Origin of the sequence: Vibrio lentus, assembly GCF_002875945.1 — a bacterium.
Classification (GTDB): Bacteria; Pseudomonadota; Gammaproteobacteria; order Enterobacterales; family Vibrionaceae; genus Vibrio; species Vibrio apostichopi.
In genome coordinates, this window is sequence record NZ_MCZK01000114.1 from 1 (window position 1) to 57,671 (window position 57,671).

The 57,671-nt window shown below is 44.6% G+C and carries 56 protein-coding genes (1 of these 56 running past the window's edge); 24 read left to right on the top strand and 32 right to left on the bottom strand.

Features of this window, described 5'->3' with window-relative positions; genetic code table 11:
- Positions 1-263 precede the first annotated feature (263 nt).
- The gene (locus tag BCT49_RS11680) at positions 264-566 is read left to right on the top strand and encodes a thiamine-binding protein (RefSeq protein ID WP_102435408.1); all 303 of its coding nucleotides are present in this window, start codon (positions 264-266) and stop codon (positions 564-566) included.
- A gap of 72 nt (positions 567-638) precedes the next feature.
- On the opposite strand, the gene BCT49_RS25845 is transcribed toward BCT49_RS11680, so the two are convergent.
- Together BCT49_RS25845 and BCT49_RS11685 are read right to left on the bottom strand one after the other, a co-directional pair.
- Positions 639-806 carry a hypothetical protein gene (locus tag BCT49_RS25845; RefSeq protein ID WP_162929981.1) on the bottom strand — a complete coding sequence of 56 codons (168 nt, stop codon included), beginning with the start codon at positions 804-806 and terminating at the stop codon, positions 639-641.
- A gap of 109 nt (positions 807-915) precedes the next feature.
- The gene (locus tag BCT49_RS11685; RefSeq protein WP_017109882.1) at positions 916-1,176 is read right to left on the bottom strand and encodes a DUF1289 domain-containing protein; all 261 of its coding nucleotides are present in this window, start codon (positions 1,174-1,176) and stop codon (positions 916-918) included.
- A 190-nt stretch (positions 1,177-1,366) separates the two neighbouring features.
- On the opposite strand from BCT49_RS11685, the gene BCT49_RS11690 reads away from it, so the two are divergent.
- The 5 genes from BCT49_RS11690 to BCT49_RS11710 all read left to right on the top strand — a co-directional run bounded on the left by BCT49_RS11690 (position 1,367) and on the right by BCT49_RS11710 (position 6,223).
- Positions 1,367-1,813, top strand: coding sequence for an META domain-containing protein (locus BCT49_RS11690; protein ID WP_102435340.1), 447 nt, complete (start codon positions 1,367-1,369; stop codon positions 1,811-1,813).
- A 314-nt stretch (positions 1,814-2,127) separates the two neighbouring features.
- Positions 2,128-3,294, top strand: coding sequence for an ABC transporter substrate-binding protein (locus BCT49_RS11695; RefSeq protein WP_102435341.1), 1,167 nt, complete (start codon positions 2,128-2,130; stop codon positions 3,292-3,294).
- Positions 3,295-3,299: 5 nt separating this feature from the next.
- Complete coding sequence (locus BCT49_RS11700; RefSeq protein ID WP_102435342.1) at positions 3,300-5,000, top strand: ABC transporter permease; 1,701 nt, start codon at positions 3,300-3,302, stop codon at positions 4,998-5,000.
- Positions 4,966-5,616 (top strand): ATP-binding cassette domain-containing protein, encoded by a 651-nt coding sequence (locus tag BCT49_RS11705; RefSeq protein ID WP_102435343.1) that lies wholly within the window; start codon positions 4,966-4,968, stop codon positions 5,614-5,616. The genes BCT49_RS11700 and BCT49_RS11705 overlap by 35 nt, the downstream gene beginning before the upstream one ends.
- Positions 5,606-6,223 carry a CDP-alcohol phosphatidyltransferase family protein gene (locus BCT49_RS11710; RefSeq protein ID WP_017109886.1) on the top strand — a complete coding sequence of 206 codons (618 nt, stop codon included), beginning with the start codon at positions 5,606-5,608 and terminating at the stop codon, positions 6,221-6,223. The genes BCT49_RS11705 and BCT49_RS11710 overlap by 11 nt, the downstream gene beginning before the upstream one ends.
- 105 nt (positions 6,224-6,328) lie before the next feature.
- On the opposite strand, the gene BCT49_RS11715 is transcribed toward BCT49_RS11710, so the two are convergent.
- The 4 genes from BCT49_RS11715 to BCT49_RS11730 form a co-directional block, all read right to left on the bottom strand.
- Positions 6,329-7,282, bottom strand: a complete 954-nt coding sequence (locus BCT49_RS11715) for a class I SAM-dependent methyltransferase (RefSeq protein WP_102435344.1) — start codon at positions 7,280-7,282, stop codon at positions 6,329-6,331.
- 8 nt (positions 7,283-7,290) lie between these two features.
- Positions 7,291-7,989, bottom strand: a complete 699-nt coding sequence (locus BCT49_RS11720; RefSeq protein WP_102435410.1) for a TIGR01621 family pseudouridine synthase — start codon at positions 7,987-7,989, stop codon at positions 7,291-7,293.
- A gap of 165 nt (positions 7,990-8,154) precedes the next feature.
- Positions 8,155-9,771: a methyl-accepting chemotaxis protein gene (locus tag BCT49_RS11725; RefSeq protein ID WP_102435345.1), complete on the bottom strand. Its 1,617-nt coding sequence runs from the start codon at positions 9,769-9,771 to the stop codon at positions 8,155-8,157.
- A 207-nt stretch (positions 9,772-9,978) separates the two neighbouring features.
- Complete coding sequence (locus BCT49_RS11730; RefSeq protein ID WP_012604350.1) at positions 9,979-11,412, bottom strand: sodium-dependent transporter; 1,434 nt, start codon at positions 11,410-11,412, stop codon at positions 9,979-9,981.
- Positions 11,413-11,779: 367 nt separating this feature from the next.
- Between BCT49_RS11730 and cls the strand changes: the two genes are divergently transcribed.
- Complete coding sequence (cls, locus tag BCT49_RS11735) at positions 11,780-13,234, top strand: cardiolipin synthase (protein ID WP_102435346.1); 1,455 nt, start codon at positions 11,780-11,782, stop codon at positions 13,232-13,234.
- A 200-nt stretch (positions 13,235-13,434) separates the two neighbouring features.
- Positions 13,435-14,619 carry a cystathionine beta-lyase gene (locus BCT49_RS11740; RefSeq protein ID WP_102435347.1) on the top strand — a complete coding sequence of 395 codons (1,185 nt, stop codon included), beginning with the start codon at positions 13,435-13,437 and terminating at the stop codon, positions 14,617-14,619.
- Between the two features lie 90 nt (positions 14,620-14,709).
- On the opposite strand, the gene BCT49_RS11745 is transcribed toward BCT49_RS11740, so the two are convergent.
- The 9 genes from BCT49_RS11745 to pspA form a co-directional block, all read right to left on the bottom strand.
- The gene (locus tag BCT49_RS11745; protein ID WP_102435348.1) at positions 14,710-15,183 is read right to left on the bottom strand and encodes a hypothetical protein; all 474 of its coding nucleotides are present in this window, start codon (positions 15,181-15,183) and stop codon (positions 14,710-14,712) included.
- Positions 15,174-16,163 carry a winged helix-turn-helix domain-containing protein gene (locus tag BCT49_RS11750; protein WP_102435349.1) on the bottom strand — a complete coding sequence of 330 codons (990 nt, stop codon included), beginning with the start codon at positions 16,161-16,163 and terminating at the stop codon, positions 15,174-15,176. Before BCT49_RS11750 ends, BCT49_RS11745 begins: the two co-directional genes overlap by 10 nt.
- 109 nt (positions 16,164-16,272) lie before the next feature.
- On the bottom strand, positions 16,273-16,839 hold the full coding sequence (locus BCT49_RS11755) for a DNA-3-methyladenine glycosylase I (RefSeq protein WP_102435350.1): 567 nt from the start codon (positions 16,837-16,839) through the stop codon (positions 16,273-16,275).
- Positions 16,840-16,978: 139 nt separating this feature from the next.
- Complete coding sequence (locus tag BCT49_RS11760; protein WP_102435351.1) at positions 16,979-20,089, bottom strand: efflux RND transporter permease subunit; 3,111 nt, start codon at positions 20,087-20,089, stop codon at positions 16,979-16,981.
- Complete coding sequence (locus tag BCT49_RS11765; RefSeq protein WP_102435352.1) at positions 20,082-21,167, bottom strand: efflux RND transporter periplasmic adaptor subunit; 1,086 nt, start codon at positions 21,165-21,167, stop codon at positions 20,082-20,084. Before BCT49_RS11765 ends, BCT49_RS11760 begins: the two co-directional genes overlap by 8 nt.
- 1 nt (position 21,168) lies before the next feature.
- Complete coding sequence (locus BCT49_RS11770) at positions 21,169-22,203, bottom strand: efflux RND transporter periplasmic adaptor subunit (RefSeq protein WP_102435353.1); 1,035 nt, start codon at positions 22,201-22,203, stop codon at positions 21,169-21,171.
- Between the two features lie 156 nt (positions 22,204-22,359).
- Positions 22,360-22,746: an envelope stress response membrane protein PspC gene (pspC, locus tag BCT49_RS11775; RefSeq protein WP_102435354.1), complete on the bottom strand. Its 387-nt coding sequence runs from the start codon at positions 22,744-22,746 to the stop codon at positions 22,360-22,362.
- On the bottom strand, positions 22,739-22,972 hold the full coding sequence (gene pspB, locus BCT49_RS11780; protein ID WP_029224500.1) for an envelope stress response membrane protein PspB: 234 nt from the start codon (positions 22,970-22,972) through the stop codon (positions 22,739-22,741). Before pspB ends, pspC begins: the two co-directional genes overlap by 8 nt.
- Positions 22,973-22,987: 15 nt before the next feature.
- Positions 22,988-23,659, bottom strand: coding sequence for a phage shock protein PspA (pspA, locus tag BCT49_RS11785; RefSeq protein WP_004734604.1), 672 nt, complete (start codon positions 23,657-23,659; stop codon positions 22,988-22,990).
- Positions 23,660-23,957: 298 nt separating this feature from the next.
- Between pspA and pspF the strand changes: the two genes are divergently transcribed.
- From pspF to BCT49_RS11820, 7 genes are all read left to right on the top strand, one after another.
- On the top strand, positions 23,958-24,980 hold the full coding sequence (gene pspF / locus BCT49_RS11790) for a phage shock protein operon transcriptional activator (protein WP_102435355.1): 1,023 nt from the start codon (positions 23,958-23,960) through the stop codon (positions 24,978-24,980).
- Positions 24,981-25,082: 102 nt separating this feature from the next.
- A complete protein-coding gene (gene sapA, locus BCT49_RS11795) occupies positions 25,083-26,705 on the top strand; it encodes an ABC transporter substrate-binding protein SapA (RefSeq protein WP_102435356.1) in 1,623 nt (540 codons plus the stop codon).
- Positions 26,705-27,667, top strand: a complete 963-nt coding sequence (locus BCT49_RS11800) for an ABC transporter permease (RefSeq protein WP_017108393.1) — start codon at positions 26,705-26,707, stop codon at positions 27,665-27,667. Before sapA ends, BCT49_RS11800 begins: the two co-directional genes overlap by 1 nt.
- Positions 27,654-28,541: an ABC transporter permease subunit gene (locus tag BCT49_RS11805; RefSeq protein WP_017108394.1), complete on the top strand. Its 888-nt coding sequence runs from the start codon at positions 27,654-27,656 to the stop codon at positions 28,539-28,541. The genes BCT49_RS11800 and BCT49_RS11805 overlap by 14 nt, the downstream gene beginning before the upstream one ends.
- Entirely contained in the window at positions 28,541-29,542 is a 1,002-nt protein-coding gene (locus BCT49_RS11810) for a peptide ABC transporter ATP-binding protein (RefSeq protein WP_102435358.1), read from the top strand. Before BCT49_RS11805 ends, BCT49_RS11810 begins: the two co-directional genes overlap by 1 nt.
- Positions 29,539-30,321: a peptide ABC transporter ATP-binding protein gene (locus BCT49_RS11815; protein WP_102435360.1), complete on the top strand. Its 783-nt coding sequence runs from the start codon at positions 29,539-29,541 to the stop codon at positions 30,319-30,321. Before BCT49_RS11810 ends, BCT49_RS11815 begins: the two co-directional genes overlap by 4 nt.
- A 152-nt stretch (positions 30,322-30,473) precedes the next feature.
- The gene (locus tag BCT49_RS11820) at positions 30,474-31,214 is read left to right on the top strand and encodes a DUF2927 domain-containing protein (RefSeq protein WP_102435412.1); all 741 of its coding nucleotides are present in this window, start codon (positions 30,474-30,476) and stop codon (positions 31,212-31,214) included.
- Positions 31,215-31,434: 220 nt separating this feature from the next.
- On the opposite strand, the gene BCT49_RS11825 is transcribed toward BCT49_RS11820, so the two are convergent.
- A complete protein-coding gene (locus BCT49_RS11825; protein WP_004734596.1) occupies positions 31,435-31,824 on the bottom strand; it encodes a DUF2750 domain-containing protein in 390 nt (129 codons plus the stop codon).
- Positions 31,825-31,964: 140 nt separating this feature from the next.
- Complete coding sequence (locus tag BCT49_RS11830; protein WP_017104082.1) at positions 31,965-32,870, bottom strand: manganese-dependent inorganic pyrophosphatase; 906 nt, start codon at positions 32,868-32,870, stop codon at positions 31,965-31,967.
- A gap of 201 nt (positions 32,871-33,071) precedes the next feature.
- Between BCT49_RS11830 and BCT49_RS11835 the strand changes: the two genes are divergently transcribed.
- The gene (locus BCT49_RS11835) at positions 33,072-34,292 is read left to right on the top strand and encodes a putative manganese transporter (protein ID WP_102435362.1); all 1,221 of its coding nucleotides are present in this window, start codon (positions 33,072-33,074) and stop codon (positions 34,290-34,292) included.
- A gap of 335 nt (positions 34,293-34,627) precedes the next feature.
- Here BCT49_RS11835 and torA read toward each other — a convergent pair whose 3' ends face one another.
- Genes torA through torE form a run of 3 tightly spaced genes read right to left on the bottom strand, consistent with a single transcriptional unit; the run spans position 34,628 to position 38,528 of the window.
- Entirely contained in the window at positions 34,628-37,090 is a 2,463-nt protein-coding gene (gene torA / locus BCT49_RS11840; RefSeq protein WP_102435363.1) for a trimethylamine-N-oxide reductase TorA, read from the bottom strand.
- Positions 37,091-37,114: 24 nt separating this feature from the next.
- Complete coding sequence (gene torC, locus BCT49_RS11845) at positions 37,115-38,293, bottom strand: pentaheme c-type cytochrome TorC (RefSeq protein ID WP_102435365.1); 1,179 nt, start codon at positions 38,291-38,293, stop codon at positions 37,115-37,117.
- 52 nt (positions 38,294-38,345) lie between these two features.
- Positions 38,346-38,528: a trimethylamine N-oxide reductase system protein TorE gene (gene torE, locus BCT49_RS11850; protein WP_017093170.1), complete on the bottom strand. Its 183-nt coding sequence runs from the start codon at positions 38,526-38,528 to the stop codon at positions 38,346-38,348.
- Positions 38,529-38,966: 438 nt separating this feature from the next.
- On the opposite strand from torE, the gene BCT49_RS11855 reads away from it, so the two are divergent.
- Entirely contained in the window at positions 38,967-39,761 is a 795-nt protein-coding gene (locus BCT49_RS11855) for an ABC transporter permease (RefSeq protein WP_102435367.1), read from the top strand.
- A 300-nt stretch (positions 39,762-40,061) separates the two neighbouring features.
- On the opposite strand, the gene focA is transcribed toward BCT49_RS11855, so the two are convergent.
- A complete protein-coding gene (gene focA, locus BCT49_RS11860) occupies positions 40,062-40,904 on the bottom strand; it encodes a formate transporter FocA (RefSeq protein WP_102435414.1) in 843 nt (280 codons plus the stop codon).
- A 353-nt stretch (positions 40,905-41,257) separates the two neighbouring features.
- On the bottom strand, positions 41,258-42,562 hold the full coding sequence (locus BCT49_RS11865) for an ATPase (protein ID WP_102435369.1): 1,305 nt from the start codon (positions 42,560-42,562) through the stop codon (positions 41,258-41,260).
- Positions 42,563-42,822: 260 nt separating this feature from the next.
- Here BCT49_RS11865 and BCT49_RS11870 point away from each other — a divergent pair, with 260 nt between their 5' ends.
- The 3 genes from BCT49_RS11870 (at position 42,823) to BCT49_RS11880 (ending at position 44,719) form a co-directional block, all read left to right on the top strand.
- Positions 42,823-43,053, top strand: coding sequence for a TIGR02647 family protein (locus BCT49_RS11870; RefSeq protein WP_004734587.1), 231 nt, complete (start codon positions 42,823-42,825; stop codon positions 43,051-43,053).
- A 114-nt stretch (positions 43,054-43,167) separates the two neighbouring features.
- Positions 43,168-44,022, top strand: coding sequence for an NAD(P)H-binding protein (locus BCT49_RS11875; protein ID WP_102435371.1), 855 nt, complete (start codon positions 43,168-43,170; stop codon positions 44,020-44,022).
- Complete coding sequence (locus tag BCT49_RS11880; protein ID WP_102435373.1) at positions 44,015-44,719, top strand: YdcF family protein; 705 nt, start codon at positions 44,015-44,017, stop codon at positions 44,717-44,719. Before BCT49_RS11875 ends, BCT49_RS11880 begins: the two co-directional genes overlap by 8 nt.
- Before the next feature lie 139 nt (positions 44,720-44,858).
- Here the strand turns inward: BCT49_RS11880 and BCT49_RS11885 are convergent, their stop codons facing one another.
- Together BCT49_RS11885 and cysS are read right to left on the bottom strand one after the other, a co-directional pair.
- The gene (locus tag BCT49_RS11885) at positions 44,859-45,437 is read right to left on the bottom strand and encodes a thymidine kinase (protein WP_017109910.1); all 579 of its coding nucleotides are present in this window, start codon (positions 45,435-45,437) and stop codon (positions 44,859-44,861) included.
- Positions 45,438-45,538: 101 nt separating this feature from the next.
- Positions 45,539-46,924, bottom strand: a complete 1,386-nt coding sequence (cysS, locus tag BCT49_RS11890) for a cysteine--tRNA ligase (RefSeq protein WP_102435375.1) — start codon at positions 46,922-46,924, stop codon at positions 45,539-45,541.
- A gap of 353 nt (positions 46,925-47,277) precedes the next feature.
- Between cysS and BCT49_RS11895 the strand changes: the two genes are divergently transcribed.
- The 4 genes from BCT49_RS11895 (at position 47,278) to BCT49_RS11910 (ending at position 50,574) form a co-directional block, all read left to right on the top strand.
- Entirely contained in the window at positions 47,278-47,772 is a 495-nt protein-coding gene (locus BCT49_RS11895; RefSeq protein WP_004734582.1) for a peptidylprolyl isomerase, read from the top strand.
- Positions 47,773-47,856: 84 nt separating this feature from the next.
- Entirely contained in the window at positions 47,857-48,591 is a 735-nt protein-coding gene (lpxH, locus tag BCT49_RS11900) for a UDP-2,3-diacylglucosamine diphosphatase (protein WP_102435377.1), read from the top strand.
- 123 nt (positions 48,592-48,714) lie between these two features.
- Positions 48,715-49,932: an EAL and HDOD domain-containing protein gene (locus tag BCT49_RS11905; RefSeq protein ID WP_102435378.1), complete on the top strand. Its 1,218-nt coding sequence runs from the start codon at positions 48,715-48,717 to the stop codon at positions 49,930-49,932.
- A gap of 117 nt (positions 49,933-50,049) precedes the next feature.
- Entirely contained in the window at positions 50,050-50,574 is a 525-nt protein-coding gene (locus BCT49_RS11910) for a YchJ family protein (RefSeq protein ID WP_102435380.1), read from the top strand.
- Between the two features lie 184 nt (positions 50,575-50,758).
- Here BCT49_RS11910 and hisIE read toward each other — a convergent pair whose 3' ends face one another.
- From hisIE to hisG, 8 genes are all read right to left on the bottom strand, one after another.
- Entirely contained in the window at positions 50,759-51,409 is a 651-nt protein-coding gene (hisIE, locus tag BCT49_RS11915) for a bifunctional phosphoribosyl-AMP cyclohydrolase/phosphoribosyl-ATP diphosphatase HisIE (RefSeq protein WP_102435382.1), read from the bottom strand.
- Positions 51,406-52,179, bottom strand: a complete 774-nt coding sequence (gene hisF / locus BCT49_RS11920) for an imidazole glycerol phosphate synthase subunit HisF (protein WP_017060270.1) — start codon at positions 52,177-52,179, stop codon at positions 51,406-51,408. Before hisF ends, hisIE begins: the two co-directional genes overlap by 4 nt.
- A complete protein-coding gene (hisA, locus tag BCT49_RS11925; RefSeq protein WP_012604374.1) occupies positions 52,161-52,898 on the bottom strand; it encodes a 1-(5-phosphoribosyl)-5-[(5-phosphoribosylamino)methylideneamino]imidazole-4-carboxamide isomerase in 738 nt (245 codons plus the stop codon). Before hisA ends, hisF begins: the two co-directional genes overlap by 19 nt.
- Before the next feature lie 43 nt (positions 52,899-52,941).
- Positions 52,942-53,556: an imidazole glycerol phosphate synthase subunit HisH gene (hisH, locus tag BCT49_RS11930; RefSeq protein WP_102278364.1), complete on the bottom strand. Its 615-nt coding sequence runs from the start codon at positions 53,554-53,556 to the stop codon at positions 52,942-52,944.
- 25 nt (positions 53,557-53,581) lie between these two features.
- Positions 53,582-54,670, bottom strand: a complete 1,089-nt coding sequence (gene hisB / locus BCT49_RS11935; RefSeq protein ID WP_102435384.1) for a bifunctional histidinol-phosphatase/imidazoleglycerol-phosphate dehydratase HisB — start codon at positions 54,668-54,670, stop codon at positions 53,582-53,584.
- Positions 54,671-54,801: 131 nt separating this feature from the next.
- A complete protein-coding gene (gene hisC / locus BCT49_RS11940; protein ID WP_102435386.1) occupies positions 54,802-55,842 on the bottom strand; it encodes a histidinol-phosphate transaminase in 1,041 nt (346 codons plus the stop codon).
- A 9-nt stretch (positions 55,843-55,851) separates the two neighbouring features.
- Positions 55,852-57,165 (bottom strand): histidinol dehydrogenase, encoded by a 1,314-nt coding sequence (hisD, locus tag BCT49_RS11945; RefSeq protein WP_102435388.1) that lies wholly within the window; start codon positions 57,163-57,165, stop codon positions 55,852-55,854.
- Between the two features lie 5 nt (positions 57,166-57,170).
- Positions 57,171-57,671, bottom strand: the 3' portion of a protein-coding gene (gene hisG, locus BCT49_RS11950; protein ID WP_029223418.1) for an ATP phosphoribosyltransferase. Its footprint extends 396 nt past the window's final position; only the last 501 of its 897 coding nucleotides appear in the window; its start codon lies beyond the right edge, outside the window — the gene reads right to left on this strand; it ends in the stop codon at positions 57,171-57,173.

The window sequence follows — 57,671 nt, forward strand, 5'->3', positions numbered from 1 at the left end:
TAAGCGGAGAAGAGCCCAAAACCTAATAGATAACAAAGACGAGAGTGACTGTTCTGTTGAACGCAACCACAGGTTCAGTGGCAGTCATTTCGATGAGCACATAGGCGGTTGGGTTAGCGACCACTGGGGTAGCAAGTAGGCTATAAGCTCATAAGCCAGCATAACCGCTGTAGAATTTATCTCCGCATTAACCTATTATCTGCAACAATTTCCCTTCATTGAGTAAGCAGAAAGTGTCTGAGTTAAAAAGAGAAAAAGAAGTGATGGTTGCCTTCCAAGTGATCCCTCGCGTTAAAGAAGGCAACAATTTCGAAGTGGTTGATAAAGCGATTGAAGTAGTGAAAGCAGCCGATGTCCCTTTTCAAATTGGTGCGATGGAAACCACAATGAAAGGTGAGCTCAACCAATTACTCGAGATCGTTAAAAATGCTGAGCAAGCTTGTTACGATGCAGGGGCTCTCGAAGTCATCACCAACATTAAGATTCATAGCAAAACCACCGAGGCCGATGATACATTTTGCACGTACCATCGTGGTGTAACGAAAGCGAATCACATGTTTGTTTAGAAGACGTTCGTTTAGAACCTGTTAGCTTGAGAAAATGTGACTATAGAGAAAGACTCTGATGAACCAGTGATGTTATTGAAAAGGCATGTCTGAAAGGTGAGAAAGGATTTCCATTCGTTCTTCTTCTGACATCGAATGCCAATCACGCGCACTCCCTTCAGGGTCATCTTTCGCCCCAATCGGTTTTCTGTCCAGTGCTTTGACTGGTTTTTTTTTGATTTTCACATCCTTTTTATTCATACCGACACCACTCCTTCTGGTACAAAGGTACCTACCTTAATATTACACCCCAACCATTATGTAAAGTAATAGTTACTTCGGAGTTAAATAAAAACTCAATAGTTATTGTTTAGCCGAAAAGATCTCTTTGGGGACTTGTGTTTCCCTCTTCTTCTTCAGGCTTACCAACCAAGTTGTTTTGCTTCATTATTTTTCTTCTATAGCGCTGACGGCATAATTTTATGACATGTAACTGCTCCGCAGATGTCATCGACATCCAATTAAAGCGCTCCTCTCTTTTGCGCATACAGCCATGGCAATAGCCTTTTTCATCGCTTGAGCAAACCCCAACACAAGGGCTTGGAACTTGGAAAAACTCTAACTGCTCCACCCTGTCTCCTTACACATCGAAATTAAGCTTACTAATTCAAAAATAAGCGATTAATTTGTCGCCAGACCGATTAAATCCATACTAAACTATGACCTTATACTGACACATATAGTGTTTTGTAAACTATACTTTGAACCCATCAAGTTACATATATTCAGTAACTTCGTTCTTTCCTTTGGAGCCTTATAATATGAAGTTTAGTTCAAAAAAATTACTAGCAGTAGCCGCTTTACCTATGATGTTAGCAGCATGCACAACAACAGGTGATAACGCGATGCAAGTAACGCCAACCGATCTACAGCACCATAATTGGGAACTTGCGCAAATTGATGGCAAGGACATTGAGAAAAGCGAGCAACAAGCGACTCCTCGTCTAGAGATCGGTGAAAAGCTGACTGCAAACGGCATGGCTGGTTGTAACAACTTCTTTGGTCAGGGCGAATTGAAAGACGGTCAATTCCGTATCAAGCAAATGGGCATGACAATGAAAATGTGTCACGGTTCAGCAATGGAAATCGAACAATCGGTTTCAGCTACTCTAAGCGAGTGGAGCGACGTAACCCTAACAAACGATACGCTAGTACTTAAAAACGATGTACACACACTAACGTACACAATTCGTGACTGGGTAAACTAATCCGTCATTGAAAACAGATATTGATTAAAGGAGCCTTAATGGCTCCTTTTTTATTGCTTGCTCGACAGCCTATTGCATTCAAAACACCACTTATCGCCCGCTTTTCGTACCAACCTCCAATAAATATCAAAAAAACCTCATTTAGGTGCAATTAATTCACCGCTTTAACGGTCTGTTGCTAGGATGGCAGAGGCTCCTAGTAATTGATTGAATTTACTATTGAATTAGAAATTATTTCAGAAACAGATAGAATAACTGTTAGGGAGTTCGAAAATACAATGCTCTTGCCCGTTCACTACCAAATGGAAAAGTTTATGAACAAGATAGTAAGTACGTTAGGAATCATGGCAACCGTTGCATACAGCGCAACCATTTATGCTGATGAAGCAACATCAACCGATAGCTGGAACCAAATTGAACAGCAGGCAGAGGGAGAAACTGTCTACTTTCACGCTTGGGGCGGAAGCCAAGAGATCAATCGTTACCTACAATGGGCAGGCAAGAAGTTACAGAGTGACTACGGTGTTACCTTAAAGCATGTCAAAGTCACTGATATTGCCGAAACCACGACTCGATTACTCGCAGAAAAAGCGGCAGGCAAGAACACCGAAGGCAGTGTCGATATCGTTTGGATCAATGGCGAGAACTTCCGTTCGATGAAAGACAACGCTTTGCTGTTTGGTCCGTTTACAGAGTCACTTCCAAACTGGCAGTACGTTGATAAGTCTTTACCGATTGATGTCGACTTCTCTGAACCAACAGAAGGCCTTGAAGCACCTTGGGGCGTTGGACAACTTGTGTTCATCCATGACCAAGAGACGCTGCACAATCCGCCACAATCTTTCTCAGAGATGTTGAGCTACGCTCAAGCTTTCCCTAACCGCTTAAGCTATCCTCGCCCACCTGAATTTCACGGCACCAGCTTCGTCAAGTCTCTACTGATTGAGCTCACAGACAACAACCCTGCACTTGCTAAGCCGGTTTCAGAACACAACTTCCAAGAAGTTACGGCACCACTTTGGGCTTACTTAGATAAATTCCATAAAGTGGCATGGCGCGGCGGTAAACAATTCCCAGCAGGCACATCTGAAAGTATCCAACTTCTGGATGATGGTCAGCTCGATTTAGCGATTACATTCAATCCAAACTCTGTGTATTCAGCACAAGCAAGCGGCCGTTTAGCGGAAACCACCAAAGCTTATGCATTAGAAAGCGGAGCTCTGTCTAACATCCACTTCCTTGCTATTCCTTGGAATGCTAATGCAAGTGCTGGCGCTCAAGTCACTATCAACTTCTTATTGAGCCCTGAAGCACAATCGCATAAAGGCGACCTCAATGTTTGGGGCGATCCTTCAGTGTTGAGCAGCAAGTACTTAACCGGTAGCGCTAAGAATACTCAGCAATTTAAATCGATTGATGAACCACATCCAAGCTGGCAAAACGCGCTCGAGAAAGAGTGGCTTAAGCGATACGGTAACTAAACTTCATGCTACGCGCTCTATATTTTGTTGTTATAGCTGTGTGCATTATCCCTATGATTCCTGGGGTAGCGGGAGTAGTGGCTTCGTCACTGAGTTTCATCCCGCCCCTGGGGTTAGAGGAGCCCTCACTCAACGGTTTTAGCCAAGTCTTCCAATGGGAAGGTGCTTGGCACTCGATTGGCTTAAGCCTAGGTTCAGCAATCGCAAGCAGCTACATCGCCTGCTTTCTTACCTTTTGTATTCTTCAAGCGTCTTGGGGAAACAAGTTTTGGAGAAAGATTGAGCTAACGTTATCGCCAATGCTTGCCATCCCACATGTCGCTTTCGCCATTGGCTTTGCTTTTCTATTTAGCCCGACAGGCCTTGGGGCCAGAGCCGTGCATCACTTACTTGGTGAATCGGCTACGAGTTCTGAATTGGCTTTGTTGGTCAAAGACCCATACGCGTTCGGCCTCATCATTATGTTGGCGCTCAAAGAAGTCCCTTTCTTGTTGCTGATGAGCATATCGATACTTCAACAAATCGATGTCGAACGTATCACTAAGGTGAGTGCTTCACTGGGCTACAGTCGTTCTCAGATCTGGTGGAAGTGTATTTTCCCACAATGGTTTACCAAACTTCGCTTCCCTATGTTGGCGGTGCTTGCTTACAGCGTGTCGGTTGTCGATATTGCTTTGATCATTGGCCCAACCAATCCGCCGACCTTTGCCGTTTTGGTATGGCAATGGTTTAACGACCCAGACCTTAATCTATTACCACGAGCAGCAGCTGGAGCCATTGTTCTATTTGGCTTGGCTTCGTTGATCATAGCCTTAGCGCGTTTAATCGAATGGGCAATTCTGAAGTACTTTAGAACTTGGCAATATTCAGGAAGAACAGGCGTTAACCTTCCAGGTAAAACGGTCTTCGCAGTGCTTGCGACATTGTCACTACTGATCATTCCACTAATGGGGATTTGGAGTGTAGCTCAGCGTTGGCGCTTCCCTGATTTACTTCCAAGTCGCTATAGCATGCGTTTTTGGGAGTTTGAGTGGGATGGCATCATGAGCACCGTCGGGCAAAGCTTATGGATTGGGCTTATTGCCGCTTCCGTTGCTTTATTACTCGCGCTGGTGGCTCATGAATACCGAATCAAATACAAGTGGCAAGTTCCGGGCTTTATTATCGCGATTCCCATGTTGATACCTCAACTCTCAGTATTGTTTGGCATGCAAGTGACCACCCTATACATAGGCAGCAACGCCTATGAGTTTTGGGTAATTTGGGCACACGTATTCTTCGCCTTCCCGTTTGTGTACTTGTCTTTAGACGGCCCTTGGAAAAGCTTCAATGACGGCCTGATAAAAGCCTCACTCAGCCTAGGTAAATCACCATTCCAAAGTTGGTACTCCATTAAGCTGCCGATATTGCTGCCTGCTATCGCCTTCGCTTGGGCAGTCGGGATCAGTGTGAGTTTGGCTCAGTACCTGCCGACATTAATGCTCGGTGCGGGTCGCATTAGCACGATCACCACAGAAGCTGTTGCCCTAACCAGTGGTTTCGACCGCAGGGTAACGGCAATTTATGCTATCTGGCAGGCCTTATTGCCTCTGTTCTTTTTCTCTTTAGCGATATTGGTCAGCCGACTTCAACTCAGATATCGCCGTCTTACTTTTAAAGGTTTTCTAACGAATGAGTCTGCACCTCAACGACCTCGCCATCCATAAAAACGATGGTGTATCGCTGTTTTCAGCGCTAAACGTAACATTAGAATCAGGCCAAGTATTGGCTTTGATGGGGCCGAGTGGCTGCGGAAAATCGACTTTGTTGGACGCCGTAGCGGGTCACCTTAATGATGAGTTTTCGTATTCTGGCACCGTTGTTTTGAACGACATTCAGCTAGACAACTTGCCATCACATCAACGCGAAGTCGGTATTCTGTTTCAAGATGACTTGTTGTTCCCTCACCTCAAGGTATGGGAGAATTTGGCGTTCTCTCTGCCTAATTCAGTTAAGCGTTCGGCTCGCCAACAACAAGCGATGACCGCGTTAAAAGACATTGAACTGACTCACTTAGCAGAGTCATTCCCTGACCAAATATCCGGTGGCCAACGTGCAAGAATAAGCTTAACTCGTATGCTGTTAGCAAAGCCAAAACTAGCCCTGCTTGACGAACCATTCAGTAAGCTAGACCAAGAGTTAAGAGCACAATTTCGTGATTGGGTGTTTGAACAATTGACGAAAGCGAATATCCCAACGCTAATGGTGACGCACGACGAAGCTGACGTACCTCAAGGGGCGCAAGTACTGTCTTGGCCATGGAGAAATCATCATGCTGGATAAGTACTCCATCAAGGTCATTAAATGGCCATTAAACCAATCAGCTAAGTTACTGAACCAATTTGGCATCACAGCGAATCAAACCACCTTGTTTGGCTTTCTGGTCGGGTGTTTAGCATTTCCTGCGTTGGCATTTCAACAATACGAATGGGCTTTAGGGTTCATTGTATTTAACAGAGTATGTGACGGACTGGATGGGGCTTTGGCTCGAATCCAAGGCATTAGCGACGCTGGCGGCTTTCTCGACATCAGCCTCGATTTCCTTTTCTACTCGTTAATCCCTTTTGGCTTTGTGATTGCAAACCCAGAGCACAACGCCATTGCTGGTGCATTTTTGATCTTCTCTTTTATCGGCACAGGCAGCAGCTTTTTAGCGTTTGCTGTGATGGCAGGCAAACGAGGCATCGAGAACCCCGTTTATAAGCACAAGTCACTCTACTACATGTCTGGGCTAACCGAAGGCACAGAAACCATCGCTTGTTTCATTGCTTTTTGTATTTGGCCTCAACACTTTGCGGTTATCGCTTATACCTTTGGCGCGGCGTGTTGGTTGACTACGTTTATGCGAATTTATTTTGGGTTCCAGACACTCAAGAATCAAACCAGCTAGTCTCCGTTTCTGTATTCCGTATTCCGCATAAACAAAAACGCCGCTCAATGATGAGCGGCGTTTGTTTTATAATTAAGTTTTAACTCAATTAGACATCTTTTGAAATCAGGCTTCTGTAGAAGCTTTGATCTTAAATCTCAATACCTTCAGGCTTGAATCAAGATCGACATCAACAAACTCAGGCGGATTATCTAAACGTTCGATAAATTCAACGCTTGGCGCTTCTTCTGCCATCGTCTCAATTAGGAAGTTTGGTGATACTGCTGGTGAGTTGACACAAGCAATCACTTCGCCACCTTCTGTTAGGAGCTCAGGCAAACGACGTAAGATCTTTTTGTAATCTTTAGTTAAAGCAAAGCTGCCTTTTTGGAACGAAGGCGGATCGATGATCACTAGCTCGTAAGGGCCGCCTTTCTTGATTTTTCCCCACGACTTGAAGATATCGTAGCCAAGGAAATTAACCGAGCGCATGTCGTGCTCATTCAGACGGTGGTTATCACGACCTTTATTCAACGAACCGCGAGACATATCCACGTTCATGCATTGACGAGCGCCACCAGCGATAGCCGCGACGGAGAAACCACAAGTGTATGCGAACAAGTTAAGAACATTCTTATCCTTGGCATTATCTTGTACCCACTGACGGCCGTTACGCATGTCTAAGAACAAACCAAAGTTCTGATTACGGCCAATGTCTAATTGGTACTTAAGACCGTGCTCAACCACAACGGGTGAGTCATTGAGTTCGCCCCATAAAACCTCTGAAGGCGCGCCATCGGCATAGCGGTGTTGCAAAACAATACTCGTGCCCTGCTTTGCTTGCCAGATGTCTTTATTAGTCAAATCAACCAATCCAGCTTTCAGAGATGATAAGAATTCGTCATCCACCTCTTTGAATACGTTAACCAATAACTGCCCATCAACCCAATCACATGTCAGTTGATCTAGGCCTGGCCAAAACTTACCACGACCGTGAAAAATACGGCGTAGTTCATTCGGCACTTCATTAAGTTGCTGTTCAATATGACTAAAAAACAGAGGTAAAGCTGATGCTTCCATTATTTCACTCACTTAGTGTTTAGCTTTGGCCAAGTTAATGACCAAGGTTCAAGCCAACTGTCCAAACCGTTAGAGACGGTTTCTTGATGCCACTTCTCTCCTAAAGAGTCTAAGCTCCTTGGGTCACAGACATATTCGTAGGCTTGTGATTGATAGGTAAATCGAATCGCGAAGGCATGCAGATAGCCTCTATCAGCCTCACTCGATGGATTATAAATAGGGTCACCAACAATGGCCGAGCCGATCGACTTCATCGCAACACGGATCTGATGCGTGCGTCCCGTATAAGGTTTGCATAACAGCAGACGCTCGCCGGGTTCAGCGGTTGCAGATAAAAACTGGGTAATCGCTGGATTTTCTTTGCTTGTCAGTAGTTTCCAGCTTGAACGTCGTGAACGCTCCATATCACCAGAGATCAACCCCTGCTTTTTCTTTGGCTTCTTCGAACCAATCGCAAGGTAGTACTTCTCGACTTCACGCTTTGCGAACAGCTGTGAAAGCTCACTCGCTGCCGAGGCATTCTTGGCTAACAGCAGAATACCAGAGGTCATTTTATCGAGGCGGTGAACGAGATATAACTTTGGCTCATTAAGCGCATTAGCGACTTCTTGCAGCAGCATGGTGTCACCATCGTCTTTGTGGACGCTGACTCCAGGGTGCTTATTAATGAGTAAAAAATCTGAATGGTTCAGAAGAATGTCGAACATGTAAAGGCTAGCTCCATTGTAGAGCGTGGAGTATACCGTGTCTGAACCCAGATTCCAGCTACGAAAAAGCCCAACTAACTCAATAAACATTGAATCATTGGGCTTCTTTTTAATTGTCCGCTTTCGGTAATGGATTTTTAGTCCCTATCGAATACGAACTAAGCACTAAGCAAGTTTGAACTTACCAACCAGAGCTTCTAGCTCAGCAACCTTGGCGTTCAAGCCAAGCGTATTTTCAGAGCTGCGAGTCGCCAGTTGCAAAGATTGCTCAGAGATATCACTGATTGCCGTAATATCTGCAGCAATCTCTTTGGTTACCGCTGTCTGTTCTTCTGCCGCTGTCGCAATAGAGTTGACCATGCTTTGTACATTGCCAGCACCGCTAACAATTGCTTCTAGAGCCGATACCGCCCCTGTACTTTGCTCTACACCAATCTCAACTAAACGACAGTTATCTTGAGTGTAAGTCACGGCTTCTTGAGTACCAGACTGGATAGATTGGATGATGCCAGACACTTCTTGCGTTGCTTTAGTGGTTCTTTCAGCCAATGCTCTTACTTCGTCTGCTACCACGGCAAAACCTCGGCCAAACTCGCCGGCACGCGCCGCTTCAATCGCCGCATTCAAAGCCAACAGGTTGGTTTGCTCTGCAATGTCTTCGATCACTTTAATTACGCTACCTATTTGTTCACCATGCGAACCCAGCGTGTTCATCTGTACCGACATGTCACTCATTTGAGCAGAGACTTGTTGAATGCTTGCCACCATCTCTACAATCACATTACGGCCATCTTCTGCTGAAGACTCAGAACGTCGAGCTTCTTCATAAGTAGAGGTACCCTGCTGCGCCACTTCAGAGATCGTAAGACTTAGCTCTTCCGCTGCTGTTGCAATCAGATTCGCTTTATCCGCTTGTGCCGATGCACCAGAAACGATGTCATGGCTAATCGACGACAGTTCGCCAGTAACCGATTGAACTTGGTTGGTAACAGAAGAGATAGAACCTAATAGATCCACCAATGATTTCTGCATCTGGTTAATCGACTGAGCTAAGTCAGCCAGTTCGTCACCGGAATCATCAACGATATCTCCAGCCGTTAGGTCGCCATTTGCCACGCGTCGTGCTACTTGTTCAACACGAGTCAGACGGTTGGTGATCGAGCTAGACAATACATAGGCAATCACACAGCCAAACACAATCGCAATGGCAGATAACACCATGATGGTGCGCTCAATCGTAGTAAACGACTCGGTCAATACAAGCAGCGATTGCTCGGTATCCGCACGCTCACTTGCCGATGCTTGGTCCAGTAAGTTTTCAACTGGGATTAGGGTCGTCTCATACAAAGAACGAAGCTGCTGAATATTCGATAACAGCGCAGACTCATCGTTAATCTTAGGTACAAGTTTCGATTCAAACTCTTGAGTGAAGCGTCCCATTAGCTCTTCGATTCGCTGAACACGACGGTGGTCTTCTGAACCTCGACTCTCTAGACGTTTCGCTTGTGCGATGGCTTGAGCAAACTCGTTTTTATTCGAGCGATAATCATTAAGCGCATTGTCGACTTGAATAATCGCGCCTAAAGCATCTCGGTAGACATCCCCTGCTTCATCTATCAGAACAAGGTAAGTAACGGTACCCGGTACATCGTCCATTCTAATTTCATCGGCGCTCTTGTGCGCTCCAATGACCTCTATCCATACAATACCGACTAACGTGACAAGAACAGCCAATATAGAGCCAAAACCTGCATAGAGCTTCTTTCTCACTGACAATTTCACACAACACCTACCTAAATAAAATACAGGCTAAATCAGCCTAACCGATAAATATATCGGCTATCACACGGATAACTTTAGTGAATGTAAGGTTTTTATTTTTCGATGATAATTAAGTTAATAGCATAAAAAAACGGGAGCCATTGGCTCCCGTTTCTTAACTTACTTTAACTCACGATTGTCGCTTCTTAGAGCTATGGTTTCTTAAAACTATAACTTCTTAGAGATAAGCGCAGAGCCAGCAATGATACCAATACCTAGTAGCATGATTGCACCTTTACCGCTGTCGAAGCCAGAAGAGATACCCATGAACGCTACGATAGCGATAGCTACTGGGATGATGTACTTAACGAGTGTGTACCATAGACCGAATAGTGGGAAAGATACTTCACCGTCGTTAGTGATTTCTTTCTCTAGGTCAGCACGGTTCAGTCTCCAACCAGCGAAGATACATACCAACATACCGCCAACTGCTAGGAAGATCTTATCAGTTAGTAGGTCGAAGATATCGAACGCACCAGTACCGAACAGTGTTGGACCGAAGCCACCAAGTGATAGAGAAGCGAAGATACATAGAATCGCCATTACGACACTTGCAGACAGTACTGCAGTCACACGCTTCATGCCTTTTTCATCGATTAGGTACGAAACCACAACTTCAAGTAGAGATACTGAAGAAGTAAGTGCCGCAACACTTAGACCAACGAAGAACATAAGAGCAAATAGAAGACCAACTACGCCGCCCATTTCAGCGAATAGCTGAGGAACAACAACGAATACTAGACCAGGACCAGCTGCAGGTTCCATACCGAATGCGAACATTGCAGGGAACATTGCAACACCAGCTAGGATAGCAACGCCTGTATCCATCGCTGTAACCATAGCTGTAGTTTGAACTAGGTTCTCTTTCTTCTTAAGGTAAGAACCGTAAGTCAACATACAACCCATACCAAGAGATAGTGAGAAGAATGCTTGACCTAGTGCAGCTAGGATTACACCGCTGTCTACTTTAGAGAAGTCAGGGCTGAATAGGAATTCAAGACCAGCCATAGCGCCCGGAAGCATTAGGCCTTTGATTGATACCACGATAAGGATGATGAAAAGAAGTGGCATCAGAATCTTACCCGCTTTCTCAATACCGCCAGAAATACCCTTCATAACGATGACAACGTTAAGTAGTAGGTATAGGCCCATCCACATAAGTGGTTGAACTGGGTTTGAGATAAAGCCACCGAAGCTGTCGCCGATTGCTTCAGGTGCGTCTAGTAGACCACCAGCAATTTTACCGATGTATGCGATAGACCAGCCACCTACTACAGGGTAGAAACCCATGATCAGTAGACCACTGACTACGCCGATAACACCAGCGAACGTCCAACGACGGTCAGTCGATTTAAATGCACCTACTGCTGATTTTTGCGTATGACGGCCAATCGCAAATTCAGTCAGCATGACACTGAAACCAATGAAGATTACAAAAAACAGGTAAATTGCAACGAATGCACCGCCGCCACTTTCGCCTGCCGTGTATGGGAATTTCCAGATGTTACCTAAGCCAACAGCAGAACCTGCTGCAGCCATTACGAATCCTAACTTCGAACCCCAGGTATCGCGGGGTGTTGTGGTTGTATTACTAGTAGCCACGTGTACTCCAAACTTTTGTGTTATGTGATGTTGTGTTTTGCTTTGGGTGGCGTCTTTAAAAGATAAGGTGTATAAAAAAATTTACACACCTAAAAGATTTGATTGACGCTCGTTATATAGCAAGTAAACCAGTTTAAGAATAAAATTGGAAGTGCGAACCGTACATATTTCGTTACCAATGTAAATTTTTATGGTTAAATGCCGACTTTTCGTACAAAACAATCGTTTTCGTCTTAAGTTAACTAAAACTTAACAACTTTCACCTGTTTACCGCTTTTACTCTATTTTGTAAATAGTTGATTCCGCAAATTCCCATATTGGCAAAATAGCATTACTATCTAAGTGTCTCTTTTTTCGAGTATTCAATGTGGAAAAGCTCTACCATTTTTTAACTTTAGCTTCTGTCGCTTTGTACTGGGTTCTCGTAGCCGGTGTGACTTTCCGTGTCGTACTAAAACGACGCTCAGTGAGTGTTTCTCTCGCGTGGCTGATGGTTATCTACATTATCCCGATTGTTGGGGTCGCTTGTTACTTCCTTTTCGGTGAGCTAAACCTAGGTAAAAAAAGGGCTGAGCGCGCACATCGCATGTTTACTCCCTTTGGTGATTGGTTCCGACAATTAAATGATTGTCAGCTCCACCTTCCTGGTAAAGTTGGCTCCCCTATCCACAAGATCGATGAGCTTTGTAACAACCGAATGGGCATTCCTGCGCTCAGTGGAAACACACTTTCATTACAATCTTCACCCAATGAGATCCTACACGCAATTATCGAAGATATAGAAAACGCCCAGACCAGCATCAAAATGGTTTTCTATATTTGGCACCCTGGCGGACTCACTGATTCAGTTGCATCGGCTTTAATACGAGCGGCGAAACGCGGTGTCGATGTTAAGGTTTTACTCGATTCTGCAGGTAGCCCTCGCTTCTTCAAAAGCCATTGGCATTCAATGATGAAAGACGCTGGCGTTCACGTCGTACAAGCATTAGAAGTTAGCCCTTGGCGTATCTTTTTACGTCGCTTAGATTTAAGACAACACCGTAAAATCATCGTGATTGATGAGACCATTGCCTACACAGGTTCAATGAATATGGTCGATCCTGCATATTTCAAACAGAGCTCAGGCGTAGGTCAGTGGATCGACGTCATGGTGCGCGTGACTGGGCCTACGGTTAACGTATTGTCTGCAATTCATGGTTGGGATTGGGAAGTGGAAACAGGTGTACGTATTCTGCCTGACCTACCGGAGTGTGCTGTCGAAGAAATAAAGACTCATCACCCGGTGCAAGTGGTTCCGTCTGGTCCGGGTATGCCGGAATATTTGATCCTCCAAGTTTTAACCATTGCGATTAATCAGGCAAATCACTCTGTTCGTATCACTACGCCCTACTTCGTACCCAGTGCCGACTTACTAGAAACACTTAAAATGACCGCACAGCGTGGTGTGAGCGTAGAACTGATCATTCCACACAACAACGATTCATTGATGGTCAAATGGGCTTCTCGTGCGTTTTATACCGAGTTGCTTGAAGCTGGCGTAAAGATCTATGAGTTTTACGGTGGCCTTCTTCATACCAAATCGGTAGTGATCGATGAAGAGTTTTGCTTGATTGGGACGGTCAATATCGACATGCGCAGTTTGTGGCTTAACTTTGAAGTGACGCTTGCCGTGGATGATGTGCATTTCACTCAGCAGCTATCTGAATTACAGCAGTCCTATATTGATTCTTCTCACCCTGTTGAATTGGAACAATGGGAAAAGAGGAATTTGAGAAACCGTTTCTTTGAAAGGCTGTTCTACTTATTTAACCCGCTGCTCTAACGTGAACAAAGTCGCGAATACATTAAGACGTTAAAATCTATCACGACTTTTATATCTATCGCTTTTTAGCCTTTCATTGAAAAACGCACTGAAAAGTTAAAAAGCGAAAGAAAACCGTAAAAACTCAACCTCTCCTCTTGCTTTGATGCCTCTTCGCATGTTTTAAATAGGACATAACCGATCGATAAGGAATTCACAGCATGTCCGAAAGTAAAACCACCAAACTCATCACTGCAGGTCGTGATAAGAAGTGGACCAATGGCGTCGTTAACCCACCCGTGCAACGCGCTTCAACTGTCGTATTCAATACAGTAGAAGAGAAACGCAAAGCGACCGTTAATCGCGCTAACAAGACACTTTTCTACGGGCGCCGTGGCACCACGACTCATTTCGCATTTCAAGATGCAATGGTTGAAGTTGAAGGCGGTGCAGGCTGTGCACTCTACCCTTGTGGTACCGCAGCAATCTCTAACGCAATCTTATCGTTTGTTGAAACCGGTGATCACATCTTAATGGTCGATACCTGTTACGAGCCGACGCGTGATTTCTGTGACACCATCATGAAAAAGATGGGCGTAGAGACGACTTACTACGAACCAACAATTGGCGAAGGCATCCAAGACCTTATCAAGCCAAATACCAAGGTATTATTTACCGAGTCTCCGGGTTCAGTAACCATGGAAGTTCAAGACGTTCCGACTCTGGCTCGTATTGCTCACGAACATGACATCATCGTTATGCTTGATAATACTTGGGCGGCAGGTGTGAACTTCTCACCGTTTGATTTCGGTGTTGATATCTCGATTCAAGCAGCGACCAAATACATCGTGGGTCACTCAGATGTAATGCTAGGTACCGCTGTTGCCAACGAGAAATGCTGGGATCAATTGCGCGAGCAGAGTTACTTGATGGGACAATGCGTGTCTCCAGATGACGCTTATCTTGGTCTTCGCGGTATTCGAACTCTTGATGTTCGACTTCGCCAACACGCTGAAAGCAGCTTAAAAGTCGCGAAATGGTTAGAGACTCGCCCTGAAGTCGATCATGTTCGTCACCCTGCCCTTGAGTCTTGCCCTGGTCATGAATTCTTTAAGCGAGATTTTACTGGCGGTAATGGCCTGTTCTCGTTCGTTCTGAAAAATTCAAACCCACAAGCGACCACAGCTCTACTTGATGGTATGACACACTTCAGCATGGGTTACTCATGGGGTGGATTTGAGAGTTTGATTCTAGCCAATGAACCAAGCAGCTTTAACAGCTTGAGAACAGTAGCAAATCCAAACTTCGAAGGAACCCTGATCCGAGTTCATATCGGCTTAGAAGACGTCGATGACTTGATTGCAGACCTAGAGGCTGGCTTAGAGCGTTACAACGCTCTGCTTTAATCTACGTTGATAATTCATCTAGAAACACAAAAGGCAGGTATATCCTGCCTTTCATTTATTTGGCTTTGTATATAAGCGTCATCAGCAATACTATTTCTGAACCTTAAAGCACGCCCAGTTAAAGATTTCAGAACGGTGCTCATTGAACAAATACAGAGACTGATCCTTGGCCAAGATAGAGTAATCAATAGTCACCCCTTTGTACTCGCTGTATTCCTGATTAATGATTGGGTCATGGAAAGGTGTCGCGGTTCTCACATCAATAATACTCATCGATAAATTATTCCCATCAAGACCGTAATATCCGGAATAAAGATTTTCCATTGTCCCTTCGCTTCCGTCCTTCTCTGTGATCGTCACAAACTCTCTCATACTAAATGTCTGATCCGACTGAAAAGTAAGACTCATGCGCTCATAAAGCGATTGATACGGTTGAAATGCATGAGATAAGAAGTCCGTTTTGAGCGTTTTACAATGCCATCGAGTGCCCGCCAATGAGTTTTGTTCTAACAGAAAACTCGCCGCAGCAATTGCCAATAGAATGAGTAAGCCAATTAATCGCAAAAGTGACTCCTCTTTTCCATATGCTTTGCAAATGACTCAAAAGACGTCTCTACATTGAAAATCGTCGCGCCATAATTGAAAGCCTCACCATCCTTCCTTTGAACCAACATGTATAACGCGTCATTCTCTGGCTGGTCAACCGATAGGTAAATACGAACAAACACATCCACATTACAATGGTTAGGTATTACATCTGTGAGCTTTTGAGTAATTGTAGGCAACGAATAGGCTTCATTGCGAACAATATGGAAGAAGTAGTGATTAGTATTGTCTGTGTAGCTATCTTTATATTCCGCCTTATCAACGAAATAAGGTGATGGCTGATAGTAGATTTGGAAAAGGTTGAACGCCGTTACGGCTAAACAGAGTAAAGCGAGCAAATAACCCGCTCGAACGAAATACACATTACTTTTTGTTTTTGAAAGATCGAGCTCAGCGGAGTTTAATTCTTGGTTTGAGGCCGTGTTTGGTTCTGACTCAGTTATCTTGGACAAGTTTGCTTCGGTAGAGGTTTCTTTCGTCACTGACACTTGTTGGGTGACAGAAGTTTGTGACTTAAAGTTTAAGTCCTCAGACGGAGAAACTAAGTCTTCAGGCAAAGAGTTAGCTTCAAACTCCTCTGTCGTCACCTGAGAAAATGAAGCGTCAGTTGTCGCGGACTTTATCGACTCATCGATTTCCAGCGAGTAACCCGTCTTACTGACGGTACGAATCGTCGCGCAGCCACAAGTGACTCTAGACAACGTTTTTCTAACCTTGGATATCACATTGGTCAGCGCTTGTTCTGAGACAATCACATTGCCCCAACATCTATCAAATATCAGACCTCGTTCAATGCATTCACCGGCGTTTTCTAACAAGAAAAGAAACACCTTCCCTTCTAGTGGTGCGATAGTTTCTACATGGCCATCTTCACGCACAAACTGCCTAAGTAAAGGATCGTAAGTAGCACCACATATTTGGTAGTTTTGTTGTTTCACTATCGTTGTCTACATTTGAATTCGGTCGCATATAATATGGAATAGTTTATAAATGGCCAGTGAATTTTCCAGTTTTCACTCAATTATTTCGCGACGATAAATAACACTTTTATTTATAAGGACAACCGACCACATGATCGTTAACCATCCCGGTTGCCTGCATAAACGCATAACAGATTGTTTCTCCTACAAACTTGAAGCCTCTTTTTTTCAAAAACTTGCTCATCGCTTTTGATTGCTCTGTAGAAGCGGGAACTTGAGACATCTCTGTCCATTGATTCTCGACCACCTTGTTATCGACAAACTGCCATAACGCATTAGACAGAGAACCGAACTCCTTTTGAAGTTCAAGTGTTGCGCGGGCATTGTTATAGACAGAGGCGATCTTTCCCTTATGCCTAACCACATCAAAATTCTCAATGACATTTGGCACATCGTCTTCGTTCATCGATGAGAGCTTATTCAGATCATAATTATCGAAAGCAGCACGATACCCTTTTCGCTTCTTAAGTATCGTAATCCAGCTAAGGCCCGCTTGTGCGCCCTCTAAGGTAATGAACTCAAACAAGACTTGATCATCGTAAACCGGTACACCCCATTCCTTGTCGTGATATTCCCTTTCAAGCTCGTGCTTGAGTGCCCATGCACACGTTCGATCCGATGCATTTATTTCCATTTTAAGCCTCTTTCTTTAGGGTCTTTTGACTTTTGACCTTTAACCATTAGCAACTTAGCAACTTAGCAACTTAGCAACTTAGCAACTTAGCAAAAAATAATGCCCCATTAAGGGGCATTCATTCTTAGGGTAACTGATATTACCTTACTTCAATTTTATGAAATAAACGGTAAAGCACAGGAACAACAATTAGTGTCAATACTGTAGCAAAGCCCAAACCAAACATAATGGTTACCGCCATTGGTTTGAAGAAAATATCAGGCAGTAGTGGGATCATACCAAGAATGGTCGTGATCGCCGCCATACATACCGGACGAACACGACTCAATGCCGCATCCACTACCGCTACATACGGATCTTTACCTGATTTCATCTCAATCCCAATCTGATCGAGCAATACAATACCGTTCTTGAGTAGCATTCCCGATAGACTCAAGAAACCTAACAACGCCATGAAGCCAAAAGGCGTGTTCAAGGCTAATAGTCCCGTCGTCACCCCTATCAAGGCGAGTGGTACTGTTAGCCAAACAATCAGCGGCTCTTTCACTGAATTAAACAAGAACACAGTGATCAAGAACATGAACAAGTAACCCAAAGGCATGGTCGTAAACAATGACGCTTGTGCATCTGCCGACGATTCATATTCACCACCCCACTCGAGTGAATAACCCGGTGGCATTTCGATCGCTTCGATTTGTGGCTGCAAACGCTTTTGAAGCGTTGAAGCTGTTTCTTCACCCAATAAGTCTGGGTCAGCCATAACGGTTAGCATACGCTTACGGTTCTTACGGATGATCAACGGGTCTTCCCACTCTAGTTCGTAACCTAACGTCACTTGCTGTAGCGGAATGTACTCACTTAATGCAGGGCTCCAAATCTTCATGCCTTCGATGTTACGAATGTCGATACGCTCATCTTCCGGCAAACGCGCCACGATAGGCATCAGCGTCGTACCATCGCGGTATACACCAATCGACTTACCTGAGAATGACATCGCTAGGAAATCATCAACATCAGACTTAGTGATACCGTAACGACGAGCTTGGCTTTCATTGAACTGAGGCTCTAACACCTTAGTTCTTTCACGCCAGTCATGACGAACGTTATAAGCACCTGAATCCGCACGCATGACATCCATCACCTGAGAGGCAATAGAACGAAGAACCGTTGGATCGGAGCCGACAATACGAGCTTCAATCTTCGCGCCGCCGCCTGGACCTAATTCAATCTGTTTGAGCTTGTAATCGATCTCAGGGAATTGTGTATCAACATGTTCGCGGAAACGAAGCATAAGCGCTTCAAGTACTTCATAGCTCTTCACACGAACCGTAATTTCGCCGTACGCGCTATAACTTTTCTCCGGTGAATAGGTCAACATAAAACGCTGTAAACCTTTACCCGCCGTGGTTGTAATATGCTCGGATTCCTCTTGTTCCGATAACCAGTTTTCCAGCACTTTAAGTTTCGTGTTGGTTGCTCGGATATCCGTCCCTTCCGGCATCCATACATCAACTTGGAACATCGGTGTTGTAGAAGATGGGAAGAAAGCTTGTTTTACAAAACCAAAGCCGTAAACGCTCGCACCCAAGCCGATAACCAAAACGAACATGGTTAACCAAGCTCGTTTCATACAAAATTCTAGGAAGTTTTTGTAGATAACGAAAACCATCCCGTTGTATGGGTCTTTGCCTTCGCTATCAGGATCAACCTTCTGACCTTTGAAGAAAATATCCGCGAAAAACGGGGTAATCGAGATTGCAGTAAACCAGCTCAACATTAATGAGATAAGCAGAACTGTAAACAAGGTGCCACAGTATTCGCCCGTCGAGTCTTCAGATAGACCGATTGGAGCAAAAGCCGTAACCGCAATGACGGTCGCACCGAGTAGTGGCCATTTTGTTTGAGTGACGATATCAGTGGCGGCCTGCATCCGGGATCGTCCCTTTTGCGTGCCGATCAATATCCCTTCCACCACCACAATGGCGTTATCCACCAGCATCCCCAAGGCAATAACCAATGCGCCCAGTGAGATACGCTGTAGATCGATTTTGAAGTACTGCATGAAAATGAAGGTACCGAAAACGGTCAACAACAGTATCAAACCAATCAACAAGCCGGAGCGAAGCCCCATGAAGAACAGAAGTACAATAATTACGATGGCAACCGCTTGTCCGAGGCTGACAACAAAACCACTGACTGACTTATCGACTTCTTTTGGTTGGTTATAAACCTCAGAAATATCTATCCCAACGGGCTGTTGATACTTAAGCTCCGCCAAACGTCGGTCAAAAGCTTCACCTACCGCCACCACGTTCACGCCTTGAGCAAAGGACACCCCGAGGTTGAGGGCCAGTTTTCCGTTGTAACCGATGATATTGGTGGGCACTTCAACATAACCGCGTGTCACGTCGGCTACATCTTTTAAGTAGATAAGCCCTTGAGCGCCACCTTCCGTCAGAATCAAATCGCCAAGTTGTTCAACGTTTTGAAACTCGCCCGTTGGATGGATACGTATATATTCATCTCCTATCCGAACTGCGCCAGCACTGGAAACAATATTTTGGGTGGATAGTAGGTTAAAGACGGTGCTTGGAGATATCCCAAGTGAGCTTATCCGCTTCATCGATATCTCAATGAAAACTTGCTCTTGCTGTTGACCGGAAACAGAGACTTTACTGACCCCATCAACCAGTTCTAGCTCTCGCCTTAGGTAATCAATGTAATCGAGTAACTCTTTATAACTGTAACCATCTCCCGTCACGGCAAGCAAAATACCGTAAACGTCACCGAAGTCATCAATGACTTGAGGATCATTCACCCCTGGCGGTAATTCCACCTTGAGATCGTTGACCTTACGACGCAGTTCATCCCAGATCTGCGGAAGATCGTCTGGGCCGTAGTTGTTTTTCATGGTGACCGTAACCTGTGACAGGCCACGACTTGAAATAGAGTTAACTTCGTCCACATAAGTCAGCTGTTGTATCGCCTTCTCTAGTGGGTAGGTCACTTCCTCTTCCACTTGTTGTGGCGTAGCACCGGGATATGAGGTAACCACCATTGCATCTTTAATGGTGAAAGCTGGGTCTTCTAAACGACCTAAGCCAAAGAACGCAGAAACACCACCAATCAGAAAGATCAGCGATAGCATCCAACTGATGACTTTGTTACGTATAAAGTAAGACGCGACACCTGTGATCTGGTCATCACCTTGTGGAGCGTCATTTTGAGGCTTGTTATTCACTTCACTCATTGTTCGTCTCCTGAGACAATACTTCCACTGTCATCCCATCACGCAATCGAGATACGCCCGCAACAACGACATGCTGCCCCATTTCTAATCCTTTGATAATCTGCAATGTTTTCTGATTTGCTTTGCCTAACACGACTTGCTGCTTAGAGACTGTATCGTCATCATTAAGCACCCATACGTAAGAATTTGTACGAGTGAGGTCATCCCCATCGGCATTGAACACCGCTTCAATTGGGATAAGCACGCCAGCTTTTAGCTCAAGGCCGATATCTCTACCGTGCGAAGTCACTTCAACCGCCATACCATCAAGAATCAGATCATCTTTGGGCATCGGCAGTGCTAACGTTACGGTGAAGGTACCCGTGCTTGGATCGGGCTCAGTCGTAAACTCTTTGATTCCCGCAGAGTACTCATTACCGCTTGGTACCCTCACTAAAGCTTCAACGTTAGAAAGGATCGTCTCACTAGGTTGATTTACGTAGATTTGATCCGGCAGTTGGATAATAACTTCCACATCTTCAACGCTGTGAATATTTACGATTTGTTGGCCAACTTGAATGTTTTCATATTGGTCGACACTGACACGCGAAATAATCCCATCCACAGGGGCACGAAGTTTAGTGAACGACAAACGCAGTTTTGCCAATTCAAGTTCGGCGTAAGCAATTTGGCGTTGAGCAGCAATTTCATCAAACTGAGACTTAGCCAATAAACCTTTTTTGACCAGTGGGCTCGAACGTCTGTATTGGCTATCAATTACGGTGTATCTCGCTTGAGCGTTATCCACATCTAATTGGTAATCAGTCGGGTCAAGCTCAGCAAGAATGTCGCCCTCTTTTACGCGCTCGCCTTCTTTAACATCCAGCTTAAATATCTCACCTGCCACTCGAAAGCTAAGATGAGCTTTTTCAGCAGCATTGGCGACGGCTGGGAAATAGAGTTTGTCATTAAAGTCGAGAACCGAAATTTCAATCGCTTTGACGAGAGGAAGCTTGTCTGATTCAGTGCTGCCCTTGTCTTTACAAGCAGTCAGCAAAGCTAGACAGGATAGGCCGAGAGCCATTTGAATTGTCTTCATGTTAAAGCCCCCTTTCCTTGATCCACTCGCGAACCTTAACGCCAGATTCAAGTCCGTTAACACCAGAAGTCACCACGCGGTCACCATCATTTAAACCCGAAACAATATGACGCTTTTCGTCAATCACGATTGCAACTTGTTCAACAATACCGTCGTTATTCACACGCCATACAGAGACATCATCTCCATCAGTCATCATCGCTGAAGTTGGAATCTTGGTTGCCGCCGCTATTGCTGACACCAACTTCACCGTGCCAGACATACCCGGCAAGATCCCGATATCAGTCGGTCTCTCCATTATCATGGTGACTTTGTAAGAACCTGTTTTTGGATCCGCTTCGGTATCGACCTCTTGAAAAGTCAGTTCGTAAAAATGTTCTGGAAAAGCATCGAATACCATGGTCGCGTCTGTTTCAAAACCTGAAGAAAAGCGAGTAATTAATTGGTCAGGTAATAGGAAGACGACTTTGAGGATTTGATTGGTTTGAATATTCATTACCCCTTGCTTTGCCGCAATATACTCGTGGTTTTCAGCAGGAATAATAGAAATGGTGCCTTCATAAGGCGCAATTAATGTGGTGTAGCGTAAGTTGGCTTTGGCTTGATTCAGTACAGCTCGAGCAGAGTTGTGGTTGGCTTTCGCTTGATCAAAATCTTGCTCTGAGACCACTCTATCTTTACGCAGTTTAATCGCACGCTGATATTGTACATCGGCAAGTTTGAAGTTAGCTCTGGCTTGTTTCTCTAGTAACTGATACTCATCAGGGTTGAGCATCGCGAGTTTTTCGCCTTTTGATACTTGTTGACCAGCAGTAACATCGAGCGTTTGCAGTAAACCTGGAACACGAAAGGCCAAGACAGCTTTATCGCCCGCTTCGGTGGTGGCGGGGAAATTTCGTTCAAAGGCATTGTTACCAACGGAGACAGTGAAAAGTTTAGCAGGTCTTGATTCGGGCTCTGGAACAGGAGGCAGCTCCTTACCACACCCAGATAACCCGGACAGGGTTACCAACAGGACTAGGGAGGCTTTGTACATGGTGATCATCCATATCTATAAGTATCTTATTAACATAGATTAATCACATGTAAGTTACCAGTTATCGTAATATTTATTTAGACAAAATTATTAAAAAAAATAACGGCTTGGGATAAATTTTCCTAAACCGTTCTCTATTATTTTTAGGGTAACAAACTACATGTTCTTAAATGCACGATCGACTTTAAAGGTGTCGGAAGTAACATAAGCTTCCATGTTGCGTACACTGGTCTCTAACGTCTGGAAATCACCCTCTAAAGTGTTCAGTAGCGACTCAGCCGTTTGCCCTTTTTCCCAAGGCTTTTGCTTTAGTGTGTGCTCTTGCTTGGCTTTCATTTCATCGACATACTTAGGTGGTTGTTTTTCAAGCATAAACGTTAAAGCTAAATACGCTAATAGGACGAGAAAGCTACCACCAAGCAGCGCCGCAGAGATAACCAAGATGCGAACCAACCAAACTTCCAGGCCAAAATAGTTCGCTAACCCTGCGCACACTCCAGATAACTTACCGTTAATTGGGTCGCGATACAGTTCTCTACTCATAGTTTCGTCTCCAGCTTGGCGACTCCGCATCCAGTATTTTTTCCAGTGTTTTTACACGATCTTGCATGGATTCAGCTTGTGCAGAAAGCTTATGCAGACGATCAAGATCCGTTTCTGAAAGACCATTACTGGATTTCTTCTTGCTACGGTAATGTAAGAACAACCATAGCGGTGCCACAAAGATTAAAAAGACAATCAGTGGACCTGCAATTAGAAATGTTGACATAGACAACTCCTAAAATTATTTATCGCGGTTTTCAACTTGTTGCTTCAGTTTCGCCAGCTCTTTTTCAATTTCATCTTGAGCTTGTAGATCTGCAAATTCTTGGTCTAACGATTTTGCGTTACCTGTTTTGGCGTAAACGTCGGCTTCAGCTTCTAATTCATCCACTTTACGCGAGAATTGCTCAAACTTCGCCATTGCTTCGTGGGTTTTGCTTGAATGCAGATGCTTTTGAACATCACGACGATTGCTTGCCGCATTATTACGAATCATTAATGCTTGCTGCTTCGCACGTGTTTCTGCGATTTTGGTTTCTAGCTTGCCAATCTCACTTGTCAGCTTTTCGATGGTTTCATGAACCAAAGTTTGCTCTGTGTGAAGGCTCTTGATGATGTCTTCTAACTTTTGCTTTTCGATTAGAGCCGCTCTTGCTAGATCTTCACGTTGCTTAGTCAGCGCTAGTGTTGCTTTATTTTGCCAATCTAGAATCTGAGTTTCGATAGCTTCAACTTTGCGCGCTAGCTCTTTCTTGTCTGCGATTGCTTTTGCTGAGTTGGTGCGAACCTCAACCAGCGTGTCTTCCATTTCTTGGATAATCAGGCGAATCATCTTTTCAGGATCTTCAGCCTTATCTAATAATGCACTGATGTTTGAATTTACAATGTCTGCAAAGCGAGAAAAAATACCCATGAGGAACTCCTTAATTACAATGATGGCAAATGTGCTTTAAATCGATGTTCGACTTCTCAGTCCACTTGCTCAAAAATTTACGTTTGTTGTTAAACCTACCATAAGTAATCCAAGTAGCGTGCCAACTTTTAAGCCATTTATTATCAATCACTTACAATAAAATGGTGATTAACTCGAACCATGCTATGATGAATTTAGCCAAGTATTGGTATTTTTCACCACTACTCTCTTAATTAAGCCATTTAAATAAAGCACTTTAATAACATTCACCGGCGCTCAAACCTCACAAGGACCCGCTATGCAGCAGAATCTTATTGGCGAATCCCCAAGCTTTCTCTCTGTTTTAGATAAAGTTTCTCAATTAGCACCAATCGAAAGACCCATTCTGATCATTGGGGAGCGTGGTACTGGTAAAGAGTTGATCGCTCAAAGGTTGCATTACCTTTCAAGACGCTGGGATCAACCTTTGATCTCGCTGAACTGCTCAACACTCAGTGAAGGTTTGATTGACTCGGAGTTGTTTGGTCATGAGTCAGGATCATTTACCGGCTCAAAAGGACGCCATCAAGGGCGTTTTGAAAGAGCAGAAGGTGGGACGCTGTTCTTGGATGAGTTGGCAACAACCCCTCTTTCGGTTCAAGAGAAACTATTACGCGTGATTGAATACGGCCAGTATGAGCGTGTAGGCGGACAGAAAGCATTAAGTGCCAATGTCAGGTTAGTCTGCGCGACTAATGCCAACCTGCCCGCTATGGCACTCAAAAGTGAATTCAGGCCCGACTTGTTAGATAGACTGGCGTTTGATGTCATTACCATCCCTCCGCTTCGCGAAAGAAAAGAAGACATCACATTGCTCGCTGAGTATTACGCCATCAAGATGTGTCGAGAGCTCCAACTGGATCTTTTTGTCGGCTTTGCACCATCGGCTGTCGAGGCACTGCTAGATTACTCTTGGCCCGGAAACGTTCGAGAACTGAAAAACGTTGTAGAGCGCGCTATCTATCAGCACGGCAAGAACCCATATCCTATTGAATATCTGGTATTTAACCCGTTTCAGCCAGCGTGGCAAAATGACCAAGATTCCACTCAGGAAATTGGCAATGAGCCAGCCAACGACCATACTTCATCAGAGGGCTCTTTTTCTTTGCCTCTCGATTACAAAGCATGGCAAGAGCAACAAGATATCAAACTACTCAATCAAGCCCTAAAGCAAAGCAAATACAATCAAAAACAAGCCGCCGAATTACTTGGGTTAACCTACAACCAATTACGTGGAATGGTGAGAAAGTACGCGATTGTCGGACAAGCGAACGATAAATAGCTGTCCACGCTTGATTATTATTTGGAGCCGAATAAATAAAATGTTAAATTGTCCGGATCTTGAGGCTCCTCTAACGCCTCGTTTCGAAAAGTATTTCTTTTTATGAAAGCACTAATAAGACTATCACTGAGCATCTGCACGCTTAGCTTTTTAGCTGGATGTGGTGAAAGTGTCGATCACGAGCAAATCCGTGAAAAAGGCTTCACTTATTGTGGCCAAGGTAACCCTAGTACGTTCAACCCACAACTGGTTGATAGTGGCATTACCTCTGAATCGTTGAGTCCTCAAATTTTCGACACGCTGCTCACTCTTGATCCAATGACATATCGACCAAAACAGAACCTAGCAACCAGCTGGTCTGTCGATAAATCAGGTACAGAGTACACCTTCACATTGCGACCAAACGTTTCGTTCCAAACCACCGATTGGTTTACACCGACTCGCAGCTTGAACGCACAAGATGTGGTCTTTAGTTTCGAACGTATTGTTGATAGCTCCAACCCATTCCATTATGTGGGTGGCGGTTTATATCCATGGTTCGCTGGCATCGATTTTCAGAATCTGATTGTTGATATCACAGCGGTCGATGACCTAACCGTAAAATTCCAATTAAGTCGCCCAGACAACTCATTTCTCAATAATATCGCCACCAGCTACGCCGTCATTCACTCCAAAGAATACGCCAACAAGCTTGTTGCCTCTGACGAGAAAAATGAACTCGACTCTAAGCCTGTCGGTACGGGACCTTTTTACCTAGACGAATACCAAATCAATGACCTAGTGCGCTTGAAAAAGAACAAGCACTACTGGAAGGGTGAAGTACAAATGGACCAAGTTGTGTTCGATACTTCCCAACGTGGTACCGGAACACTGGCCAAGCTTCTTCGCAGTGAATGTGATGTGTTGAATTCACCGATCTCTAGCCAAATCCCTATTATTCAGGCTCATGAAGAGTTAAAGATTTCCGCCACGCCTGCTGTGAATGTCTCTTTCATCGCACTAAACACAGAGCACCCTGCACTGCGTGACTCTCGTGTAAGAAAGGCGTTGAATTTGGCCATAAACCGCCAAAACATTCTCGACTCGGTTTACTACGGCACGGGCACGAAAGCCTACACGCTGTTGCCACCTACCTCTTGGGCTTACCAAAAAGACAGTGTTCAAGTTCGCTATGACCGTAACTACGCCGTTGCTCTTCTTAAAGAAGCTGGCGTAGAACCAGGGCTAGAGCTGTCAATGTGGGTTCCTCTAGAACCAAGAGCTTACAATCCGAGCCCAAGGAAAACCGCAGAATTAATCCAAGCTAACTTGGCCGACATAGGCATCGAACTGAAGCTCTATACCGATGACAGATTCGACCGTACACAACTGTCTTCTATCGCCTCTACCGATTTGCTTCTGACTGGCTGGATTGGCAATACGGGTGACCCAGATAACTTCTTACGTCCATTGCTCTCTTGCAGCTCTGAACGTGCCGGATTAAACGTTTCTATGTGGTGTAATTCAGACTTCGATTTCCTTCTGGATCTCGCTTTGGAAATTAATCAACAAAGGCACCGTGTGAACTTGTACCGACAAGCCCAAAACATTCTCAATGAAGAAGTTCCTGTGATCCCTCTGGCTCACGGTGTGCAATTTCGCGTGCACGACCGATCACTGACCGGCTTTAAACAGAGTCCGTTCAATGCCCAACCTTTTGATCAAGTCAGAAGAGAGGTGCGCTGATGTTTTGGTACACACTGAGACGCGTTAACTTATTCGTCATTACCCTCGCTATTCTTACGTTAGTGGGCTTTTCCCTACTTCGATTAGACCAAACTTCACCTTGGGCGATTCAAGATTTTTGGCCCGGTTGGATTAGCTATATCACCGAATTGTCGACGCTTAACTTTGGTTTGAGCAAGCATGGTGTCCCAATCATTGATGAGCTGGTTGTGGTATTCCCTGCTACTCTAGAGCTGTGTTTCTTTGCCTTTATTCTCGCGCTATTTATCGGTATTCCTTTTGGTACGATTGCGGGTATGAGACAAGGCAAGTTTGTCGATACCACTATATCGTTTACCTCGATGGCAGGTTACTCGGCACCGATCTTTTGGGTCGCGTTGTTGATGATAATGGTGTTCTCATTACACTTCGAGATGTTCCCGGTAGGTGGTCGTTACGATCTTCTCTATGAAATTGAACATGTGACGGGCTTTGCAATGATCGATGCGTTCTTCGCCGAAGGTAAATATCGCGCGCACGCTCTGCAAAGTGTTATAGAGCATATGGCATTGCCTTGTCTGGTTTTAGCATTAGCGCCAACCACTCAGGTTATTCGATTGATGCGTGCATCCGTAGCCGAAGTGATGACACAAAACTACATCCGTGCAGCACGAATTAAAGGTCTTTCAACACGAGAGATCGTCACCCAGCACGTGCTAAGAAATGCAATTCCACCGATCATTCCAAAGGTCGGAGTTCAACTATCAAGTATGTTAACGCTGGCTATCATCACCGAGTCTATCTTCAACTGGCCGGGCATTGGTCGCTGGCTACTCGATGCTCTGTCTAATCAAGATTACGTCTCAATTCAAGCGGGCGTGATTGTGGTTGCAACGTTGGTTCTGACTGCGAATATTTTGTCAGACCTATTGGGTGCAATGGTCAATCCACTGGTAAGGAAGGAATGGTATGCTAACAAATAACGTCTACCAGGAAGAACAAATTCCAACCCAGTTTGAGCGTTTCTGGCGAAGCTTTCGTGCCAACAACCTAGCGATGTTTGGGTTGTGGTGTTTGGGGCTGATCATTTTAGTGACGATAACTTCACCTTGGTTGGCACCTCACGATTCTCAAGAACAAACGGGGCATTTGTTAACACCGCCTTCTTGGGACCCGGCTGGTACGGTAGAGTATTTCCTAGGTACTGATGACTTAGGTCGAGACATTCTTTCTCGTCTAATCATTGGTTCACAGCTAACCTTTGGCGCAGCGGTTATCATTACCTTCATTGCAGCGGTTATCGGCTGCCTGATTGGCGTTCTCGCGGGCATGACTCGTGGGTTGCTATCAAGCACGCTAAACCACCTACTTGATACCGTTATGTCGATTCCGTCTTTGCTACTCGCGATCATCTTCGTGGCTTTTCTCGGCTTTGGTGAATTTAATATCTTACTGGCGCTTTGCTTGGCTTTAATACCGCGCTTTATCCGCTCGGTGTACATTGCCGTGCATGCAGAGGTAGAGAAAGACTATATTCTGGCTTCGCGTCTTGATGGTGCGAACGACTTCTATTTATTATGGAACTCGATTGTTCCTAATATTCTGACCGTTGTTGCGCTTGAGATTACACTGGCACTGTCAGTCGCCATTCTCGACATCACCGCTTTGGGCTTCTTAGGTTTAGGTGCACAAGCACCGAGCACTGAGTGGGGATCAATCTTGGGTGACTCAGTTGAATTGATTTACCTAGCACCATGGACAGTAACCCTACCCGGCTTAGCTATTATGTTTACCGTTATCGTTGTTAACCTCGTGGGTGAAGGTGTTCGCCAAGCGCTAAATGCAGGAATCGAATAATGCCACTACTTGATATTCGACACCTAACCATCGAAATTGAAACCCCGCAAGGGATGGTTAAAGCCGTTGATCGAATGAGTATTACCCTCAATGAAGGGGAAATTCGAGGTCTGGTGGGTGAATCTGGCTCTGGTAAAAGCTTGGTGGCAAAAGCGATCGTCGGCGTTTGTAAAGAGAACTGGAAAGTGTCTGCCGACCGAATGCGCCTTGGCAATATCGATTTGCTTCAGCTGACACCCAAAGAACGACGTCGTGTCATAGCGCGCGATATCGCCATGATCTTCCAAGAACCATCGACCTGTCTTGATCCCTCGGAAAAAGTGGGTCACCAGTTGATTGAAGCGATTCCTTCATATTCTTTCGAAGGCCGATGGTGGCAACGATTCAAATGGCGTAAGAAGCAGGCCGTTGCTCTACTGCACAAAGTCGGTATTAAAGATCACTCTCGCCTGATGGACAGTTATTCGTATGAGCTGACTGACGGTGAATGTCAAAAAGTCATGATTGCGATGGCAATCGCGGCTAAGCCAAAGATCTTGATTGCCGATGAACCGACTAACGATCTCGATCCAATCACACAATCGCAGATCTTGCGCTTGTTGAGCCGGATGAATCAACTTCACAACACGACGATTCTCCTCATTGGCCACGATTTAACGACCATCACTCAATGGGCAACACGAATAACTGTGATGTATTGCGGTCAATCCGTCGAATCAGCGGATACAGCAAAACTGTTGGATGTGCCAAAGCACCCCTATACGGTCGCACTGCTCAAAGCGATGCCTGACTTCAACGATTGGATTCCACACAAAGAAAAATTGCAGTCGCTGCCGGGATCAATCCCTCCATTGCAGCATCTACCGATTGGTTGCCGACTTGGCCCACGCTGTCCTTACGCACAAAGACAGTGTGTTGAGATCCCTCATACCAAACGAATTAAAAGCCACAAATTTAATTGCCATTTCCCTCTCAATATGGAGAAGAAAAAGAAATCATGAGTGCATTATTAGAAGTCAGTGATTTATCAAAAGACTTTACGACACGCTCTGGTCTTTTCCGTAAGAAGATCCATCAGGCAGTTAAACCTGTGAGCTTTAGTCTGGAAGCCGGCCAAACCATTGGTTTTATCGGCCAAAACGGCTCTGGTAAATCGACATTGGCACGAATGCTTGCAGGTATGGTAGAACCCACTTCGGGCGAAATTCGAGTTAACGGTGAAAGGCTTGAGCACAAAGACTATTCGACGCGCTGTAAGCTGATTCGCATGATCTTCCAAGATCCCAATACCTCGCTTAACCCGCGTATACAGATCGGTCGAATCCTTGAAGGTCCTTTAAAGCGAAATACAGGCATGCCTCCAGAAGCGCGTATGAAGCGCGTGAAAGAGACTTTGCTGCGTGTTGGACTGTTACCAGAGCACGCTTACTTTTATCCGCAGATGTTAGCGGCTGGTCAAAAACAAAGGGTATGTTTGGCGCGCGCCTTAATTCTTCAACCATCAATCATTGTTGCGGACGAAGCGTTGAATGGTTTAGACATGGCGATGCGTTCTCAGATCATCAACCTGTTCTTAGAGCTGCAAGAAGAGATGGGTGTATCGTTTGTTTACGTGTCTCAGCATATCGGTATCGTTAAGCACATCACCGATAAGATCATTGTCATGCACGAAGGAAACGTCGTTGAGTCTGGGGAAACACATGAAGTGCTCACCAACCCAACCCACCAGATCACTCAAAGACTGGTAGAAAGCCACTTCTTCAAAGCGCCAAACCACTAAGCTATATTCTCTCTCCCATCACTAATTAGAACATAGAGATGGGAGGTTTCGATGTGGTTCTCAAGGAGGAGAAACACTTGTTGATACCAATTCCAAATCTCAGACAAGCTCTCTTACTTGCATTTCCTTTATTAACGTTTCCTTTATTAACAATGCTTTCATTCAACGTTGCAAGCACTCCACTCACTTGGCTTGATAAAACGTTTGTCGAAAACGCATTTTATGATGTGGCGCTACGCCACGAATACGCTCAAGGCAACAAGCCGCTCGCCAAGTGGAAACAACCGATCAAGATATGGATCGATCACCGAGTCGGCGACGAAGAGCTTCATCAAGAACTCACTGAATTACACGTCCAACACCTAGCGCAAGTCACCCAACATCCGATTAAAATCGTCACACGAGAATCGGATGCGAACGTAAAATGGATATACACGCGACAAAGCAAGTGGATAGCTGAAGCCAAAACTGTACTCAAACTGAAATCCACACAGCATCTAAACAGCGCTATCTGTACTGCAGGCTATCGAACCAATTCCAAAGGGGAGATAGTATATGCGGGGATTGTTGTCCCAGTGGATCAAGCGAGAGCAAGAGGAAAGCTGGTCGCATGTATTGTTGAAGAGATCACACAAGTACTGGGGTTACCCAATGACTCAGACAAAGCCTACCCTTCTATCTTCAACGACTACACACCTGAAGACTTATTATCGCCACTAGATGTGGTACTGCTAAAGCTGTTGTATGAACCAGAGTTGAAGGTTGGAATGACCGAAGCACAAGCAAAACCCATAGTTCGAAAGATATTGAAGAGATACAGCGAAACAAGCGTTCTACAACAAGCTTCTAAAGCAGCACAGCAGGCACCTTTGTACCAACTTATTGGGTATTAACGAAATGACCGAGCGTTAACGGAATGGCTGAATACTAACGGAATAACTGGTGACTAACGGAAGAATCGGTTACTAACGAAATAACTGGTTATTAACGGAAATCAGTTGAGTGTTGCTTTGTTTTTTGGAAAGCAGCTTAGAAGGGATAATAGCAATGTAGCGCTGCCTAAAAAGGCAACGCTGAATTACGATGTTGCAGTGTTACTGGAACAAAAAAGCATTAGCGCTTAGCAGCCTGCTTCTTCAACTCGAAATCAAATTCGTCAGGGAACAAGATAACCCCTTCTTCTTGCTCGTTCGGGAATACCACAACGGCAAGTTCATCGTCTTCTAGACCATTCGTCCAGCGACTGTGCCACTTGTTCAAAGAGATAGACTCAGCTTTACATTCAGACCAATCACCCGTCGCCCACGATTCTGCGAACTCTTGGTTTGGCCATACTGGAACACAATCTTCGTCTTCGGTGTTCAGCATCACACAACCGTGCTCATCGGTTAAGATCCATACTTCACGGTTCGCTACGATTTCTTTCACACAGTATTTCAGGCGTTGCTCACCCGTATACTTATTAATTTCAGCGATTTTTTTGTCGTCTAGCTGTGTAGTCATCTTAATTTCCTACGTTAGTCAGTAACTTTGTTCATTTTATGCTGAGTAGCATTAACTTCAAATATTTCTATTGAGAAGAAAGTCTACTTCAAAGAAAAACGCCTGCTAAATTAGCAGGCGTTTATAATTAAGCGACTTGGTTAAACAAGCTCGCCTTGAAGCCAAGGCCAACCTTGCTTCTTACGGCTAAGTGTATTTTCCATCATCAATACACCGTCTTTCTCGAATTTAACCAGCTTATCAGCCCACTCACCTTTGTATAGAAGACGAGTTTGAGCTGTAGTGATATCTGTCAGCATTACTGCAGCGAACGCTAGACCATCTTTCTCACAACGCGCTTCAAGATCAGCTTCTAGAGCTTCGATCATGCCGTCTACTTGCTCAAGAGTAGCAAGCTCAACTTGACCAACAACAACATCGCGACCGTTGAATGGGTAGCCTTTAAGGTCTTTTTCTACTAGCTGTGCAGCAGATAGGCCTTCGATGTTTGTTTTAGCAATTAGAAGTGCTTTGATGAAAGCATCAACGTCTGTTACGCCAGCGATTTCAGCAAGCTCAGCAACAGCGTCTTTGTCTTTTTGAGTACATGTTGGAGAAGCAAAACCAACCGTGTCTGAAAGAATTGCAGACATCATCAGTTTAGCGATCTGTTGAGAGATAGCATGACCTTCAATCTTGAACATGTTGAAAAGTACAGTGTTTGTACAACCAACAGGCCAGATCCAAGCTTCCATAGGGTTAACTGTCATCACGTCACCTAGACGGTGGTGATCGACAATGCCTACGATCTCTGCTTCAGCAACATCGTCTGGTGCTTGTGCTAGATCTGAGTAGTCTACTAGCCAGATTTTCTCACCAGCAACAGAAGTACGAAGCTCTGGCTTTTCAGCACCAGCGACTTCAAGAATGTGTTGAGTTTCGCGGTTGATCTCGCCTTGGCGAATTGGTGTCGCTTCCTCGCCACGAGCTTTAAGAAGCTCCGTTGCAACTAACGCACTACAAATACTGTCACTATCAGGGTTTTTGTGACCAACAACTAAAATCATGTTTCTTCCTATTACACTAACAATTATGACTCTACCTTTAGAGCCTCTCTTTATTAGCCATACTTTACCTCATTTTTTTAGATTGGTCATGTTTCCTAGGTTTAGCCAATGGTAACAATAGATAAAAAAACAACAAATGCAATTGATAATTATTATCATTCGTATATATTTATCTCAAGCCACTAATTTTGAGTAACACCTATGGATCGACTAATCTCTTTTTTGCCAAGCAGTAGCGCTGCGAAAACAACTCAGTTTTCACTGTCTTTTAAGCGCCTGCTATTACCGATTTCACTTGCAGCATTGGTTGCGGCCCCTGCTACACGTGATCTGACAGTAACGACCTTGTCAGACGCATTCTGGGCGGTATCTTGTTATGTCGCTTTAACATTAGCCATTTACCACTGGTTAAGCTTGTACATCAACAAAGACAACGTCTTCAACAAGCTCGTGCATCAATCTCGATCTAACCAAGTCGTATTTGCTGCTCTGATGGGGGCATTGCCTGGTTGTGGTGGTGCTATAGTCGTTACCACGCAGTTTATTTCTGGGAAGTTGGGGTTTGGAGCCGTCGTGGCTGTACTGGTCTCCACCATGGGTGACGCAGCCTTCTTGTTGATTGCGAGCGAACCTAAGACAGGCTTAGCCATGATGGCAATGGGCGTCATTGTCGGTACAGCGTCAGGTCGCATCATCAACCTATTTCACGCTGATGATTTTTTACGTCCGAAACAGACAGAGAAAAATGAAGCAGCGCGTAGCTGTTCATCTCAATCTCAAGAGGAAGACAAAGAAGCCGTTTCTAAAAAGGCAATCAACCTACAGGGCTACTTATGGTCTGTCCTTATTATTCCTGGAGCTGCAGTTGCCCTACTTGGATCCTTTCAAGTCGACGTCAACGAGTTGCTTGCGTTACCTGAAATGTCGATGGAATGGACAGGAACGATCTTGTTGATTAGCTCGATGTTCCTATGGGGTCTGACTCGTGAAATTGAAGATTATAAATCGGCCGTCAGTGAAGATGAGAAGTGTGTAGGCTCACACTCGTTACAAAAAACGGCTCAAGATACTAACTTCGTGACCGCTTGGGTTGTGGTGGCGTTTCTTTTCTTTGAATTTGGTTCTGTGATAGCAAATGTGGATTTTGCGACGCTATTCTCAAGTTGGGGCATCATGCTCCCCCTGGCTGGCGTGTTGATGGGGCTATTACCTGGCTGTGGTCCTCAGCTATTGGTGACTAGTCTTTATCTGTCAGGTGCACTGCCACTCTCGGCTCAGGTTGGTAACGCTATTTCAAATGATGGTGACGCGCTATTCCCTGCGATTGCAATGGCACCGAAAGCAGCGCTTGTCGCGACCTTGTATTCCAGTGTGCCAGCATTAATCTGTGCATACGGTTATTGGTTTATGTTCGAGCTGTAGCTTGACGTTCCAGGCTTAGGTTTACCTTCAAGGTTTACGCTCAACTCCATAGGTTTCTATTAAGTCGGTACTTTGTATCGGCCTTTTTGTTTCCAGTAATCTAAGTGTTTCCAATAACCTAAACTTCTCACAAGAGATTCTTTTGACTTACCCTCTCGGCTCAATTACTTAAGTCGCATCACATGATAGCGCTTCCCATATACGCCTCCATAAGCGTCGCTACAATGCTTAAGTAGAAATCCCAACACGTATACACCAGAAAAACAAAAAGCCCCTGTAAGAATCCTTACAGGGGCTTTAATTCAAGCTTTAATCTTGATTCTCAAGTACAAGTCTTAAGAAACTTCGATTGGACCACCGAATGAAGTTACTGGAGGCAATTTGCCTTGGAACTTCTCGAAATCAACCAAACAAGTGTTTGCTGAAGTCGCTTGAGCTAGCTCAGATGAGCCGATGTCTTGAGTTAGTGTGTTTGGATCACCGTAAGTATCTAGCGCGCCCACTTTCTCGTTGATCGGGCCGTACCAAGCACCTTCTTCGATACGAACAACACCAGGAGCATAGCTATCCATTAGAACAGCACCTGCTAGTAGTTGACCACGGTCGTTGAACACACGTACTACATCGCCGTCTTTGATGCCTTTCTTCTTAGCATCCGTTGGGTTGATGTAGATTGGCTCACGGCCTTGTACCGCGTATGTCGCACGCCACTCTTCAGATTCACACATCTGAGAGTGAAGACGCTTGTCCGGGTGACAAGATTGTAGCCAGTACGGGTGTTTGTCAGAGCCTGGACCACCGTGTGAACGTTCAGATTTCTCGAACCACATTGGGTGTTCTTGACAGTGCTCGTAACCCATGTTGCCAACAGTACGGCTTGTGATTTCAATGAAACCAGAAGGAGTACCTAGTGCGTTGATCTCTGGATCTTCACGGAATGAAGCGTGACGAGTCCATGGCTTACCTTTACCGAAGTCTAGGAAACCTTTTTCCCAGAACTCAGCAAACTCAGGCATTTCAATCGTGCCTTCGTTTGAAGCGCGGCAATCGTCATACAGAGATTTAACCCACTGCATTTCGTCCATACCACGTGTGTAGTCGTCGTAACGACCCCAACGCTTAGTCAGGCTAGACATGATCTCGAAGTCAGTCTTAGACTGGAACAGAGGATCCACTAGCTTGTGCATTGCGATCAAACCACGACCAGAGTACGCACCGTAACCATCGATATCGTTACGTTCCCACTGAGTACAAGCTGGAAGAACAATATCAGAGTGACGACAAGTTGCAGTCCAAGCGAAATCAACAGCCACTACAGTTTGTAGGCTCTTGAATGCTTTACGCATCTTGTTGCGATCTTGGTGGTGGTGCCACGGGTTGTTACCACTGAAGACCATCATCTTGATGTCAGGCAATGTCACAGTAGAACCGTTCGCTTTGATCTTCTTACCAGGTTCAAGCAGGCTATCTACCCAACGAGCAACTGGGATTACGCGGCTGTAACCGTTGTAATCTGTGTTGGTGTGCTTAGGTGATTGACCTTGGTCGATGTTCAACGGGAAAGAGCCCGGAGCAGCGAAGCCAGTTGAAGATACACCGATACCTGAGTAGTGGTGACCGTAAGAGATACCGCCGCCAGGTAGACCGATTTGGCCAACCATTGCTGCGATAACCGCACACATCCAGTAAGGCTGTTCACCGTGCTCTTGACGCTGAATACTCCAGCCAACCAAGATTTGAGTGCGACCGTTAACCAGCATTTTCGCGAAATCACGGATCGAATCAGCACTTGCGCCACAGATTGGTGCAGCCCATTCAGGTGTCTTCTCAACTTTATCTTTCGTTTCACCTTGAACGTACTTGATGAAGTCTTCAAAACCTAGACAGTAAGTTTCGATGAACTTCTTGTCGTATAGGCCTTCGTTGTAAAGAACGTGAGCAACACCTAGCATGAACGCCACATCAGTTTGTGGGTTAATGTACATTTGCTCGTTTTCTAGGTAACGGCCTGTTTTGTTTTGAACAGGGTCAACAGAAACAACGTTGATCTCTTTCTTAGCAACTTTCTCTTTCAACTGCTCTAGGTAAGCGAATGATTCGTGAGTCTCACACGTCCACCCTACTTGCAGGTTTTTCACTGGATCGTTACCCCAAAGAACAATGTTGTCACTGTTTTCTAGGATAAGTTCCCAAGATGTACCTTGAGCATATACTTCAGTAGAACCTAGCACGTAAGGCATGATCGTTTGACCAGCACCTGTCGAGTAGTCACCGATTTTCTTCACAGAGTAACCGTGAAGTGCCATTGCGCGTTGCATGTGGTTAGTACAGCTGTGGAACTGACCTGTTTGTCTCCAACCTGTTTGACCAGTGTGAAGCGCCCATGGACCGTAATCTTTCTGTACACGTTCTAGTTCGCGGTAAACAAGGTCTAATGCCTCGTCCCAAGTCACACGAACAAAACGGTTGTTACCACGCGTGTCTGCGCTGTATTTGTGCTTCTTCAACCAATCTAGGCGAACCATAGGGTAACGCACACGTGATGGGCTGTAGATAATGCCTTTGATACCTTTCAACATCTCTGTTGGATGCTGATCGATTTCTAGAGGCTTAATTTCTTGTACTTTACCCGCATAAACGCGAGCTCGGAATGCACCCCAGTGAGAACCAGAGACTTTCCACGTACCATCCGTTTCTGCAGCTGAAGCCGATGCCGACGCCAATAAGCTAGGACCGATAACCGATGCCGCACTTGTTGTAGCGACACCTTTCAGAAAACTTCTTCTTGTAATTGCCATTGTGTTACTCCAATTGACGTCTTATTAGTGGCCTTCAGAAAAATCTGATGAGTGCTTCTGTAGATACTTAAGAACAAGTGCTTCTGTATCTGTATCGAAGTTCACGAATGCGATCATACCATCTAGCATGCCTACCCAACCGTTAGCGCTGAAGTGGCCTTCATCTGGTTGTGAGTGACAAGTAGAACAGTTTGACTGGTAAGCCTGACCTGCTGCGCTCCAAATTGGATCGAAGTTATCAACCATAGACTCTTTCTTCATCCAAAGTGCTAGGTCAACTTTTTCCCATGGAAGGCCCGTTAGCTCATCTTCTTTCTTCTCACCAACAGTGATAACGTCACTTTGAGAGACTTCTTTCGTCAAGATTGCCGTTGAGATGTTCATACCGAAGTCTTCTTGGATTACACGTCCGAAGCCCTTCGCTTTACGCCAACCGTCGATTTGAATCTTGATCATGTCGCCTTTTTCTTCGATCACGGCAACTTGGCTTGCAGGGCTTAATAGACCCGCTTCAACTTCAGCTGTTTCATCCGTGTACATAGGTAGGTGACGGATTGAAATAACATTGTTACCTGATGCGTAAGACGTGCTACCCGCAACATTTTCTAGCTCACCAACAATACCGCTCGCTGATGCCATATCTAGAGGTAAGTTATGAGCAATACCTTTATGACAGTCAACACAGCTTTGATCGCGCTCTGCCGCGTTCTTCATTTGGATACGCGCTGTTGGGCGCATGTTCTCGAAGTCCATCGAGTCGTAGTTGTGACAGTTTTTACATTCAAGAGATTTGTTCGAAGAGAAACGATCCCATTCGTGTTTAGCCAGTTCGATACGACGAGCTTCAAATTTCTCTGGTGTGTCTAGGTCACCAAATACTTGAGCGAATACTTCTTTAGATGCTTGCATCTTACGAGCAATTTTTGCTGTCCATTCATGTGGAACGTGACAGTCAGGACAAGTTGCGCGTACACCAGATGTATTTTTCCAGTGAACCGTTTCTTGTAGTTCTACGTATACGTTGTCACGCATGGTGTGACAGCTTACACAAAATTCTTCTGTGTTGGTTGCTTCTAACGCAGTGTTAAAGCCGCCCCAGAAAATAACACCGGCGATAAAGCCACCCATGGTTAGTACACCAAGACTGATGTGTACTGCTGGGCGAGTCATTGTGCGCCATAATTTAACTAAAAATGATTTCATGTTTAGCTCTCTTAAAAATTAGTTCTAATAAAAATGTGATAGCAAGAGGGCATTACATGCCGCCGTGTGCACCTGGAGGACCTAATACAAACACTTGCAGTGCCCAAACTAGAAAGCCGTAGCCTCCTACAAAAGCCACACTTAATATTGGAAAGAGAACCACCGCAATGAAGAGGAATGACTTCCACTCCAACGAGCGTTTTTCGCCAGTTTCAATTTTCTTAACATCACTCATACATTTTGCCTATTTTGTATTTAGTAATTTCGAGTAACCCATTCTATGGGGCTAAAGTTCTTGAGTATCTAACGATGAATTTTAGACCATACACAAAGTAGGGTTCAATCAAATCTCCCGTTATAACCCTTGCTAATCAATACTTTTTTGAGCTCATCCAAAGTTGTTTTTAGTTAAACAAAGTTATTAAAAAGTATTAACAAATGTGAAGAATTAAGTATATTTCACAAATGTTAAAAACCAACACTTGAGAAACATTATTGTAACTAATTTTAACGTTTTACCTACTAAGTAGTAGCCAAAAAAGCCTCAAACAACCAATATTTTGTACTTTGATTGTTAATAAATTGAGTCGTTTTTGAAATCGACAGGTATGAAGCTGAAATGCATCATTTGGCACTTTCAGATATGATGGAGGCCTACTTAAAAGGAAGCACTATGCAAGACGTTATTGATATATCTTGGTGGCAATTGCTGTTATTTAGCTCACTTCTCATACTGCCCATCGCCATCAACCACAAGCTCAAACTCAGCCTAGGTAAAGAAGCCTCTATTAGTATTGCTCGTATGGTGGTACAGCTATTCTTGGTCGGCCTTTATCTCGAATACCTGTTTACTTTGAACAGCTTGTGGATCAATTTGTTGTGGTTATTCGCAATGATTGTGGTGGGTGCGAGTTCGATTGTTGAAAAATCAAAGCTTCCGAAACAACTGCTATTAGCACCTGTAGCATTCAGCCTTGCGGTGACTTGCGTGCCCATCGTCTTATTTATTTGCTTCTTTATTATCAAGCCTACCCCACTCTTCAACGCGCAGTACTTAATCCCTATTGCAGGGATGCTGTTAGGTAATAGCTTGAGCAGCAATATAGTGGCTCTACAGAATTTATTCGGATCTTTTGAAACCCAGAAGTCAGAGTACGAAGCGGCTATCGCTTTAGGCGCTTCTCCAACCTACGCAGCAGCGCCCTTTGTACGTAATGCGATACAGAAGGCGATGTCTCCGATCATGGCTTCCATGGCGACGACGGGCTTAGTGACACTTCCAGGGATGATGACAGGGCAAATTCTAGGGGGAGCTTCCCCAATGATCGCGATTAAGTATCAACTGATGATCATGCTGGCTATTTTCGTGATGATGAGTAGTTCATTGGCGCTCGCTCTTCACCTCTCTTTAAAGACATCTCTAACGAAAGAAGGTCGAGTCCTCGCCCGAATTAAACCCACAAACTAACCTCTTCCCTCCTTTATGATCTGGTTACACACTGACTTTGAGACAGGTTATCCACAGAAACTGTGGATAACCAAAACAGTATCGATCCTTTTTTAGTCACTTTGACTCGAATAAGGATCATTTACATTGATCCTTACTTAATTTCAAAGGCCTATGCTGCGCTACTCGATCCTGCTATTGAGTTTTTTGATGATTATTTAAAAGAGAAACTAAAAGGTTTTCTACAATAAAAAAACGGCCTGCAATGCAGACCGTCTCTAAAAAGTAATACTTCACATCGATACGATGACCGAATCGTGGTTAATCTCGTAAGTAAATCAGCCAATACCACATGCCGACAAAGATACCGCCGCCAATGATGTTGCCTAAAGTCACAGGCAATAGGTTGTTCGTTAAGAAATCCATCATGTTTAGGTCAATATAATCGGCAGGGTTAGCACCCGTCATTGTCCAAAACTCAGCAGGAGCAAATGTTTTGATACCGATAGCGAGCGGAACTTGGAACATGTTTGCAATACAGTGCTCAAAACCCGACGACACAAACATCGCTACAGGTAAAATCATAACCGCAATTTTGTCCGTTAGGGTACGCCCACTGAATGTCATCCACACCGCAATACACACCAACACGTTACACATAATGCCGAGCGCAATCGCTTGAATAAAGTCGTGATGCATTTTGTGCTGAGAGATGGCCATCGCGTTGAGTCCGACTTGACCATTATCAAACATGTATTGTTTAGTCGCGAGCATGCACGCAACCAACAATAAAGCGCCGATAAGGTTGCCCACATAAACCGTCGCCCAGTTTTTAATCAAGGTCACCCAAGTGATCTTACCGCTCGCTCTCGCCACTAACGTTAAAACAGAGCTGGTAAACAACTCGCCGCCAGTAACCACCACAAGGATCAAGCCTAAGCTAAATGCCAAACCGCCGAGTACGCGAGTAATGCCCCACGGTAAATCACCAGCGCCGGTCGTCACGATGGTGTAAAACACGAACGCAATGCCGATATGTATGCCCGCTGAAATCGCGAGAAGAAAGGATTTAATTGGATCTTTTGTTGCTTTACCTACGCCAATATCAGCAGCGCGCTCAGCCATTTGTGGCGGTAATAATGAGTCAAATTGGTTTAGATTCATGTGATTTACATTTTGAAACATGTCGTTGGGGAGCGCGATAATCCTCTCTTTCATTTCTTAATTCAAGAGCTATTTTGCGCTCAAATAACCTTCAACAATCGAGAAAACACCAAACTTGCAATGATATTGAAAATTCATACGACTTTAGTAGTAAATACAAAACTCTGATGAATGAAAACTTATCAACAATAAAAACGACACATCTATAAATATCAACAAGTTACGTTAAAACAAAAGGAATAGCGTACACTATTCAGCCCCTTCGTTCTCAAGATTTTGATATAGATCAACAGAACGTAAAAAAGCGCCCTAAGGCGCTTTTAAGTTAATCACAAATAAAGGAAATAGTTATGCTAAACCGAAGGTTCAATCACTTGTTCTGATGATTGCTCTAAAGCGGCATCTTCACGATTGGATTCAACGTTAGTCGGTGTCACGTCGGAGCGACTTTCGGTGGCAACTTTACCGCCTAAGCTTTTCAAACTATCCACCAGCTCTTCCAAGCTCTTTATATGTGCATCACCCTTAGTAAACTGCTCATCCAAAAACTCATTATGCTTATTTGTCTCAGCAAGCTGTTGGGCTTGTTTCTGATTTTCGAGTTCTAAATTAGCAAGTTGTTCTGAAAGTGCTTCAACCTCAGATTTCAGTTGCGTGGTCATATCAGAGCTTTTGAGCGTTTTAATACTCTCTACGATCTTCTGAGCTTGAAGACGTAAAACCACATCACGGTAGTCTTGATCATTCAGGATCTGAGAAATACTCAAAAACTGGTTCTCGGCATTCAATACCGATTGCTCAAATCGATCACCCTTCACATTAGCAAGTAACTTGACCTCATGCGCGACACTGCGTACGTGGTTCAATTCGAATTCAGCGGCTTTGACGGCGTCTTCGATAATTGATTTCTCACGTGGACTCGCCTTAACCTGACTTTCCGCCAATGCAATTTGAGAACTGGCCTTAGCAAAGGTAAGCGGCACAACATCATCAAAGTCTTCATCTTCTAAGAACTCTAATTCGTTCTTTAGCGGTTCAATGTATTTCTTATGGGCGACTTTGACTTCTAATGAGCGAGCGTGGTTAAGAAACTCAACCTGCGCTTCCTGAGCATCTTCAAGCTCATCAACCAATACGTATTCAAACAACTCACTGTATTCAGCGTAAAGTCTCTTATAGTTCGACGCGAACATCGTATCAGCACCCAAGTATTTCAGATAATCCATCTGAACGATCGAATCCGCTAATACTCTATCGGCCTTTTTCTTTAACACCAGAATCGAATCATAGTTTGATTTAACTAAAGCGATTTTTTCATCAAAAGCTTCAGCGTACGTTAGGCTCGAAAAAATTGAATAGCTTTTCGTTAGACGAGTTTCATCTTTCAGTAAATCGGCATAAATGCTTTCCGCATCATCCCAAGCATCTAGTAGTTCATTGTAATTTTCTGGCGCATAAAGAGACAATTGAGCATGGCTTTCAAGCTTACTTTCCCATTCGAGATGAACACTTTGCACAGAATCAAACGTTCGGGCATTTGATGAAGACTCATTGCCATTCGTGCTTTGGTTCGCTTCTGTCTGTTCAGAGGGAGTGCTCTGACACCCTGCAATTGCAAATAGCATACTGATCATTAATGCTACTTTGTTGGCTCTCACTGATGCATTTCCTTTTTTAAACAATATTTGCTCGATGCATTATATTTCTAGTCTCACAATATATTACAACCACTTAGCAATAAACATCATTCATTAGTGAAGCGTGTGAAATTCGCCCAATTAAACAAAAAACAACCGCTCATACGCTGATTAATCATTCAATTTGGTATCACTTATCAATTCTCTTTATTTGCTATTGCCTGAGTTGTGAATGCGCACTAAGGTGAAGGTAGAGAACGTTATGAATATATAGGTTAATTATGAAGTACAACGCTGAAAACATTGCTGATTTAAACCTCCTTCTTCAATTTGATGTAAGTAGCGCAGCTACTGGAATTAAAGTTCATCAAGAGGCAGCTCAAGAAACTCAAGACGCTGTTAAGCGCCTATTCGAAAAGAACCTTTGTACTCAGCCAGACGGCGGTTACCTGACAGATGAAGGTATACAGATGGCAGAGCGCGCAGACAAACTACTTCGCGTACTAAACTAAAGCTCCACTGTTCTAGTAAAAACTCCACTCGCCTAGGCCGTGGAGTTTTTTCATTTTTGGGCAAAGGTTTGTTAGGCTTATTGTAAATTCGTCATTTGCAGTTGTGAGGAACACATGGCTTCTATATTTATTGTGGGTGCAGGCTGGGTCGGTGCGCCTTTATCTGAACATCTCGTCAAACATGGTAACCGGGTCGTCGTTACGAAGACTACCCAAGCAGGCGCTGACGCTATTGGCAACGAACGCATTCCTTGTGAAGTATTCAGTTTTGATGCAATACAACCTGAACGCGCTATTGGCCAACTCTATTCACTCCTATTAGAAAACAACACCGAGATAGTTATTGGTAGCTTTCCTCCCGGCTTTAGAAAAGGCGCTGGTGTCGAGTACGCCGACTATTGGCAACAACTGACCAGCGCTTGCCAGAAGGCAAACGTGAAAAAACTCATTATGGTCAGTTCGACGACGGTATACCCAACCAAGCCCGGAGTTCTGTACGAGCAAGACGCCTCACTCACCCTTTCTACCTCAGCAAACGAGCAAGCATCTGCATTTTCGGACAATGCACGCGTGATGCTTCAGGCTGAACAATTGGTGATGGATTCCGGTATCGATTACACCATTCTTCGCTTCAGTGGGTTAATCGGCCCTAGTCGTCATCCATCTCGATTCGCAAGCAAGCTAAAGCAGGTCAGCTCTCAAGCACCAGCCAACATGCTTCACCTTGATGACGCGATTGGTGCGGTCGATTTCGCCATCAATCAACTGCACAATGAAATCGTAAATGTCACCACACCAAATACAGTGAGCAAGGCGGAGTTCTACGCAGCTGCACTAAAAAGTGCCAATAGCAGCGAGCCACTCCCTCCTATTGTCGACACCCCTGACAAGCTGATCTCTTCTAAAAAGATCCTCGGTTTAGGTTACTCGTTTAAATTCGATTCCACATTGGATGCTCTTTATGATTAATCAATCCATAACTAACCGATCCATAGCTAAGCAATCTGCAAAGAACTCAGGGACTAAGCTACATCGCTCGATCGACACCCTTTGGAACTTCATGTCGATGGGTCACAAGGTTGCACCTTCAGACTGTATATTTGTGTTGTGCAGTAACGACACTCGCGTTGCTGAATACGCAGCTGAGCTCTACCACCAAGGTGTGGCGCCTTATATCGTCTTTTCTGGCGGTGTGGGACGCTTTACAGAAGGGTGCTTTACAGAAGGGAGCTTTGAACGTTCAGAAGCTGAAACATTCGCGGCGATCGCTCGAGACGCTGGCGTGCCAGACTCTGACATTATCATAGAGAAACACGCAACCAATACTGGGGAGAATGTACGATTCACCCACAAATTGCTGACTGAGCGTGGGCTGTCACCGAAACGACTGACCTTAGTACAAAAACCCTTTATGGAGAAACGTACTTACGCCACCTTTACTAAACAGTGGCCTGATGAAGTCATCGAGATTCAAGTCACTTCACAATGGCAAGGCTGGGTTGATTACTTTAATGAAGAGTTACCACTAGACATGGTATTGGGTGCTTTAATTGCTGATTTCGAACGGATCAAGTCTTACCCTGCGCAAGGATTTCAGATTGAGATGCCGATTCCTGATGACGTTGACCATGCCTACCAAGCGTTGAAGAAACTGGGGTTCGAATAAAGCTCTAAGTAACGTAATATTCCTTTTTAGAAAACAAAAACGGTGGCACTTGGCCACCGTTTCTTATTCTTAGTTTTTACTTGAACTTGTCGATTTTGCTTAGCTTTATTCACTTAAGAAAAATCAACCAAAGAGCCGTTTATTTACCTAACGCTTCTTTATAGTGCAAACGGCAAGCTGAAACATATTGGTCATTACCACCAATAGCAACTTGGTCGCCTTCAGCAATCGCAACACCGTGCTCGTCAGTACGAATCACCATATTCGCTTTACGACCACAGTGACAAATCGTTTTCAGCTCAACTAATTTGTCAGCCCAAGATAACAAGTAACGGCTACCTTCAAACAGTTCACCCAAGAAGTCAGTGCGCAAACCGTAACAAAGTACAGGAATATGCAGCTTATCCACCACTTCTGTTAGTTGGTAAACCTGCTCTTTCGACAAGAACTGACACTCATCGATCAAAACACAATGACGCTTTTCTTCTTCATTGAGCTTTTGGATCGCATCAAACATATTGGTGTCGCTTTTAAACAATTGAGCTTCAGATTGAAGACCAATTCGCGAGCTCACTTTACCGATACCATAGCGATCATCTAGCGCTGCAGTAAAGATCACTGGAGTCATGCCACGCTCTTGGTAATTGAATGAAGATTGAAGAAGCGTTGTTGATTTACCCGCATTCATTGCCGAGTAATAAAAATACATCTGAGCCACAGAAATATTCCTGTTATTTAAAAGTTGAAGATAAAAGCAAAGGTGAAATTACAGAATTTTTGCTAGAAAAAAGGGCTGAAAATCAGCCCTTTTTATAAGATTTACTTACGACGCCAAGTCGTGCCTTCTGGACCATCTTCCAGAACAATGCCCAACTCATTTAGCTTATCACGTGCAAGGTCGGCGTTAGCCCAATCCTTAGAAGCGCGAGAGTCATTACGTAGCTTAATAAGGCCTTCGATTTCTGCTACTTCGTCGTCATTACCCGCAGCATCACCTTTAAGGAAAGCTTCTGGGTCTTGATGAAGAATACCAATGATGTCAGCAAGTTCACGCATCAATGCACCTAGAGCACTTGCTTTTTCAATGCTTTCAGTCTTGATACGGTTGATTTCACGAGCCATTTCGAACAGCACTGAATAAGCTTCAGGTGTATTGAAATCATCGTTCATTGCCGTAGAGAAACGAGTTACATACTCTTGACCACCAGCCGGAGCTGCTGTTAGGTCTAGGCCACGAAGTGACGTGTATAAACGCTCTAGCGACGCTCGAGCTTGGTTTAGGTTATCTTCACTGTAGTTCAATTGGCTACGGTAGTGACCAGACATTAGGAAGTAACGCACGGTTTCTGCATCGTAATGCTGAAGTACGTCGCGGATAGTGAAGAAGTTACCTAGTGACTTAGACATTTTTTCTCTGTCTACCATCACCATGCCGCTGTGCATCCAAGTGTTTACATAGTCAGTACCATGTGCACAGCAAGATTGCGCGATTTCGTTCTCGTGGTGCGGGAACTGTAGATCTGAGCCACCACCGTGAATATCGAAGTGGTTACCTAGGATAGACGAGTTCATTGCTGAACATTCAATGTGCCAACCTGGACGACCTGGACCCCATGGCGATTCCCACGTAGGCTCACCTGGCTTAGACATCTTCCAAAGAACGAAATCTAACGGGCTACGTTTTGCAGAATCAACATCAACACGAGCACCAGCTTGAAGCTGATCAAGGTCTTGCTTAGAAAGCTTACCGTATTCGTCGAATTTCTTAACTTCGAACATCACGTCGCCGTTGCTTGCAACATAAGCAAAACCACGGTCAATCAGCTTTTGAACAAGCTCAATGATTTCAGTGATGAATTCTGTCGCACGAGGCTCAACATCTGGACGCTTCATGTTCAATGCATCGAAGTCTGCGTGCATTTCACCGATAAGACGCTCAGTCAGAGAATCACAAGATTCGCCGTTTTCGTTAGCACGCTTGATAATTTTGTCATCGATATCCGTGATGTTACGAACGAAGTTCAGATCGTAACCAAGGTAACGAAGGTAGCGAGTTACTACGTCGAAAGAAACGAACGTACGACCATGACCAATGTGACAGAGATCGTATATGGTTACCCCACAGACATACATGCCGACTTTGCCAGCTGTAATTGGTTTGAATTCCTCTTTCTGTCTTGTGAGCGTGTTATATATCTTCAGCATGATCTCTATCTATTTTATGGATTAATCAAAAATAAGCTCGCAGTATAACAAGTCATACCTTAATAGGTAATCCCCAAAAGCAGGAATTATACCAATCACAGTAAGTAGATGGTCATAAATAGCGCAGAAAAAATGCTTGAGAACAAGGAAGAAATTTTCGATAAGTAGTTATTCTACACTCAAAATTTCTAACGACGTTATCAAGTGTTTTAACAAGCTAGGATGACCAGTTACTTACGACGATTGGTATTATCTCAAACATCTGAGTTAAGTGAATGATTTGATGATTTGAAAGTCCGCCAACATGCGCTAGAATTCGAACTTCATATTAAAAAGACAGTAAGGTAACAATCATGATCATCCTTCACACAAATTTTGGTGACATCAAAGTTCAACTTAACGAAGAAAAAGCACCAGAAACAAGCGCAAACTTCCTACAGTATTGCCGTGACGGTTTTTACGACAACACGCTATTCCACCGTGTTATCGATGGTTTCATGGTTCAAGGCGGCGGCATGACTTCTGGCCTTAAAGAAAAAACAACTCGCGCGACGATCAAGAACGAAGCAAACAACGGCCTTGCGAACAAAGTGGGCACACTAGCAATGGCTCGTACTATGGAACCGCATTCAGCGAGCTCTCAGTTCTTCATCAACGTTAACGACAACTCTTTCCTAAACTTCCGTAGCGAAAGCCTAGACGGTTGGGGCTACTGTGTATTCGCAGAAGTTGTTGAAGGCATGGACATCGTAAACAAGATCAAAGGTGTTAGCACTGGTTCTATGGGTATGCACCAAGATGTACCTCTAGAAGAAGTGATCATCACTGGTACTACAATCGAAGCTTAATTACTCGCTTTCGATTAGTATTAATAACTGATAAGCCGATAAAATCAGGATATAGGGAGCGAATCGCTCCCTTTTTTTAGACCTATGAAAACATATTTTATATCAGATCTGCACCTTGCTCCGTCACGACCAGACATCACCGACTGCTTCCTTACTTTCATGAAGAGCGAAGCGGTAGAAGCGGATGCGCTCTACGTATTAGGTGACCTTTTCGAATTCTGGATTGGTGACGACGACACAAGTGAATTCGCAACTTCTATTCGCCAAGCGTTTATTGATCTAGTGAAAACAGGCGTACCTTGTTACTTCACGCAAGGCAATCGTGATTTCCTTGTCGGCAAAAAATTTGCCAAACAAACGGGCGTGCAACTTCTAGACGAAGTATCGACAATCGATATCTACGGACAAAAAGCGGTCGTGTTGCATGGTGATACCCTATGCACCGAAGATGTAAAATACCTCGCCTTTCGCGAAAAAGTGCATCAACCATGGCTGCAATGGATCTTCAACAGAATTCCATTTTTCATCAAGAAGAAAATTGTCTCGAAGGTTCAATCTGATATCAAAGATGACAAGCAGACGAAATCTCTCGACATCATGGATGTGACACAACAAGAAGTCGAAGATGTGATGGAGCGAAACAACGTCGACCTGATGATCCACGGCCATACTCATCGCCCTGACATCCACACCTTCAATGCTAACAATTGCACTAAAACACGTATCGTATTAGGTGATTGGTATACTCAAGGTTCAGTGTTGGTGTTCACTCCGCAAAGTTTTGACCTACAGAATCGAGAGTTTAGCAATAGCTTTTAACATCCGTCTTAAACTTTCACTTTGATTATTATTATCGGTCAGAGTTTCTTAGATTGTGTGTGGTAATTTCCACTGAATTAGCTATTATCTCTCTATCAGAAATAAACCGAACACAGTACCAAGTTGAAATATTCATACGTAGCGCGTCAACCAATACTCGACACAGGCAAGAAAACCATAGGTTACGAGTTGCTATTCAGGGATGGTCCTAAGAACACTTTCCCTGAAGTAGAGCCGGAGCTCGCTACTAGTCGTTTGCTTTCCGACCACTTTTTATCAACTCACTATAATACGTTGGGTGATAAGCTTGGGTTCGTGAACTTTCCTTATGCAAGCCTGATTAACTTGGTCCCTACCCTGTTCCCAAAAGAAAGCCTTGTTGTTGAGGTTCTTGAAGACTGCGAACCAACCGACGAATTACTTGAAGCAATCAAAACCATCTACGATGCGGGTTATACCATCGCACTGGATGACTTTGTACCGAGCAAAGCGTGGAAGCGCTTCTTACCGTACGTTTCAATTATCAAGTTTGATATCCGTTTGATCTCAATCGCGAAAGCTTCGATGTTCATGAACTCTCTCAAAGGGTTGGACATTAAGTTCCTCGCTGAAAAAGTCGAGACTTACGATGAATATCAAGAAGCAAACCAAGCAGGCTTCACTTACTTCCAAGGCTATTTCTTTAGTAAGCCGGAAATGATTCAAACTCGCGCGCTCAACCCTGCGTTTTTGACGATTGTTCAGTTGTTGAAAGAGATCGCTAACGACCCTATCGACTTCGGTGAAGTCGAACGTCTGATTACATTAGACGTCACGCTGTCTTACAAGTTACTTGCCTATGTGAACTCCGCAGGCGGATCAGCAACAACCATCCGCTCATTTCGCCAAGCACTTATTTTCCTTGGCGAGCAAAAGCTACGCAAGTTCGTTTCACTTGTGGCGATTGCCTCCGCGAAAGAAGACAAGCCTGATTCACTCTATGGTTTAGCGGTATTACGTGCTCGTGAGTGTGAACTGTTAGTCGAGAAGATGAATGTGAAAGTGGAACCCGGACAAGCCTTTTTGACCGGTATGTTCTCACTGCTCGACTCACTGTTTGACCAACCGTTGAAACAAGTACTGGACTCAGTACCGATTGATGAAGAGATAAAACAAGCTCTAATACAACGTAAAGGCGTATTAGGTGCGATCTTAGCGATGGTTATCGCTTATGAACAAGCTCGATGGGATGAAGCAACGCGCATTCGTAAACTGCTCAAGTTAAGCGAAGCAGAGCTCGGACAAGCTTATGACGAAGCAACGACTTGGGCTCAAGAGCTCTTGTCCCCGGCATTGAAATAGTTCTCTTGAGACAACCTCCCCAATAGAAACTAAGCTTTGGCGAGCGATCATTTCTTGGTAAACTCCACGCATTCATTTATGGCCTCTTAATAGAGGCCATTTTTACAGGATTTGACTATGTCTTCATGCCCATGCGGTAGCAAAAATACTTACCAACAATGCTGCGAATCAGCGCACCTTAACCACAGTGCCGTCGAAACGCCCGAGCAATTGATGCGCTCACGCTATTCTGCACATGTGCTTGGTTTGGTGGATTATGTGGTTGCTACTTATCACCCAAGCTGTAATGCAGAATCGCAGAGAGAAGGCATTGCTGAATCTATCGATAGTGATTGGGCGGGCTTAGAAGTTATAGATACAGCAGCAGGCTCAGACGAAAACGAAGGCTTTGTTGAGTTTAAAGCTTACTTCAATGAAGACGGCGCACAATACTGCATGCAAGAGCGCTCACGTTTCGTGCGTGAAGGAGGTCTTTGGTACTACATTGATGGCACCTTCCCCGCTCAAGAAAACGAGCAAGAAGAAGCTACACAACCAGAAATTGATCCTCGCTTAAATCAAACCGTTGAAAGCTTTAAGATAGGCCGTAACGACCCGTGTATATGTGGCAGTGGTAAGAAATATAAAAAGTGCTGCGGGTAACTCGTACATCTAGGAAGTCAGATTAAGAGAAGAGACTCCTGATGTCGCATAGGATCCTCGGAATGACGAGGCCTAAAGATGAAGAAATGTACTCAAGAATTGAACGCTAAAAAAGCCCCGTAAACATGTTTGTTTACGGGGCTTTTGTTTATCTTTTGCGTGGTTCTATTAATCTAAAAAGGGCTTACTTATGGCGCTCTTTTAGTTTATTCACCACGTCGTTCATCGATAAACCTTGGTCTTGAAGAAGAACCATCAAGTGGTAAATCAAATCCGCGGATTCACACACTAACTCCGCCTTATCGCCCGACGTCGCCGCAAGCGCGACTTCAACGCCTTCTTCGCCCACTTTTTGCGAAATACGCTTGGTGCCACGGGCATATAGACTGGCAGTATAAGAAGACTCAGGGTCTGCGTCCTTGCGGGCAGCCAATAGCTGCTCAAGCTGATGAAGCCACACCATCTGAGACTCTTGTTGTTTGTCTCCATCCCAGCACGTTGTTGTACCTGTGTGACACGTTGGGCCAATGGGGTTAACCTTAACCAACAAGGTATCATTGTCACAATCCAAGGCGATGTTTTGCAGTTGCAAGACGTTGCCCGACGTTTCACCTTTCGTCCAAAGACGCTCTTTTGTGCGAGAGAAAAACGTCACGTGACCCGTTTCACCGGTTTTTTCAAGTGCTGCTGGGTTCATGTATCCCATCATCAACACTTGGCTCGATTGGTAATCTTGAACAATAGCAGGCACTAGGCCATCTACTTTTTCCCAATTGATACGCTCTGATAATGCGCCTACTTCTGTTTTTGATAAGCTTACGGGTTCAAAACTCATAGTCGCACCTCTACATCTTGTTGTTTTAAATACTGTTTAAGTTCACCAATATTGATGACTTGTTTGTGGAATACAGAAGCCGCTAATGCTCCGTCCACGTTGGTCTTTTTGTAGGCTTCAGCAAAGTGCTCCATCGCGCCAGCACCACCAGAGGCAATCAATGGCACGTTACACACTTCACGCACCATGTTTAGCTGATCAATATCATAGCCGTTGCGAACACCATCTTGGTTCATCATGTTTAACACAATCTCACCGGCACCACGCTTTTGTACTTCTTGCACCCAGTCTTTGGTTTCCCATTTGGTCGCTTTGGTACGCGCTTCATCGCCAGTGAATTGGTAAACCTGATATTTACCCGTTTCTTTGTCGAAGTATGAATCGATGCCAACAACGATACATTGAACGCCGAACTTATCAGCAAGGTCAGTGATCAGTTGAGGGTTAGCTAGTGCAGGCGAGTTAATCGATACTTTATCCGCACCAAACTCAAGAATGCGCGCTGCATCTTCTGCTGACTTAATACCACCAGCCACACAGAAAGGAATATCGATCACTTCTGCTACGCGTTTTACCCAGCTCTTGTCGACTACACGACCATCGCTTGATGCGGTGATGTCGTAAAATACTAATTCATCAGCGCCCTCTTCTGCATAGCGTTGTGCTAGCGGAACGATGTCACCAATAATTTCGTGGTTACGGAACTGAACGCCCTTAACCACTTGTCCGTCACGGACATCCAAACAAGGGATTATTCGCTTTGCCAACATGCAAATGCCTCCTCTGCGGTAAACTTGCCATCAAGTAACGCACGACCAACAATCACGCCAGCAACACCGCTGCCTTTCAGCGCTTCGATATCCGCTAAGCTGCCGATGCCGCCCGATGATTGGAATTGCACTTGTGGGTACTGCTTACAAAGATCAACATAGAGCTCTACGTTTGAGCCTTCTAACGTGCCGTCACGTGAAATATCAGTACACAGAACGTGTTTCAAGCCAACCGTTAGGTAATCTTCAATCAATGCTTCAATCGTCACGCCTGAATCTTCTTGCCAACCTGAAATCGCGACTTTACGTGTACCGCTTTCGTCGATGTTGATGTCCAGAGCCAATACGATTTTTTCTGCGCCGTACTTTTCCATCCAACCTTTAACAAGCTCAGGTTGTTTCACCGCTGTTGAACCGACAACAACGCGCTGTGCGCCAGCTTCAAGTAGGTCGACCACGTCTTGCTCGTTACGAACACCTCCACCAATTTGGATATTGGCAGGCGTACTAGCAAGTAGCTTGGCGATGAGGTCAAGTTGACGAGCGGTTGTGTCTTTTGCACCCGTTAAGTCAACAAGGTGAAGCCAACCTGCGCCAGCTTGGTGATACAGATTGAACTGCTCTGCTGGATCGACTTTGTATTCTGTTACTTGCCCGTAATCCCCTTGGAATAAGCGAACTACTTGGCCTTCAATTAAATCTAATGCGGGAATAATCATTTACATTCCTTATATGGCAACGTTGGCCGCTGCCTAATCCTTATTACAATTCCAAGAAGTTCTGAATCAGCTTAGAGCCTGCTTTTGAAGAACGCTCTGGGTGGAACTGAACACCATAATAATTGCCACTTTGCACTGCTGCTGTGAACGGATTGCCATAATCACATTGTGCGATGGTGTAGTCACCCACTGGCATTGCGAAGCTGTGGACAAAATAGAAGTACTCGCCTTCTTCGATGTCTTTGAATAGCGGGTGGTTAGGTGTCGCGGTAACTGTGTTCCAACCCATGTGTGGTAGCGGTAAATCACCTGTTTCAAGTAAACGAACTTCACCATCACACAAGCCTAGACATTCAACTAATGCGTCAGCCTTTTGGCCTTTCTCTTGAGACAGTTTGCCTAACAGCTGCATACCTAAACAAATACCCAGCAGAGGCTTCTCTACTTGTTTCACAAGAGAAACAAGGTCGCGCTCTTGCAAGTTCTTCATTGCCTCACTCGCCGTGCCTACACCGGGTAGGAATAGCTTGTCGGCAGCAAGAACCACTTCTGGCTCTTTTGAAATTTCAACAGCATAGCCCAAACGTTCAATGGCAAATTTCACCGAAGAAACGTTGGCACAACCAGTATCAATAATGACGACTTTTTGATCTTTCATTGTTTTTTCCTTGCTAACGTTAGCCTTACAGGACGCCTTTGCTGCTTGGTAACTCGTTACCTTCAACTTTGATTGCTTGGCGAAGAGTACGACCAAACGCTTTAAACAGGCTCTCAATGATGTGGTGATCATTATTGCCAGCAGAAGAAAGGTGTAGCGTACAAGCCAGTGTGTCGGTTAGAGAACGGAAGAAGTGAACCACCATCTCAGTTGAAAGATCACCCACTTGCTCACGGCTGAACTTAGCATCGAACTTCAGGTATGGGCGACCAGAAAGGTCTAGCGCACACTGAGCTAAACACTCGTCCATTGGCAGGCTGAAACCAAAGCGGCCAATGCCACGTTTGTCGCCTAGCGCATCTTTCAATGCTTGGCCTAGCGCAAGCGCCGTGTCTTCTACTGTGTGGTGGTCATCAATGTGTAGATCGCCTTTCACAGTCAGGTTCATTTGGAAACCGCCGTGTGTCGCGATTTGATCAAGCATGTGATCGAAGAAACCCATGCCAGTATCGATCTTGTTACCACCGGTTTCATCAAGGTTTACGGCTACCTTGATGTCGGTTTCTTTGGTCGTACGAACCACTTCTGCTACACGAGCATTAACCGTTAGATCTTTAACGATCTGTGGCCAGTTGAGTGTGCCTTCCGTTTGCGCATCTGGTCCGTATTGGATACCACGAATTGCCATGTTCTCAGCAAGTTGAAGATCCGTCATTCGGTCGCCAATTACGACTGACTTTTGGAAGTCGACTTTACCGCCTTGAAGGTATTCTTTAACCATACCTAGCTTTGGCTTACGGCAAGAACAGTTGTCTTCATCAAAGTGAGGGCAGATTAGAACATCATCAAACTTAACGCCCTGAGATTCAAAGAACTCCATCATCATATTGTGCGGAGCATCGAACTCTTCTTGTGGGTAGCTATCGGTGCCTAAACCATCTTGGTTAGTAACCATGACTAAACTGTAACCAGCATCTTGCAGTGCAAGTAGGCTAGGAATCACTAACGGTTCGAATTTTAGTTTGTCTAAACGGTCTACTTGAAAGTCGACTGGCGGCTCAACAATTAAGGTGCCATCACGGTCTATAAAAAGTATTTTCTGTTGTTTACTCACTTGAACTTCCTTTTAATTTTAAATCTGGTGGCCTAGCTAAAATCAAACGCTAACCCAAATAATGGTTTCATTTGTCAGTCGGTTATTAATCAACTCAAGACTGACAAATGTTATTACTGATAAGCCGTTCGTTACTGATAAAAGTTACGAATGAATCCAAGTGTCTTTTCGCACTCTTCGCGGTTACCAATACTAATGCGAACACAGTCTTCAATTGGCGAATTACGTAAAATAATGCCACTGTCCCATGCTGCTTTAAATAAATCATCACCGTTCGGGAATTTAACCAGAAGGTAATTACCCCAGCCATCGAAGACCGTAATTTGAGGCATGCCCATTAGGCCCGCTTGTAAATAAGCTCGGTTGGCGCTCAAATCAAGAACCTGAAATTTCGCTCTTGCTAACCCGTGTTCTGACAACGCTTGAACAGCAATGTCAGCAACAGGAACTGGTACTGGGTAAGGTGCTATCACTTTCAACAGTACATCAATCAGTTCTTGGTTTGCTAGAGTAAATCCGCAACGTAAACCCGCCAATGCAAATGCTTTCGATAGAGTTCGAAGAATCGCTAGATTCGGATACTGAGCAAGTAAATCCACCGTTGATGCTTCAGGGCAGAAATCGATATACGCTTCGTCCATTACAACAATGGCTTTGTCTTGAGTCATCTCAAGCAATTTAACGATGTCTTTACGGTTAACTAGGTTACCTGTTGGGTTATTTGGGCTACAAACAAAGACCACTTTTACGTTATCGAGTTGAGCTTCAATCGCAGAAAGATCCAGTTGCCATTCAGACGTCAAAGGCACAACCTTACGCTCAACACCGATAGTCTCTGCACTGATAGCGTACATACCGTAGGTCGGTGGGCAGTAAAGAATCGCATCTTCATTTGGCTCACAGAACGCACGAATCAAAAGTTCGATACCTTCGTCAGCACCACGAGTAGTCAACGTTTGCTCTGGTGCAACACCCGCATATTGAGCGTAAGCATCGATCAATTCTTTCGGCTGACACTCACTGTAACGATTAAGTCGAGTCAGATTTAAGGTGTACTCATTATCAAACGGAGATTCGTTGGCGTTCAACCATACATCTCCGCTGCCACCGATGCGTCTTGCAGACAAGTAAGGTGTCAGAGCCTGAACTTGTTTTCTTGCTAACTTCTCCATGCTCTACCCTTATTTCGCTTTATTTAGCTGTTCAAATCGATTTAATTTTTCAACTCGGATGGTCACCGCACGTTTGTGCGCGTCCAAACCTTCGGCTTCCGCCATTGTTACTACTGTTGGCGCTAGGCCTTTTAAGCCATCCGCTGTTAACTCTTGTACTGTCATACGCTTAGAGAAATCAGCCAAACCTAGGCTTGAATAGGTTTTGGTATAGCCGTAAGTCGGTAATACGTGGTTTGTACCGGAAGCGTAATCACCCGCAGACTCTGGAGACCAATCACCAAGGAAAATTGAACCCGCATTATCTAGCAATGGCAGCAGTTCGCGTGGGTTCTTGGTTTGAACAATCAAGTGTTCAGGACCGTAGAAATTCGAAATCGCAATGGCTTGAGTGATCGATTCTGCAATGATGATTAGGCTTGAAGCTAATGCTTGCTGAGCAATCGTAGCGCGAGACAGTTCTTTCAACTGCTTTTGCACGGCTTCGGTTACTTGGTCCGCCACAATTGGAGATGGCGTTACCAGTACCACTTGTGAATCAGGACTATGCTCGGCTTGGCTTAGTAAATCTGCCGCAATGAAATCCGCGTCTGCGGTTTCATCAGCAATCACCAACACTTCAGACGGACCAGCGGGCATATCAATCGCCGCGCCGCGGAAGTCATTACTTACTTGGCGTTTAGCTTCGGTCACGTAAGCGTTACCTGGGCCAAAGATTTTATCGACCTTTGCAACACTCTCTGTACCGTAAGCCATTGCTGCAACCGCTTGACCACCGCCTACATTGTAAACCTCATCGATTTTACAAAGCTTAGCGACATACAAGATTTCATCGGCAATTGGCGGAGGCGAACAAAGCACAACCTTACGACAACCAGCAATCTGAGCAGGAACACCCAACATAAGAACCGTTGATGGAAGTGGTGCGCTGCCGCCAGGGATGTACAAACCCACCGTATTAATAGCACGAGTCACTTGCTCACAAACTACACCAGGTTGAGTTTCAACCTTAATTGGTTGAGGTTTTTGAGCTTCGTGGAACTTAGCAATATTACGATAAGCTTGCTCAAGCGCTTGCTTCATCTCTGGTGTTAAACGCGCGCAGGCTTCTTCGATCTCTTCAGAACGTACTCGAATCGATTCAGGTGTCACACCATCAAACTTTTCGGTCAGTTCTTTGAGCGCTGCATCGCCTTCATTTCTTACTTTTGCAATTACACCAGACACAGTCGCTGTGATATTCGCACCTTCAGCAATCGCTGGGCGCTCTAATACTGAGTCTTGCTGTGATTCACTTAATGATTGCCAAACAACGGTTCTCATAGCAGTTACCCCATCATTTTTTCGATTGGTAGTACTAGGATTGAGCTTGCACCCAACTCTTTCAATTGTTCCATTGTTTCCCAGAACAAGTTCTCTGTACTTACTAGGTGAACGGCAACTTTGTCTTTGTCTGTTGATAGAGGAAGAACCGTTGGATCTTCAGCGCCAGGCAGTAGTGCTTTGATTTGCTCTAGCTGAGAAGTTGGAGCGTGAAGCATGATGTACTTCGACTCTTTCGCTTGTTGAACACCCTGCATACGAGTCAGTAGTTTCTCAATCAATGCAGTTTTGTCAGCGTCGAACTCACCCACACGTTGAATCAGTGTTGCTTTAGATTGGAAGATAGCTTCTGCTTCTTTTAGGCCGTTTGCTTCTAGCGTCGCACCCGTAGAAACTAAATCGGCGATAGCGTCTGCGAGGCCTGCGCGAGGAGCCACTTCAACCGAGCCTGTTAGCATACAAGTGCTGAATTCAACACCCTGCTCGTCCATGTAGGCTTTTAGTAG

Coding starts and splice junctions, on each gene's coding strand:
- BCT49_RS11755 (WP_102435350.1), bottom strand. CDS start 16,839: ATGGAAATAAATGCATCGGATCGAACGTGTGCATGGGCACTCAAGCAC.
- BCT49_RS11805 (WP_017108394.1), top strand. CDS start 27,654: ATGCTAACAAATAACGTCTACCAGGAAGAACAAATTCCAACCCAGTTT.
- BCT49_RS11800 (WP_017108393.1), top strand. CDS start 26,705: ATGTTTTGGTACACACTGAGACGCGTTAACTTATTCGTCATTACCCTC.
- BCT49_RS11815 (WP_102435360.1), top strand. CDS start 29,539: ATGAGTGCATTATTAGAAGTCAGTGATTTATCAAAAGACTTTACGACA.
- BCT49_RS11700 (WP_102435342.1), top strand. CDS start 3,300: ATGCTACGCGCTCTATATTTTGTTGTTATAGCTGTGTGCATTATCCCT.
- BCT49_RS11810 (WP_102435358.1), top strand. CDS start 28,541: ATGCCACTACTTGATATTCGACACCTAACCATCGAAATTGAAACCCCG.
- hisD (WP_102435388.1), bottom strand. CDS start 57,165: ATGAGAACCGTTGTTTGGCAATCATTAAGTGAATCACAGCAAGACTCA.
- BCT49_RS11705 (WP_102435343.1), top strand. CDS start 4,966: ATGAGTCTGCACCTCAACGACCTCGCCATCCATAAAAACGATGGTGTA.
- BCT49_RS11835 (WP_102435362.1), top strand. CDS start 33,072: ATGGATCGACTAATCTCTTTTTTGCCAAGCAGTAGCGCTGCGAAAACA.
- torA (WP_102435363.1), bottom strand. CDS start 37,090: ATGGCAATTACAAGAAGAAGTTTTCTGAAAGGTGTCGCTACAACAAGT.
- BCT49_RS11740 (WP_102435347.1), top strand. CDS start 13,435: ATGTCCGAAAGTAAAACCACCAAACTCATCACTGCAGGTCGTGATAAG.
- BCT49_RS11710 (WP_017109886.1), top strand. CDS start 5,606: ATGCTGGATAAGTACTCCATCAAGGTCATTAAATGGCCATTAAACCAA.
- torE (WP_017093170.1), bottom strand. CDS start 38,528: ATGAGTGATGTTAAGAAAATTGAAACTGGCGAAAAACGCTCGTTGGAG.
- BCT49_RS11875 (WP_102435371.1), top strand. CDS start 43,168: ATGGCTTCTATATTTATTGTGGGTGCAGGCTGGGTCGGTGCGCCTTTA.
- BCT49_RS11825 (WP_004734596.1), bottom strand. CDS start 31,824: ATGACTACACAGCTAGACGACAAAAAAATCGCTGAAATTAATAAGTAT.
- focA (WP_102435414.1), bottom strand. CDS start 40,904: ATGAATCTAAACCAATTTGACTCATTATTACCGCCACAAATGGCTGAG.
- hisIE (WP_102435382.1), bottom strand. CDS start 51,409: ATGAGTTTTGAACCCGTAAGCTTATCAAAAACAGAAGTAGGCGCATTA.
- BCT49_RS11820 (WP_102435412.1), top strand. CDS start 30,474: ATGCTTTCATTCAACGTTGCAAGCACTCCACTCACTTGGCTTGATAAA.
- pspC (WP_102435354.1), bottom strand. CDS start 22,746: ATGAGTAGAGAACTGTATCGCGACCCAATTAACGGTAAGTTATCTGGA.
- BCT49_RS11765 (WP_102435352.1), bottom strand. CDS start 21,167: ATGAAGACAATTCAAATGGCTCTCGGCCTATCCTGTCTAGCTTTGCTG.
- lpxH (WP_102435377.1), top strand. CDS start 47,857: ATGAAAACATATTTTATATCAGATCTGCACCTTGCTCCGTCACGACCA.
- pspB (WP_029224500.1), bottom strand. CDS start 22,972: ATGTCAACATTTCTAATTGCAGGTCCACTGATTGTCTTTTTAATCTTT.
- hisA (WP_012604374.1), bottom strand. CDS start 52,898: ATGATTATTCCCGCATTAGATTTAATTGAAGGCCAAGTAGTTCGCTTA.
- BCT49_RS11760 (WP_102435351.1), bottom strand. CDS start 20,089: ATGAGTGAAGTGAATAACAAGCCTCAAAATGACGCTCCACAAGGTGAT.
- sapA (WP_102435356.1), top strand. CDS start 25,083: ATGAAAGCACTAATAAGACTATCACTGAGCATCTGCACGCTTAGCTTT.
- cysS (WP_102435375.1), bottom strand. CDS start 46,924: ATGCTGAAGATATATAACACGCTCACAAGACAGAAAGAGGAATTCAAA.
- hisH (WP_102278364.1), bottom strand. CDS start 53,556: ATGAAAGATCAAAAAGTCGTCATTATTGATACTGGTTGTGCCAACGTT.
- BCT49_RS11695 (WP_102435341.1), top strand. CDS start 2,128: ATGAACAAGATAGTAAGTACGTTAGGAATCATGGCAACCGTTGCATAC.
- pspA (WP_004734604.1), bottom strand. CDS start 23,659: ATGGGTATTTTTTCTCGCTTTGCAGACATTGTAAATTCAAACATCAGT.
- BCT49_RS11895 (WP_004734582.1), top strand. CDS start 47,278: ATGATCATCCTTCACACAAATTTTGGTGACATCAAAGTTCAACTTAAC.
- pspF (WP_102435355.1), top strand. CDS start 23,958: ATGCAGCAGAATCTTATTGGCGAATCCCCAAGCTTTCTCTCTGTTTTA.
- BCT49_RS11680 (WP_102435408.1), top strand. CDS start 264: ATGGTTGCCTTCCAAGTGATCCCTCGCGTTAAAGAAGGCAACAATTTC.
- BCT49_RS11870 (WP_004734587.1), top strand. CDS start 42,823: ATGAAGTACAACGCTGAAAACATTGCTGATTTAAACCTCCTTCTTCAA.
- torC (WP_102435365.1), bottom strand. CDS start 38,293: ATGAAATCATTTTTAGTTAAATTATGGCGCACAATGACTCGCCCAGCA.
- BCT49_RS11690 (WP_102435340.1), top strand. CDS start 1,367: ATGAAGTTTAGTTCAAAAAAATTACTAGCAGTAGCCGCTTTACCTATG.
- BCT49_RS11720 (WP_102435410.1), bottom strand. CDS start 7,989: ATGTTCGACATTCTTCTGAACCATTCAGATTTTTTACTCATTAATAAG.
- BCT49_RS11880 (WP_102435373.1), top strand. CDS start 44,015: ATGATTAATCAATCCATAACTAACCGATCCATAGCTAAGCAATCTGCA.
- BCT49_RS11715 (WP_102435344.1), bottom strand. CDS start 7,282: ATGGAAGCATCAGCTTTACCTCTGTTTTTTAGTCATATTGAACAGCAA.
- BCT49_RS11830 (WP_017104082.1), bottom strand. CDS start 32,870: ATGATTTTAGTTGTTGGTCACAAAAACCCTGATAGTGACAGTATTTGT.
- BCT49_RS11910 (WP_102435380.1), top strand. CDS start 50,050: ATGTCTTCATGCCCATGCGGTAGCAAAAATACTTACCAACAATGCTGC.
- hisC (WP_102435386.1), bottom strand. CDS start 55,842: ATGGAGAAGTTAGCAAGAAAACAAGTTCAGGCTCTGACACCTTACTTG.
- BCT49_RS25845 (WP_162929981.1), bottom strand. CDS start 806: ATGAATAAAAAGGATGTGAAAATCAAAAAAAAACCAGTCAAAGCACTG.
- BCT49_RS11770 (WP_102435353.1), bottom strand. CDS start 22,203: ATGTACAAAGCCTCCCTAGTCCTGTTGGTAACCCTGTCCGGGTTATCT.
- BCT49_RS11855 (WP_102435367.1), top strand. CDS start 38,967: ATGCAAGACGTTATTGATATATCTTGGTGGCAATTGCTGTTATTTAGC.
- hisF (WP_017060270.1), bottom strand. CDS start 52,179: ATGTTGGCAAAGCGAATAATCCCTTGTTTGGATGTCCGTGACGGACAA.